The organism is Streptomyces sp. A0592, assembly GCF_004795115.1.
In the GTDB taxonomy this organism is placed as follows: domain Bacteria; phylum Actinomycetota; class Actinomycetes; order Streptomycetales; family Streptomycetaceae; genus Streptomyces; species Streptomyces erythrochromogenes.
Genome location: NZ_SSBM01000032.1, coordinates 1 through 56419, shown reverse-complemented (window position 1 = coordinate 56419; position 56419 = coordinate 1). Strand labels below are relative to the sequence as shown.

The 56419-nt window shown below is 72.0% G+C and carries 56 protein-coding genes and 1 pseudogene (1 of these 57 cut by a window edge); 22 read left to right on the top strand and 35 right to left on the bottom strand.

The annotated features are described in order from the left end of the window. On the bottom strand, positions 1-364 hold the 5' end (the start) of the coding sequence (mgrA, locus tag E6U81_RS31460) for an L-glyceraldehyde 3-phosphate reductase (RefSeq protein WP_136233433.1). The gene continues 674 nt to the left of window position 1, outside the view; only the first 364 of its 1038 coding nucleotides appear in the window; the start codon lies at positions 362-364; its stop codon lies off the left edge, out of view. A gap of 129 nt (positions 365-493) precedes the next feature. On the opposite strand from mgrA, the gene E6U81_RS31455 reads away from it, so the two are divergent. The 6 genes from E6U81_RS31455 to E6U81_RS31430 all read left to right on the top strand — a co-directional run bounded on the left by E6U81_RS31455 (position 494) and on the right by E6U81_RS31430 (position 7074). After that, complete coding sequence (locus tag E6U81_RS31455) at positions 494-1255, top strand: isoprenyl transferase (RefSeq protein WP_030850457.1); 762 nt, start codon at positions 494-496, stop codon at positions 1253-1255. Positions 1256-1600: 345 nt separating this feature from the next. Further along, entirely contained in the window at positions 1601-2917 is a 1317-nt protein-coding gene (locus E6U81_RS31450) for a PhoH family protein (RefSeq protein WP_046775912.1), read from the top strand. 427 nt (positions 2918-3344) lie between these two features. After that, positions 3345-4055, top strand: a complete 711-nt coding sequence (locus E6U81_RS31445) for a transglycosylase SLT domain-containing protein (protein ID WP_240804123.1) — start codon at positions 3345-3347, stop codon at positions 4053-4055. Positions 4056-4182: 127 nt separating this feature from the next. Continuing rightward, positions 4183-5559 (top strand): AI-2E family transporter, encoded by a 1377-nt coding sequence (locus tag E6U81_RS31440; RefSeq protein ID WP_136233432.1) that lies wholly within the window; start codon positions 4183-4185, stop codon positions 5557-5559. A gap of 112 nt (positions 5560-5671) precedes the next feature. Further along, positions 5672-6361, top strand: coding sequence for a hypothetical protein (locus E6U81_RS31435; RefSeq protein ID WP_136233431.1), 690 nt, complete (start codon positions 5672-5674; stop codon positions 6359-6361). Between the two features lie 8 nt (positions 6362-6369). Beyond that, positions 6370-7074 (top strand): hypothetical protein, encoded by a 705-nt coding sequence (locus tag E6U81_RS31430; protein WP_136233430.1) that lies wholly within the window; start codon positions 6370-6372, stop codon positions 7072-7074. 71 nt (positions 7075-7145) lie between these two features. On the opposite strand, the gene E6U81_RS31425 is transcribed toward E6U81_RS31430, so the two are convergent. Then, the gene (locus E6U81_RS31425) at positions 7146-7682 is read right to left on the bottom strand and encodes an alkyl hydroperoxide reductase (RefSeq protein ID WP_136233429.1); all 537 of its coding nucleotides are present in this window, start codon (positions 7680-7682) and stop codon (positions 7146-7148) included. Between the two features lie 3 nt (positions 7683-7685). Beyond that, positions 7686-8240, bottom strand: coding sequence for a peroxiredoxin (locus E6U81_RS31420; protein ID WP_136233428.1), 555 nt, complete (start codon positions 8238-8240; stop codon positions 7686-7688). Between the two features lie 137 nt (positions 8241-8377). Here E6U81_RS31420 and E6U81_RS31415 point away from each other — a divergent pair, with 137 nt between their 5' ends. Next, a complete protein-coding gene (locus tag E6U81_RS31415; RefSeq protein ID WP_136233427.1) occupies positions 8378-9325 on the top strand; it encodes a hydrogen peroxide-inducible genes activator in 948 nt (315 codons plus the stop codon). A gap of 56 nt (positions 9326-9381) precedes the next feature. On the opposite strand, the gene E6U81_RS31410 is transcribed toward E6U81_RS31415, so the two are convergent. From E6U81_RS31410 to E6U81_RS31390, 5 genes are all read right to left on the bottom strand, one after another. Further along, a complete protein-coding gene (locus E6U81_RS31410; protein WP_136233426.1) occupies positions 9382-11733 on the bottom strand; it encodes an FtsX-like permease family protein in 2352 nt (783 codons plus the stop codon). Next, a complete protein-coding gene (locus tag E6U81_RS31405) occupies positions 11730-12419 on the bottom strand; it encodes an ABC transporter ATP-binding protein (protein ID WP_136233425.1) in 690 nt (229 codons plus the stop codon). The genes E6U81_RS31410 and E6U81_RS31405 overlap by 4 nt, the downstream gene beginning before the upstream one ends. Then, a complete protein-coding gene (locus E6U81_RS31400; protein WP_030658692.1) occupies positions 12416-12940 on the bottom strand; it encodes a PadR family transcriptional regulator in 525 nt (174 codons plus the stop codon). The genes E6U81_RS31405 and E6U81_RS31400 overlap by 4 nt, the downstream gene beginning before the upstream one ends. A 107-nt stretch (positions 12941-13047) precedes the next feature. Continuing rightward, positions 13048-13281: a hypothetical protein gene (locus tag E6U81_RS31395; protein ID WP_136233424.1), complete on the bottom strand. Its 234-nt coding sequence runs from the start codon at positions 13279-13281 to the stop codon at positions 13048-13050. Continuing rightward, positions 13278-14186, bottom strand: a complete 909-nt coding sequence (locus tag E6U81_RS31390; protein WP_136233423.1) for an SPFH domain-containing protein — start codon at positions 14184-14186, stop codon at positions 13278-13280. The genes E6U81_RS31395 and E6U81_RS31390 overlap by 4 nt, the downstream gene beginning before the upstream one ends. Before the next feature lie 232 nt (positions 14187-14418). Between E6U81_RS31390 and E6U81_RS31385 the strand changes: the two genes are divergently transcribed. Then, positions 14419-16698, top strand: a complete 2280-nt coding sequence (locus E6U81_RS31385; RefSeq protein ID WP_136233422.1) for a transglycosylase domain-containing protein — start codon at positions 14419-14421, stop codon at positions 16696-16698. A gap of 71 nt (positions 16699-16769) precedes the next feature. Here E6U81_RS31385 and E6U81_RS31380 read toward each other — a convergent pair whose 3' ends face one another. From E6U81_RS31380 to E6U81_RS31370, 3 genes are all read right to left on the bottom strand, one after another. Beyond that, entirely contained in the window at positions 16770-19001 is a 2232-nt protein-coding gene (locus tag E6U81_RS31380; RefSeq protein WP_136233421.1) for a SpoIIE family protein phosphatase, read from the bottom strand. Positions 19002-19307: 306 nt separating this feature from the next. Continuing rightward, positions 19308-20027, bottom strand: a complete 720-nt coding sequence (locus E6U81_RS31375; protein ID WP_136233420.1) for a DUF402 domain-containing protein — start codon at positions 20025-20027, stop codon at positions 19308-19310. Positions 20028-20139: 112 nt separating this feature from the next. Then, positions 20140-21543: a class II fumarate hydratase gene (locus tag E6U81_RS31370; protein ID WP_136233419.1), complete on the bottom strand. Its 1404-nt coding sequence runs from the start codon at positions 21541-21543 to the stop codon at positions 20140-20142. 108 nt (positions 21544-21651) lie between these two features. Between E6U81_RS31370 and E6U81_RS31365 the strand changes: the two genes are divergently transcribed. Continuing rightward, positions 21652-23178 (top strand): ricin-type beta-trefoil lectin domain protein, encoded by a 1527-nt coding sequence (locus tag E6U81_RS31365; RefSeq protein WP_136233418.1) that lies wholly within the window; start codon positions 21652-21654, stop codon positions 23176-23178. A gap of 89 nt (positions 23179-23267) precedes the next feature. Here E6U81_RS31365 and E6U81_RS31360 read toward each other — a convergent pair whose 3' ends face one another. Further along, a complete protein-coding gene (locus tag E6U81_RS31360) occupies positions 23268-24035 on the bottom strand; it encodes a glycerophosphodiester phosphodiesterase family protein (RefSeq protein WP_136233417.1) in 768 nt (255 codons plus the stop codon). Positions 24036-24088: 53 nt separating this feature from the next. Here E6U81_RS31360 and E6U81_RS31355 point away from each other — a divergent pair, with 53 nt between their 5' ends. Further along, positions 24089-24445 (top strand): hypothetical protein, encoded by a 357-nt coding sequence (locus E6U81_RS31355; RefSeq protein ID WP_136233416.1) that lies wholly within the window; start codon positions 24089-24091, stop codon positions 24443-24445. Here the strand turns inward: E6U81_RS31355 and E6U81_RS31350 are convergent, their stop codons facing one another. Together E6U81_RS31350 and E6U81_RS31345 are read right to left on the bottom strand one after the other, a co-directional pair. Further along, positions 24446-25060: a hypothetical protein gene (locus E6U81_RS31350; RefSeq protein ID WP_136233415.1), complete on the bottom strand. Its 615-nt coding sequence runs from the start codon at positions 25058-25060 to the stop codon at positions 24446-24448. Between the two features lie 142 nt (positions 25061-25202). Continuing rightward, positions 25203-26867 (bottom strand): fumarate hydratase, encoded by a 1665-nt coding sequence (locus E6U81_RS31345; protein ID WP_168714785.1) that lies wholly within the window; start codon positions 26865-26867, stop codon positions 25203-25205. Positions 26868-27024: 157 nt separating this feature from the next. Between E6U81_RS31345 and E6U81_RS31340 the strand changes: the two genes are divergently transcribed. After that, positions 27025-27687, top strand: coding sequence for a DUF1707 domain-containing protein (locus E6U81_RS31340; protein ID WP_136233413.1), 663 nt, complete (start codon positions 27025-27027; stop codon positions 27685-27687). A 199-nt stretch (positions 27688-27886) separates the two neighbouring features. Then, entirely contained in the window at positions 27887-28255 is a 369-nt protein-coding gene (locus E6U81_RS31335) for a WhiB family transcriptional regulator (RefSeq protein WP_136233412.1), read from the top strand. Between the two features lie 234 nt (positions 28256-28489). Here E6U81_RS31335 and glpX read toward each other — a convergent pair whose 3' ends face one another. Further along, positions 28490-29521, bottom strand: a complete 1032-nt coding sequence (gene glpX, locus E6U81_RS31330; RefSeq protein ID WP_136233411.1) for a class II fructose-bisphosphatase — start codon at positions 29519-29521, stop codon at positions 28490-28492. Between the two features lie 269 nt (positions 29522-29790). On the opposite strand from glpX, the gene E6U81_RS31325 reads away from it, so the two are divergent. Then, entirely contained in the window at positions 29791-30309 is a 519-nt protein-coding gene (locus tag E6U81_RS31325) for a DUF4245 domain-containing protein (RefSeq protein ID WP_240804122.1), read from the top strand. A gap of 73 nt (positions 30310-30382) precedes the next feature. Here the strand turns inward: E6U81_RS31325 and E6U81_RS31320 are convergent. The 5 genes and pseudogenes from E6U81_RS31320 to E6U81_RS31300 all read right to left on the bottom strand — a co-directional run. Beyond that, positions 30383-30862 (bottom strand): annotated as a pseudogene (locus tag E6U81_RS31320) (hypothetical protein); the annotation flags it as partial. A gap of 200 nt (positions 30863-31062) precedes the next feature. Beyond that, complete coding sequence (locus tag E6U81_RS31315; RefSeq protein WP_136233409.1) at positions 31063-31656, bottom strand: malonic semialdehyde reductase; 594 nt, start codon at positions 31654-31656, stop codon at positions 31063-31065. A gap of 98 nt (positions 31657-31754) precedes the next feature. After that, entirely contained in the window at positions 31755-31973 is a 219-nt protein-coding gene (locus E6U81_RS31310) for an exodeoxyribonuclease VII small subunit (RefSeq protein ID WP_030850355.1), read from the bottom strand. A 54-nt stretch (positions 31974-32027) separates the two neighbouring features. Further along, the gene (gene xseA / locus E6U81_RS31305) at positions 32028-33266 is read right to left on the bottom strand and encodes an exodeoxyribonuclease VII large subunit (RefSeq protein ID WP_136233408.1); all 1239 of its coding nucleotides are present in this window, start codon (positions 33264-33266) and stop codon (positions 32028-32030) included. 33 nt (positions 33267-33299) lie between these two features. Further along, on the bottom strand, positions 33300-34682 hold the full coding sequence (locus E6U81_RS31300) for an APC family permease (protein ID WP_136233407.1): 1383 nt from the start codon (positions 34680-34682) through the stop codon (positions 33300-33302). Positions 34683-34801: 119 nt separating this feature from the next. Between E6U81_RS31300 and E6U81_RS31295 the strand changes: the two genes are divergently transcribed. Beyond that, positions 34802-35806, top strand: coding sequence for a 4-hydroxy-3-methylbut-2-enyl diphosphate reductase (locus E6U81_RS31295; RefSeq protein WP_206310059.1), 1005 nt, complete (start codon positions 34802-34804; stop codon positions 35804-35806). A 21-nt stretch (positions 35807-35827) separates the two neighbouring features. After that, on the top strand, positions 35828-36565 hold the full coding sequence (gene ppgK, locus E6U81_RS31290; protein ID WP_136233405.1) for a polyphosphate--glucose phosphotransferase: 738 nt from the start codon (positions 35828-35830) through the stop codon (positions 36563-36565). Positions 36566-36587: 22 nt separating this feature from the next. On the opposite strand, the gene E6U81_RS31285 is transcribed toward ppgK, so the two are convergent. Next, positions 36588-37025 (bottom strand): DUF6542 domain-containing protein, encoded by a 438-nt coding sequence (locus tag E6U81_RS31285; RefSeq protein WP_346766187.1) that lies wholly within the window; start codon positions 37023-37025, stop codon positions 36588-36590. A gap of 213 nt (positions 37026-37238) precedes the next feature. Between E6U81_RS31285 and ychF the strand changes: the two genes are divergently transcribed. From ychF to E6U81_RS31270, 4 genes are all read left to right on the top strand, one after another. Beyond that, positions 37239-38327, top strand: coding sequence for a redox-regulated ATPase YchF (gene ychF / locus E6U81_RS31280; protein ID WP_136233404.1), 1089 nt, complete (start codon positions 37239-37241; stop codon positions 38325-38327). Between the two features lie 251 nt (positions 38328-38578). Continuing rightward, entirely contained in the window at positions 38579-38722 is a 144-nt protein-coding gene (locus tag E6U81_RS40125) for a hypothetical protein (protein ID WP_168714784.1), read from the top strand. A 175-nt stretch (positions 38723-38897) separates the two neighbouring features. Continuing rightward, complete coding sequence (locus tag E6U81_RS31275; protein WP_136233403.1) at positions 38898-39149, top strand: type II toxin-antitoxin system VapB family antitoxin; 252 nt, start codon at positions 38898-38900, stop codon at positions 39147-39149. Beyond that, complete coding sequence (locus tag E6U81_RS31270) at positions 39146-39562, top strand: PIN domain nuclease (RefSeq protein ID WP_136233402.1); 417 nt, start codon at positions 39146-39148, stop codon at positions 39560-39562. Before E6U81_RS31275 ends, E6U81_RS31270 begins: the two co-directional genes overlap by 4 nt. A 383-nt stretch (positions 39563-39945) precedes the next feature. Here E6U81_RS31270 and purM read toward each other — a convergent pair whose 3' ends face one another. From purM to E6U81_RS31210, 14 genes are all read right to left on the bottom strand, one after another. Beyond that, positions 39946-41019, bottom strand: a complete 1074-nt coding sequence (purM, locus tag E6U81_RS31265; protein ID WP_206310056.1) for a phosphoribosylformylglycinamidine cyclo-ligase — start codon at positions 41017-41019, stop codon at positions 39946-39948. 28 nt (positions 41020-41047) lie between these two features. Then, positions 41048-41935, bottom strand: a complete 888-nt coding sequence (locus E6U81_RS31260; protein ID WP_136233400.1) for an NAD(P)-dependent oxidoreductase — start codon at positions 41933-41935, stop codon at positions 41048-41050. Then, entirely contained in the window at positions 41932-43512 is a 1581-nt protein-coding gene (locus tag E6U81_RS31255; protein WP_206310055.1) for a class I adenylate-forming enzyme family protein, read from the bottom strand. Before E6U81_RS31255 ends, E6U81_RS31260 begins: the two co-directional genes overlap by 4 nt. Further along, positions 43509-44696 carry a cytochrome P450 gene (locus E6U81_RS31250; protein WP_206310054.1) on the bottom strand — a complete coding sequence of 396 codons (1188 nt, stop codon included), beginning with the start codon at positions 44694-44696 and terminating at the stop codon, positions 43509-43511. The genes E6U81_RS31255 and E6U81_RS31250 overlap by 4 nt, the downstream gene beginning before the upstream one ends. Continuing rightward, positions 44693-45436 carry a glycosyltransferase family 2 protein gene (locus E6U81_RS31245; protein ID WP_136233398.1) on the bottom strand — a complete coding sequence of 248 codons (744 nt, stop codon included), beginning with the start codon at positions 45434-45436 and terminating at the stop codon, positions 44693-44695. The genes E6U81_RS31250 and E6U81_RS31245 overlap by 4 nt, the downstream gene beginning before the upstream one ends. Further along, positions 45433-46443 carry a ketoacyl-ACP synthase III gene (locus E6U81_RS31240; RefSeq protein WP_136233397.1) on the bottom strand — a complete coding sequence of 337 codons (1011 nt, stop codon included), beginning with the start codon at positions 46441-46443 and terminating at the stop codon, positions 45433-45435. Before E6U81_RS31240 ends, E6U81_RS31245 begins: the two co-directional genes overlap by 4 nt. 14 nt (positions 46444-46457) lie before the next feature. Then, a complete protein-coding gene (locus E6U81_RS31235) occupies positions 46458-47630 on the bottom strand; it encodes a cytochrome P450 (RefSeq protein ID WP_136233396.1) in 1173 nt (390 codons plus the stop codon). A 345-nt stretch (positions 47631-47975) separates the two neighbouring features. Further along, positions 47976-48287, bottom strand: a complete 312-nt coding sequence (locus E6U81_RS31230) for a DUF6506 family protein (protein ID WP_136233395.1) — start codon at positions 48285-48287, stop codon at positions 47976-47978. 4 nt (positions 48288-48291) lie between these two features. Then, positions 48292-48582, bottom strand: a complete 291-nt coding sequence (locus E6U81_RS31225) for an acyl carrier protein (RefSeq protein WP_136233394.1) — start codon at positions 48580-48582, stop codon at positions 48292-48294. Next, positions 48579-50390: a fatty acyl-AMP ligase gene (locus E6U81_RS31220; RefSeq protein WP_168714783.1), complete on the bottom strand. Its 1812-nt coding sequence runs from the start codon at positions 50388-50390 to the stop codon at positions 48579-48581. The genes E6U81_RS31225 and E6U81_RS31220 overlap by 4 nt, the downstream gene beginning before the upstream one ends. A 14-nt stretch (positions 50391-50404) precedes the next feature. Further along, the gene (purF, locus tag E6U81_RS31215) at positions 50405-51895 is read right to left on the bottom strand and encodes an amidophosphoribosyltransferase (protein ID WP_168714782.1); all 1491 of its coding nucleotides are present in this window, start codon (positions 51893-51895) and stop codon (positions 50405-50407) included. Then, positions 51892-52422, bottom strand: a complete 531-nt coding sequence (locus tag E6U81_RS40120; protein WP_168714781.1) for a hypothetical protein — start codon at positions 52420-52422, stop codon at positions 51892-51894. Before E6U81_RS40120 ends, purF begins: the two co-directional genes overlap by 4 nt. Beyond that, positions 52419-53297, bottom strand: a complete 879-nt coding sequence (locus E6U81_RS40115; protein ID WP_168714780.1) for a hypothetical protein — start codon at positions 53295-53297, stop codon at positions 52419-52421. Before E6U81_RS40115 ends, E6U81_RS40120 begins: the two co-directional genes overlap by 4 nt. Continuing rightward, on the bottom strand, positions 53294-54673 hold the full coding sequence (locus E6U81_RS31210; protein ID WP_168714779.1) for an NAD(P)-binding domain-containing protein: 1380 nt from the start codon (positions 54671-54673) through the stop codon (positions 53294-53296). The genes E6U81_RS40115 and E6U81_RS31210 overlap by 4 nt, the downstream gene beginning before the upstream one ends. 263 nt (positions 54674-54936) lie before the next feature. On the opposite strand from E6U81_RS31210, the gene purS reads away from it, so the two are divergent. The 3 genes from purS to E6U81_RS31195 form a co-directional block, all read left to right on the top strand. Further along, positions 54937-55182, top strand: a complete 246-nt coding sequence (gene purS / locus E6U81_RS31205; RefSeq protein WP_136233390.1) for a phosphoribosylformylglycinamidine synthase subunit PurS — start codon at positions 54937-54939, stop codon at positions 55180-55182. Further along, complete coding sequence (gene purQ / locus E6U81_RS31200) at positions 55179-55859, top strand: phosphoribosylformylglycinamidine synthase subunit PurQ (protein WP_136233389.1); 681 nt, start codon at positions 55179-55181, stop codon at positions 55857-55859. Before purS ends, purQ begins: the two co-directional genes overlap by 4 nt. Beyond that, the coding region (locus E6U81_RS31195; RefSeq protein WP_240804120.1) for an AIR synthase related protein at positions 55859-56419 on the top strand (561 nt) is incomplete at its 3' end. The genes purQ and E6U81_RS31195, both read left to right, overlap by 1 nt.

Below are 56419 nucleotides of genomic sequence, written 5' to 3'. Positions count from 1 at the left end.
TGAGCAGGTACTTGCGGCTGCCCCACTCGCCGTACGGCCCGGGGTGCATCAGGTAGCCGGCCTTGGTCGAGAGGATCAGCTCGTCGCGGTGGGACGCGAAGTCCTGCGCAAAGATCTTGCCGAAATTCAGCTCGGCCGAGCCGGGCGGCGGCCCGTAGTTGTTCGCGAGGTCGAAGTGGGTGACGCCGAGGTCGAAGGCGCGGCGCAGGATCGCCCGCTGGGACTCCAGGGTTCTGTCGTCACCGAAGTTGTGCCAGAGGCCGAGGGAGACGGCGGGGAGCTTGAGGCCGCTGTGGCCGGTGCGCCGGTACTCCATGGAGTCGTAGCGCGAGGGCTCTGCCCGATAGGGATTGGTATCAGTCACGTTGTCCTCCCTATCACGGAGTTGTGACAGACCGAGTTGGGTACCCGATCCCGCCGCGCAGTAATGTGGCGGACTCGGGGGAGGGACCGCATTTCGCACGGGGGCAAGGCACGGAGGGGCTGGAAGATCGTGAAGCTGCGCGACCTGGTGTACAGGCTTTACGCACGCCGGGTGGAAGGCCGCCTCGACCATGATGCGGCGCCCAAGCACATCGGCGTCATCCTGGACGGGAACCGCCGCTGGGCGAAGGCGTCCGGAGGTACGACGGAGCAGGGCCATCAGGCCGGAGCCGACAAGATCTCCGAGATGCTCGGCTGGTGCACGGAGACGGACGTCGAGGTCGTCACCCTGTGGATGCTCTCCACGGACAACCTGGACCGGCCCGAGGTCGAGCTCCGCCCGCTGCTCAACATCATCGAGAACACCGTGCGGGGCCTCGCCGCGGACGGCCGCTGGCGGGTCCACCACGTCGGCAACCTGGACATCCTGCCCGCGGGGACGCAGACGGTCCTCAAGGAGGCCGAGCAGGCCACGCACGATGTCGACGGGATACTCGTCAACGTCGCGGTCGGCTACGGCGGCCGCCAGGAGATCGCCGACGCGGTGCGCTCGCTGCTCCTGGAGCACGCGCGCAAGGGCACCTCCTTCGAGGAGCTCGCCGAGATCCTCGACATCGACCACATCGCCGAGCACCTCTACACGCGCGGCCAGCCCGACCCGGACCTCGTGATCCGCACCAGCGGCGAGCAGCGGCTGTCCGGATTCATGCTGTGGCAGAGCGCGCACTCCGAGTACTACTTCTGCGAGGTCTTCTGGCCGGCCTTCCGCAAGGTCGACTTCCTTCGCGCCCTGCGCGACTACGCGGCCCGCCACCGGCGCTACGGCACCTGACGCCTCCTGAGGGGGCGCCTTGAGAGGTTCCGCCCGTTCCGGTGCCCCCTCGGCCCCGTCCTCCCCTCCCCTCGAAGCCTTCACCAGGGATTCACCGAGCGTCCGTCATATGCCATGGCATGGCCTGGCCTGATCGGGGAATATCCCTTTCAGGTCGATGCCCGATCCACGGGTGTCGAGTCTCAGCGGACGGCATGGGGTCGTCCGCCCGGGAGGCCCTTTGCACCAGGACGCACGTGCGGTTCGCACGGACGAAGTGGAGGGCCGGAAATCGGCCCTGGCATGGGTGCCGATGACCGGTCCGGTCTTCATGGCCCGACCTCTTCCGAGGGGGTACGTCCTTCCGTGGTGACCAGCACAAAGCGCCGCCTGCCCGACAGGCGGACCTACGTCCTCGACACCAGCGTCCTGCTGGCAGACCCCAACGCGATCTCCCGTTTCGACGAGCACGAGGTCGTGCTCCCGATCGTGGTGATCACCGAGCTGGAGGCAAAGAGGCACCATCCCGAACTCGGCTACTTCGCTCGCCAGGCCCTTCGCCTGCTCGACGACTTCCGGGTTCGCAACGGTCGCCTCGACGCACCCATCCCGCTGGGCGATCTGGGCGGCACCCTGCGCGTCGAGCTCAACCACTCAGACCCCGGCGTCCTTCCCGCGGGCTTCAGGCTGGGGGACAACGACTCGCGGATCCTCGCCGTAGCCCGCAACCTCCAGGCCGAGGGCTACGACGTCACGGTCGTCTCGAAGGACCTCCCCCTGCGCATCAAGGCCTCCTCCGTGGGCCTGATCGCGGAGGAGTACCGCGCCGAGCTCGCCATCACCGACGGCGGCTGGACCGGCATGAGCGAGATCGGCCTCTCCGGGGAGCAGGTCGACCTCCTCTACTCGGAGGAGCGGCTCTACGTTCCGGAGGCCGCGGAACTGCCCGTGCACACCGGGCTGGTCCTGCAGTCCGAGCGCGGCAAGGCCCTGGGCCGGGTCACGGCGGACGGCAACGTCAGGCTCGTACGGGGTGACCGCGACGCCTTCGGGCTGCACGGGCGCAGCGCCGAGCAGCGGATCGCGCTGGACCTCCTCCTCGACCCCGAGATCGGGATCATCTCGATGGGCGGCCGGGCCGGAACCGGCAAGTCCGCGCTGGCGCTGTGCGCCGGCCTGGAGGCGGTGCTGGAGCGCAGGCAGCACCAGAAGGTGATGGTCTTCCGGCCGCTGTACGCGGTGGGCGGCCAGGACCTCGGCTACCTGCCCGGTGACGCCTCCGAGAAGATGAGCCCCTGGGCCCAGGCGGTCTTCGACACGCTCTCGTCGGTCGCCGGCCGCGAGGTCATCGAGGAGGTGCTGAACCGCGGGATGCTGGAAGTCCTGCCGCTCACGCACATCCGCGGCCGCTCGCTGCACGACGCCTTCGTGATCGTGGACGAGGCGCAGTCGCTGGAGCGGAACGTCCTGTTGACCGTTCTGTCCCGGATCGGGGCCAATTCGCGGGTCGTTCTGACCCACGACGTCGCCCAGCGGGACAACCTGCGGGTCGGGCGGTACGACGGAGTGGTCGCCGTGGTCGAGAAGCTGAAGGGGCATCCGCTCTTCGCGCACATCACGTTGACGCGATCCGAGCGCTCCCCGATCGCCGCTCTGGTCACCGAGATGCTGGAGACCCTCTGACGCGGGTGAGCCCGGCGAGGCCGTCCGCCCGGCGGTCGAAACGGTCAAAAACCTCATAGCGGGAAGGTGAGTTGGCGCCGCCCGGCAAAGGCCCGAGAGCCTAGCCGGGCGGCGTCGTGCTGCACAGTGCATTGATGAAATCGACGACGACATGCCAGGTGTGATCTTTCACACGCAAGGGGGAATTGCCTTGCGGTGCGGAGGTCCGGCAGAGTCTGGTTTCCGTCAGGCCCCGCATACGGCACACCTGTATCTCCCGTGAGGTACGCGCAGCACCACAACTCCACAGCCGATGGCCGTATGCCGCCCGAGCTTCACGCGGCAGCCCCCGCAGGGGAGTTGCCCACGGGCCCGCGCCTCCAGTGACCGTCGAACCACGGAGGCCAGAGTCGAGGGCACTTTTGCGCCCGCGCGGTCACTGCGGACGCTGCTGGAAGGACACCGTGTGAGCCGGATCTCGGTCCGGGGGTTCGCAGTGGCTTCGGCCACCGCGGTCACCACCGTCGGCGCAGTCGTGGGCGTTGCCACCGGCGACCCCACGAACGATCTCGAGACGACCGCGTCCGGGGCGACCCTCCTCGCAGACATCCCGGTCGGCGACCAGGCGCAGGTGCAGAGCGCGTCCCTGACGCAGCAGGCCGACACCATCGCGCACGCCGCCGACGCCGACGCCAAGCGCTCGGCCGAGGAGGCCGCCCGCGTCCAGGCCGCCGAGGACGCCAAGAGCAAGAAGGCCGAGGCGCAGAAGGCCGCCGACGAGAAGGCGAAGAAGGAACGCGAGGAGAAGGAGGTCGCGAGCCGCTCCGCCGCCCGCGACGCCGGTGACTTCGCAGTCCAGAGCTCCTACACGGTCGCCCAGGTCAAGGCCATCGCCCAGCAGATGGTCCCGGCCGGGCAGTTCCAGTGCTTCTCGAAGATCATCAACCAGGAATCCACCTGGAACTACCTGGCCGTGAACAAGTCCTCCGGGGCCTACGGTCTGGTCCAGGCGCTGCCCGGTTCGAAGATGGCCTCGGCCGGCGCGGACTGGCGCACCAACCCCGCCACGCAGATCAAGTGGGGCCTGAACTACATGGAAGACCGCTACGGCAGCCCCTGCGCCGCGTGGACCTTCCACCAGGCCAACGGCTGGTACTGACGGCCGCCGCCGCACCGCGGCGCCACCGCTCAACCCCGGGGAGCCCCGCACCGTCGTACGGTGCGGGGCTCCTCGCGTGTACGGTCATCGGGGTGCCCGTAGACGGGGGGCGGGGGAAGGAAGCGACATGGCGAAGAGGGAAGGCTGGCTCGGCCGGCTGGGCAACAGGCTGACCGAGATGGAGGCGCGCCTCAACGCACGGCGCGCCGAGGTCGAGGCCGAGACCGGAGGCGAACTGCCCGAGCCGGCGCGGCAGGCCGCGGCGGCCCCGGCGGTGCCCGCGCGGTCCGACGCTCCGGCGCAGGAGCACGCGCTCAGGGCGGCCGCCGCCGAGCGCCACCAGCGGCCCGAGCGGCCCGATCCGGCGAGCGTGGTCCCGTGGGGGATGCGCGTCGCCGCCGAGGCCAGCTGGCGGCTGCTGCTGCTCGCCGGGATGCTCTGGGTGCTGATGAAGGTGATCAGCGAAGTCCGCCTGGTCGTCCTCGCCTTCGCGGCCGCCATGCTCGTCACCGCGATGCTCCAGCCCTTCGTCGTCCGGCTGCGCAGACTGGGTCTGCCGCGCGGCCTGGCCACGGCCGTCACGGCGGTCCTCGGCTTCGTCGTCATCGGGCTCGTCGGCTGGTTCGTGGTCTGGCAGGTCATGGAGAACCTCGACGACCTCTCCGACCGGGTCCGCGACGGCATCAACGAGCTCAAACTCTGGGCACTGGACAGTCCGTTCCACGTGACCGAGAAGCAGATCAACGACATCGCGAAGAACCTCAGCGAGACCATCGGCACCAACACCGAGCAGATCACCACCGCCGGCCTCCAGGGCGTGACGGTCCTCGTCGAGATCCTCACAGGCATGCTGCTCGCGATGTTCTCGACGCTCTTCCTGCTCTACGACGGCAAGCGCATCTGGAACTGGGCGCTCGGCCTGGTCCCGGCGGCCGCCCGCGCCGGTGTCGCCGGCGCCGGTCCGCGCGCCTGGCGCACGCTGACCGCGTACGTGCGCGGCACGGTCATCGTCGCGCTCATCGACGCCATCTTCATCGGTCTCGGGCTCTACTTCCTCGACGTTCCGATGGCGGTGCCGCTGGCCGTCTTCATCTTCCTGTTCGCCTTCATCCCGCTGGTCGGCGCGGTGATCTCGGGCGCGCTCGCGGTGGTCGTGGCGCTCGTGACCCAGGGGGTGTTCACCGCCCTGATGGCGCTGCTGGTGGTCCTCGCGGTGCAGCAGATCGAGGGCCATGTGCTCCAGCCCTTCATCCTCGGCCGGGCGGTACGGGTCCACCCGCTCGCGGTGGTGCTCGCGGTGGCCGCCGGCGGCATGATCGCGGGCATCGGCGGAGCGGTGGTGGCCGTTCCGCTGGTGGCCGTCACGAACACGGTGGTGGGCTACCTGAAGGCGTACTCGCGGGAACAGCACCACCTCGGGACCGGGATGATCGGCCCGGCCCCGCACGGCTCGACGGCGCTGGGCGTGGGGCCCGACGACGACGAGGTACACGCCAGGCCGTAGACCCGGCCGGGCCGTGCATGGCCGAATCGCGCGCGATCGGAGTCGAACGTTTCGGCGATCCCGGCTGCCATGATCGAGGTGTTCGGGGACGGCAACGACCGGGGGGACACGCATGATCAGCGATCCGGAGCTCGACGGGGCGGGGGAGACCCGCCCCGCGCAGCCGGCGGCGCGGACGGAGGAGTCGCCACCGCGCGGACGGGAGGCCGCCGGGGCGGGGGCGCGACGACCGTGGCTGTGGGCCCTGGTCGGGGCCGCGCTCGCCTCGGCGGTGTGGGCGGGCGGGCTGTACGCCCTGGGGGACCGGCTCGCCGCGCCGCAGCTCTCGTACCGGGCCACGGAGAACCTGTGCCAGGACTTCGAGGCGCGGGCGCTGAGCAGGATCGCGGGGGACCTCCACCGCTACCGTCCGGCGAACCGGCAGAGCGACCACCCGGCCGTGCGGCGGGCGTTCTGCACGCTGCAGAACGGTGAGAGCGTGTCCACGCTCACCGTGCGGGCGCAGGTCGACCTGCACCGGAAGACGGATCCCGGACCCGAGTTCGACGTGCCGTCGGCCTGGTCCCCCGCGGAGGCGGGCGCGGGGCGCACGGAGGAGGTCCGGGGGCTCGGCGAGCGCGCCCTGCTCCTCGTGGGCCCCAGGGACACCTCGGTGGAGCTCAAAGTGCTGCACGGCGGTGCGGTGTTCACGGTCCAGGCCGACGGCATCGGTGGCGAGCCCAACACCCCGGCCGACACCGCCGCGCTCCGGGCGGCGATGATCGAGGACGGTCGCGCGCTGTTGGCGGCGCTGAAGAAGTAGGGGGCGCGGTGATCAGCGAGCCGGAGCTGGACGGGGCGTGGGAGTCGGCGCGCCCGGCCGAGGTCGCGCAGGACGACGCCGTGCCCGCGCGGGGGCCGCTACGGCCGTGGCGCTGGGTGGCGGCGGCGGTCGCGGCCACCTCCGCGCTGTGGGCGGGCGGGCTGTATGCCTTCGGGGAGCTGCCGGCCGCGGAGCCGGAGGTCCGGTACGCGGTCACGGACGACCTGTGCGGGCAGTTCAAGGCGCCGGCCCTCGCGGGGGCCCTGGGCGGCTTCACGATCTCCGCACCGCAGAAGGGCGGCCGGGATCCGGCGTTGGACTGGGCGGCGTGCAGCCACGAGGGCCAACAGGCGGCCGGGTGGGGCGGGTACTCCGTCTCGGCCATGGTCGAGCTGCACAGGAAGAGCGATCCGGCGCCCGAGTTCGCGCTGGGCTCTCAGTACGACCGCATCTTCGGCGGCGAGGTCCAGTGGGAGGAGATGCCCGGCCTGGGGGAACAGGCCCTGGTCCGCTCGCCCGCGGAGGGTGACGGTCTCCAGCTGCGCGTGCGCGACGGCGGCGCGGTGTTCCTCTTCGAGGTGATGTTCTTCGACCGGCTGGACGCGGAGGCCGGTCCGAGGGCCGCGCCCGCGGCCCGGCCCGACCACGGGGCGCTGACGGCGGCGGCGGTCGAGGACGCGCGGGCGCTGATGGCCGCGCTGCGGAAGGGCTGACGAACGGCAGGGGCCCCGCGACCGGAAACGGTCGCAGGGCCCCTGCCGTCGTACGGGCGTACGGGGTGCCGTTACTCGCCGGCGATGGCGGCCTCGGCGTCGAGGGTGACCGCGACGGCCTGGATCACCGAGGCGATCTTGAAGGCCTCCTGGATCGTCTCGCGGTCGACGCCGGCCTTGCGCAGGACCTGCTCGTGCGAGTCCAGGCACTGGCCGCAGCCGTTGATCGCGGAGACGGCGAGCGACCACAGCTCGAAGTCGACCTTCTCCACGCCCGGGTTGCCGATGACGTTCATCCGCAGGCCCGCGCGCAGGGTGCCGTACTCCGGGTCGGTGAGCAGGTGCCGCGTGCGGTAGAAGACGTTGTTCATCGCCATGACCGCGGCGGCGGACTTGGCGGCGGTGTACGCCTCCGGCGAGAGGTTCGCCTTCGCCTCGGGCTCCAGCTCACGCAGGACGCGCGGGGAGCGGGCGGCGATCGCGCAGGACAGGACCGTGCCCCACAGCTGCTGCTGCGGCAGGTCGCTGTTGCCTATGACCGAGCCGAGGTTCAGCTTCAGGTCCTTGGCGAAGTCCGGGACGGACGCCTTCAGGGAGTCGAGGGACATCCGTCACTCACCGGCCAGCAGCGCGCCGGCGTCGATCGTGGCCTCGCCCTTGTTCCAGTTGCAGGGGCACAGCTCGTCGGTCTGCAGGGCGTCGAGGACCCGCAGGACCTCCTTGGGGTTACGGCCCACGGAACCGGCGGTCACCATCGAGAACTGGATCTCGTTGTTCGGGTCGACGACGAACACGGCGCGCATCGGCAGGCCGTCCTCGCCCAGGATGCCCAGCTCGGCGGAGAGCTCGCGCTTGATGTCCGACATCATCGGGAAGGGCAGGTCACGCAGGTCGGCGTGGTCCTTGCGCCAGGCGTGGTGCACGTACTCGGAGTCGAGCGAGAAGCCGAGGATCTGCGCGTCGCGGTCGGCGAACTCGTCGTTCAGCTTGCCGAAGGCGGCGATCTCCGTCGGGCACACGAAGGTGAAGTCCAGCGGCCACGCGAAGATGACCTTCCACTTGCCCTCGTAGGTCTTGTGGTCGATCTGCGCGAACTCGGAACCGGCCTCCAGCGAAACGCAGGCGGTCAGGTCGAAGGCGGGGAACTTGTCACCAACAGTGAGCACGCGCTCTCCTTGTTCAAGGGGAAGAGACCCCTTTTGGGGGCTTTCCGATGGGGTTGGACGTGTCTCACATGCTGGCACAACCTGCATTGATTATGGAAATAGCTAGTCTTGCTGTGGGTGATCGGAGGTACCTATCAGTGGCTGTCGGTAATAGGGGAACGAAGCAACCGACCCTCGCTCAGCTGCGCGCCTTCGCGGCCGTCGCCGAGCACCTGCACTTCCGCGACGCGGCCGCCGCCATCGGCATGAGCCAGCCGGCGCTCTCCGGCGCCGTCTCCGCACTGGAGGAGGCCCTCGGCGTGCAGCTGCTGGAGCGCACCACCCGCAAGGTGCTGCTCTCCCCGGCGGGCGAGCGGATCGCCGCCCGGGCGCGGGTCGTGCTCGACGCCGTCGGCGGACTGCTGGAGGAGGCCGAGGCGGTGCGGGCCCCCTTCACCGGGATGCTGCGGCTCGGGGTGATCCCCACCGTGGCGCCCTACCTGCTGCCGACCGTCCTCGGGCTGTTCCACCGGCGCTACCCGCGGATGGACCTCCAGGTGCACGAGGAGCAGACCGGCTCGCTGCTGGAGGGGCTGGCCGGCGGGCGCCTGGACCTGCTCCTGCTGGCGGTGCCGCTCGGCGTGCCCGGCGTGACCGAACTTCCCCTCTTCGACGAGGACTTCGTCCTGCTCGCGCCCCGCGAGCACGCACTGGCCGGACGCCGCGACATCCCCCTCGACGAACTACGGGACCTGCAGCTGCTGTTGCTCGACGAGGGCCACTGCCTGCGGGATCAGGCCCTCGACATCTGCCGGGAGGCCGGACGGACCACCGGGGCGGACGTCACCACGACCGCCGCCGGGCTGTCCACGCTCGTACAACTGGTCGCCGGGGGACTGGGGGTGACGCTGTTGCCGCGTACCGCGCTGCGGCTGGAGACCGCCCGCAACGAGTACCTCTCCACCGGCTACTTCGCCGAACCCGCGCCCTCGCGGCGGATCGCCCTGGCCATGCGCACGGGGACCGCCCGCCAGGAGGAGTTCGCGGCGATCGCCGCCGCCCTCCGCGAAGCCGTACGCCCGCTCCCCGTCTGGCCCACCGACTAGCGGGAGTCGGGGGGCCGGCCGGGAACCGGGCGTACGGGGTCGGGGGCGTACGGGCGTCACTCCGTACGCAGGCCGTCCGGGCGCATCAGCCGCAGCAGCGGCGGCAGGCTGAGCAGGGTGACGGCGGCGACGACGCCCGCGCCGACACCGGTCATCCCGAGGACCGACGGCCAGTCGATCCGGACCGGCTGGGCGGCCATCGACATCAGCACGGCGCCCAGCCCGGTACCCACCGCGGCCGCCAGGACCAGGCCCAGCGCGATCGGCACGGCCGTCTGCCACAGCACCGACAGGCTCAGCGTCGAGCGCCTGGTGCCGAAGGCGACCAGCGAGGACAGCAGCCGGCGGCGCTCGCGCAGCTGCTCCAGCTGCGAGACGAACAGGCTGCCGCCGATCAGGACCAGCACGGCGGCGGCACCGAAGAACAGCCCCGTGCGGATCGAGGAGAAGCCGGCCGCCTGCTCGGTGTCGCGCAGCGTCATCGCCGTGACGAACGGGTCCGTCCTGAAGACGGCGTTGCGCGCCCGGTCCAGAGCGTCCGGACCGGACTCGTCGACCTGCACGAAGATCCGCGCGTCCGGGAAGTCGCCCAGTTCCTTCGGCGCGACCGACGGGGTCACCAGCAGGCCGGTGCGCAGCTGCCCGGCGGGGTCCTCCCGGGCGGGGACCGTACGGGCGCCCGCGGGGACCTGCCACTTCGCCGGACCGGGCCGGTCGTCCGGCTCGGAGGCGTAGCGCCGGATGTTGCCGACGAACAGCTCGTCGCCGGGCTTCGCCGTGCCCCCGTAGATCCCTGTGGAGGACGGGCCGGTCAGGACGAAGGCGTCGCCCTCCGCGCAGGAGTCGATCACGGCGACCTCCCCGAGCGCGTCGCAGGTGCCGACGGTGACCTGGACGGCTTCCTCCTCCGCGGGCATCTTGTGGGCGGCCTGCGTGGAGGTCAGCGGGACCGCTCGGGTGACGCCCCGGACGGCGGCGATCCGCTGCGCGAGGTCGTCGAGCGGGGCGTCCGACTCGCGGTTGACCAGGACGGCGACGGCCGCCCTGGAGGGGTCCTGGCCGGTCGACCTGGTGTAGTCGCCCTCGACGCCCGCGAAGAGCATCTGCAGGGCGATGGCGCCGGCGACGGCCACGGCGATGCCGTTGACCAGGCGGGCGGCGCTGCCGCTGCTGACCTGGAGCCGGCGTACGGCCAGCTGCCAGGAGACCGGGCCGCCGGACATCCTCCCGACGAAGCGCTCCAGCAGCCAGGGCAGCAGGACGGTGATCCCGACGAGCAGCAGCACCACGCCGGCGCTGACCTGCCACTGGTTGAACCGGCCGTGGTCGTTGCCGCGGCCGCCCATGGGCAGGAGCAGGCCGATGCCGACGAGCGGCAGGAGCAGCCGCCACCAGATGCGCCGCCGGGAGGGCTTGGCCGTACGGACGACGCCGAGCGGCTCGATGACCACGCCGCGCAGCGCGAACAGGGTCACGGCCACGGCCGCCGCGGGCACCGCGAGGGCGACCAGGACGGCCAGCCAGGGGGCCGGGTCGAGGTCGGCGGGGAAGACGCTGCGCTGCCGGAGGCTGACGCTGCCGACCAGGGAGCGGCCGACGGCGAAGAAGCCGGCGCCCAGGACCAGCCCGACGAGGGAGCCGGCCAGTGCTTCGCCGGCCGCGATGCGGCGCACCATCCTGCTGTCCGCGCCGACCAGCCGCAGCGCGGCGAGCCGCCGGTCGCGCCGCTCCCCGCCGAAGCGGACGGCGGTGGCGATGAACACGGCGACGGGCATCAGCAGGGCGACGAACGTCAGGACGACCATCAGCATGAGCACGGGGTCGAGGCCGTCGCGGTCCGCCTCGTAGCCGAAGCCGGTGATGCGCTCGACGCGGTGGTCCTCGGGGCCGTTCTTGCGGAGGGTGTCGCTGCCCAGGTAGAAGAGCAGTTCGCCGGGGCCGACCAGGCCCTGGTCGCCGACGATCTCGCTGACCGGGGCGTCGAGCCGTTCGCGGAGCAGGGCGCCCTCGGAGGACTTCAGCAGCTCGGCCAGGGCGGGGGAGAGGGCCATCTCGCCGGGGCCCGGGATCTTCTTCAGGCCGGGCGGCAGCGGGGCGTCCGGGCCCTCGGCCCGCAGCACGTGCCCCTCGATGTCCTTGTGGTGGTACGTCTGCCCGATCCGGGCGTACAGCAGGGTGTCGGGCCCGGGGGCGTCGGCACGCTCGGAGCTCATCGTCGACCGTGCGTCGCCGCGCTCGTACCGGGCGGTCAGGGCGCCGGGGATGGCGGTGCTGATCAGCAGCAGCGCGACGCCGAGGCCGACGCCGACACCGGTGAGCAGGGTGCGGATCCAGCCCTCGCGGCCGCCGCCGAAGGCGAAGCGGGCGCCCATGCCGAGGTCCCGGGCCCATGCCTGGAGCCGGCTCATACGATCCGCTCCATGTCGCGGGACCTGCCGTCGCGTACGACGATCTCGCGGTCGGAGTAGGCGGCCACGCGCGTCTCGTGCGTGACGAGCACGACGGCGGCGTTCGCGGACCGGGCGGCCTCCGTGAGGAGCTGCATGACGAGTTCGCCGTTGAGGGAGTCGAGCGCTCCGGTGGGTTCGTCGGCGAAGATCACCCGAGGGCCGGTGACGAGGGCGCGGGCGACGGCCACGCGCTGTCCCTGGCCGCCGGATATCTCGCCGGGCCGCTTGGCGCCGAGGTCGTCCACCTGGAGCTGCTCCATCCAGTGCAGGGCGGTGCGTTCGGCCTCCTTGCGCTTGACGCCGGTCAGGCGCAGCGGGAGGGCGACGTTCTCCACACAGGTCAGCTCCGGTACGAGCTGCCCGAACTGGAAGACGAAGCCGAACTCGGTGCGGCGCAGTTCGCTGCGCTCGGCGTCGCTCATGGCGGTGAGCTCGCGGCCGGCGTAGACGATGGAGCCGGAGTCGGGTGGGACGATCCCGGCGAGGCAGTGCAGCAGGGTGGACTTGCCGGAGCCGGAGGGGCCCATGACGGCGACCACCTCGCCGGCATGGATGGAGAACTCGGCGCCGTCGAGGGCGTTCGTGGTCCCGTACGCCTTGCGCAGGTCCGTGGCGGCGAGCAGGGAACCGGCCGGGGCGGTCATCGGCGGACCTCCCGCGCGAGCTGGTCGAGGCGGGCGGCGGTGAGCTCCAGCCACCGCAGGTCCGCTTCGAGGTGGAACAGGGCGTGGTCGCAGATGAGCTGGTCGGCGATGTCGCCCTTGCGCTTGCGCTGGGTGAGGATGCGCATGAGGCGCAGGTGCTCGGCCCGCTGGGTGTCCAGCAGCTCGTCGGCGCGGCGCCCGGTGAGCAGGGCGAGGACGACCTTGGTGTAGAGGGTCGAGTGGAGGTAAGGCTCCGGCTTCTCGGGCTGGGAGAGCCAGGCCTCGACGTCGGTGATGCCGGCGTCCGTGATGGAGTACCGCTTGCGGTCGGGGCCGCCGCCCGCCTCTATGCCCTCGACCTCGACGAGGCCGTTCTTCAGGAGGCGGGACATGGTCGAGTAGACCTGCCCGTAGGCGAGGGGGCGGTCGTGGCCGAACTTCTCGTCGAAGGCCCGCTTCAGGTCGTAGCCATGGCGCGGGCCGGCCTCAAGGAGGCCCAGGAGGGTGTGACCGATGGACATGGCAGCGACTATACATCGCGTGTATACGCACTGTGTATAGGTGCCCGGCCTGCGGAAACGCGAAAGCCGCTCCCGTGCGCAGCACGGGAGCGGCTTCTCGGCCGCCGTCAGTTCGTGGGCTTGGGCGGACGGCCCCGACGGGGAATGGGGCCCGGGGCCGCGGGGAGCCGGCCGGCCTCGGCGAGGGCCCGGCGGAGCAGGAACTCGATCTGCGCGTTGGTGCTGCGCAGTTCCTCGCCCGCCCAGCGGGCCAGCGCGTCGTACACCTGCGGGTCGAGTCGCAGGAGCACCTGCTTGCGCGCCTGGCGGCCCGTCGGCTTCTCCTCGCCGGAGGGGGTCACTGGTAGAGGGTGCCCGTGTTGAGCACCGGCTGGGCGGCGCGGTCCCCGCACAGGACGACCATCAGGTTCGAGACCATGGCCGCCTTGCGCTCCGAGTCGAGGTCCACGATGTCCTCCTCCGCCAGACGGGTCAGGGCGAGCTCGACCATGCCCACCGCGCCCTCCACGATCTGCTTGCGGGCCGCCACGACGGCGCCCGCCTGCTGGCGCTGGAGCATCGCGGAGGCGATCTCAGGAGCGTACGCGAGATGCGTGAACCGGGACTCGATGATCTGCACGCCGGCGGCCTCCACCCGGGCGTGCAGTTCGACCGCGAGCTTCTCGGTGATCTCCTCGGCGTTCCCGCGCAGTGACAGGCCGCCCTCCTCGTGCGCGTCGTACGGGTACTCGATGGCGATGTGCCGGACCGCGGCCTCGGTCTGCGTCTCGACGAACTCGGTGAAGTCCTCGACCTCGAAGACGGCCCGCGCCGTGTCCTCGACCCGCCACACCACGACCGCCGCCAGCTCGATCGGGTTGCCGTAGGCGTCGTTGACCTTCAGGACGGCCGTCTCGTGGTTGCGCACCCGGGTGGAGATCTTCTCGCGCGAGGTCAGCGGGTTGACCCAGCGCAGTCCGTCGGCGCGGATGGTGCCGCGGTAGCGGCCGAAGAGCTGGACGACCCGGGCCTCGCCCGGCGCCACCGTGTTGAGGCCGCTCATCGCGATCACGGAGGCGAGGCCGAGGAGCACGCCGGTCGCGATCAGGGCCACCTTGGCCGCGGTCGCCGCCGCCACCGCGCCGGCCACCACCAGACCCGCGCCGGCGAGCAGACCGGCGAGTCCGAGCAGCAGTGCCAGTCCGCCGCCGACGCTGCGCGCCGCGAACTCCCGTACGCCGTCCGGGTTGGCTATGTGATTCGTCATGGTTCGCCCCGTTTCTCTGCGCGCGGCCGGTCGGACCGCTTAGCAAAGTGATATCACTTTTTTGCGTATAGGCAACCCATCGGCTTATGTGAGCGTCGGTTCCTGTGACGCGGGTGCTGATTCTCACGTCCGAAATGACCGGTAATAGTCCTAATTGGCCAATCTTTGTCACAGCCTGCGGTGTTAGCTTTCTGAGTTGACGTCGGGGGGGTAATCGAGCGGAGCGGGAGCGATGGGCCGAGCAGAAGTGCGTAAGGCGCAGCAGCGCGGTGCGCGGCGGGCGCCGAGCGGACGCGCGAAGGGCGCCAAGGGGAGCGGGGGTACCGGCAAGCGCACCGGCATACGCCGCTTCTTCACCTGGAAGAAGATCCTGGGCACGTTCTTCACGCTGGCCCTGCTCGGCATGGGCGCGCTGGTCGCCCTGTACTTCTACGTGGAAGAGCCGGACCCGAACAAGCAGGCGCTGCAGCAGAGCAACGTCTACAAGTACTCCGACGGCACGATCATGGCCACCAAGGGCAAGGTCAACCGCGAGATCCTGCCGATCGACAAGATCCCGATGGACGTCCAGGAGGCGTTCATCGCGATCGAGAACAAGTCCTTCCGCAGCGACGGCGGCGTCGACTTCAAGGGTCTGGCCCGCGGTCTGTGGAACACCGCGTCCGGGCGCGGCAAGGCCGGTGGCTCCACGATCACCCAGCAGTACGTCAAGAACTACTACTTGACGCAGGATCAGACACCGACCCGCAAGCTCAAGGAACTGGTGATCTCCCTCAAGGTCGACCAGCGCATGAAGAAGCCCGAGATCCTCGCGGGTTACCTCAACACGAGCTACTTCGGGCGCGGCGCCTACGGCATCCAGGCCGCGGCCCAGGCCTACTACGGCGTCGACGCCGAGAAGCTGACGCTGGAACAGGGCGCCTACCTGGCCACCCTCGTCCAGGCGCCCAGCCAGTACGACTGGTCGACCGCCAGCGACGAGACCAAGAAGCGCATCAAGATCCGCTACGACGCGACCCTCGTCAACATGGTCGACATGAAGAAGCTGGACGAGGCCAAGCGCCAGCAGATGGCGTTCGCGGAGCCGATGCAGCCCCAGCCGCCGGCCGGCATGGACGGCCAGAAGGGCTACCTGGTCCAGGCCGCCGAGGCCGAGCTGAACGCCCAGGGCGTCGAGAAGAAGCTGATCGACGCGGGCGGCTGGACGTTCACGCTCAACATCGACCCGAAGAAGCAGGAAGCGCTCGAGGCGGCCGTCCAGGAGGAGCTGGAGTCCAAGCTCGACCGCAAGGACACCAAGGGACGGCCCCAGGACCAGAGCGTGCAGGCCGGCGCGACCTCCGTGGACCCGAAGACCGGCCACATCGTCGCCATGTACGGCGGCACCGGCCTGAAGGACCACTGGTCCAGCAACGCCCTGCGCAAGGACTACCAACCGGGCTCGACCTTCAAGCCGATCGTGCTGGCCTCCGCCCTGGAGAACGGGTCGAAGACCCAGGACGGCAAGCCGATCACCCCGCACGCGCTCTACGACGGCACCAGCAAGCGCCCCGTCGTCGGCAGCGACATCCCGTTCGCCCCGCAGAACCAGGAGAACAAGAACTTCGGCGAGCCGATGATGACGGTCCAGGACGCCACCAACTCCTCGGTGAACTCCGTCTACGCGCAGATGATCGTCGACGTCGAGCCGCCCAACGTGAAGAAGACGGCGCTCCAGATCGGTATGAAGGACCGCGAGGGCTGGCCCGCGGACAAGCCGGCCATGGCGCTGGGCACCATGAGCGCCAACACCGTGGAGATGGCGGCCGTCTACGCCACCCTCGACAACCACGGCAAGAAGGTCACGCCGACCATCGTCAAGAAGGCCGAGCACAAGGACCGCGAGGTCGAGCCCGTCCAGCCCATCGGCACGCAGGCCATCAGCCGCCGCACCGCCGACACCGTCACCAAGGTGCTCACGGGCGTCGTCAACGACGAGAACGGCTCCGGCAGCAAGGTCCGCAGCAGCGCCTATGAGGCAGCGGGCAAGACCGGTACCACCGAGAACAACTTCTCCGGCTGGTTCGCCGGCTACACCCCCGAGCTGGTCACCGTCGTCGCGATCTTCGGCGAGGAGCCCGGCACCGCCAAGCAGGTCACCCTGACCGGCACCGCCGGCCTCGGCCGTCTGGGCGGTTCCAGCTTCCCCTCCTTGATCTGGAAGGCGTACACCACCGCGGCCCTCAAGGGCGGCAGCGCCGGCAAGTTCCAGCTGACCGAGGCCGACATGGGCGCCGTGCAGACGCCGTCCCGCAGCGCCTCGCCGTCCGCCTCGCCGAGCCAGTCCTCCAGCCCGCCGGCCGTCACCAACAGCCCGACGCAGTCGCCGACGCAGACGTCGCCGACCCCCACCACGACCAAGACGGGCGGCACGCCCACCGGGACGACGTCCCCGACGGCCACGGCCACCAAGACCAACGGCCCCAAGCCGCCGGACCCGCCGATCCTGGGCCAGGACCCGGGCAACAACTGAAAAACGCCGCCGCCCCGCAGCCTTCTTCGGCTGCGGGGCGGCGGCGTTTCACAGGTTCGGACCGCGGGCGGTCAGCGCCGCTCGCCCGACCCCGGCAGCGGGAGTTCGAACCAGACGACCTTTCCGCTGCTGAGCCGCGTCGCGCCCCAGCGCCGGGCCAGCCGGTTGACCAGGAACAGGCCGCGGCCGCCCTCGTCGGTGTCCCGCGCGCGGCGCTGGCGGGGCAGCTGCGGGGAGTCGTCGCCGACCTCGCAGCGCAGCACGTCCGTACGCAGCAGGCGCAGCGTCACGGGCCGCTCCGCGTACCGGACGGCATTGGTGACGACCTCGCTCACCAGAAGCTCCAAGGAGTCGCTCAGCTCCTCCAGGCCCCACCGGGTCAGCGCCCGGCGGGCGAACCGCCGGGCCCGGCCAGGTGCGGTCTCCTCCGGGTCCAGGAACCAGTACGCGACGTCACTGGGCGCGATGCCGTCGAACCGGGCCGCGAGCAGCGCGATGTCGTCGTCCCGGTCGCCCGGGCCCAGCATGTCCAGCACGTCGTCGCAGAGGGCCTCCAGCGGCGGCGGGTGGTCCAGGCCGGTCAGCTGCGCGGTGGTGGCCAGGCGCTCGCGGAGCTGCTCGATGCCGGTCCACACGTCCCGCAGGCGCGACTCCACCAGGCCGTCGGTGTAGAGCAGCAGGGTGGCCCCAGCGGGCGCGTCCAGCTCCACGGCCTCGAAGTCCACACCGCCGACGCCGATGGGGGCGCCGGGCGGTACGCGCAGCACCTCGGCCCGGCCGCCCAGGTGCAGCAGCACCGGCGGCGGATGGCCGGCGTTGGCGATGGTGATCCGGTGCGCGACGGGGTCGTACACGGCGTACATGCAGGTGGCCATGCGGTCCGTACCGAGCCGCTGCGCCTGTTCGTCCAGGTGGTGCAGCACCTCGGCGGGCGGCAGGTCGAGCTGCGCCAGCGTCTGGGCGGTGGTGCGGAGCTGGCCCATGATCGCGGCGGAGGTCATCGAGTGGCCCATGACGTCGCCGACGACGAGCGCGACCCGGCTGCCGGGCAGCGGTATGGCGTCGTACCAGTCGCCGCCGACCCGGGCGGTCTCGGCCGCGGGCAGGTAGCGGGAGGCCAGCCGCACCCCGGTGGGCTGCGGCAGGCTGTCGGGCAGCATGGTGCGCTGGAGCTCGTCGGCGATGTACGCCTCGCGGCCGTAGAGGACCGCCTTGTCGATGCCGAGCGCGGTGTGGGTGGCCAGCTGGGCGGCGACCAGCAGGTCGTTCTGCTCGAAGGCCGGACGCTCGGGGCTGCGCAGGAAGACGGCGGCGCCGATCACCCGGCGGCGGCCGCGCAGCGGCGCGAGGACCGCCCGGTTGCCGCGCGGCAGCGGATGGTCCAGGCCGAGCAGCTCGGGCAGCGCGGCCCGGGCGGCGGCGGAGGACCCGAAGACGGGCCGTACGCCGCGCAGCACCTCGGCGAGCGCACCGCCGGGCCGGATCTCGCACAGCTCGGCCGCGGGCAGGTCGCCCTGCGGTCCGACCAGCGGCAGCTGGCTGAAGTCGAGCTCGCCGGTGGCCCCCGCGGCCCCGGCGAGGTCCATCCCCGCGCCGATGGTGCTGCTGATGTCGGTGAGGTCGTCGATCGGCCGGAGCCGGTCGGTGCGGCGCAGCCTTAAAACGACCGGGCCGACGGGCCGTTCGTCGCCCACCGGGAGCGGATCGCGCAGGTAGACGAGGATGGCGTCGGAGAAGGTCGGGACGGTGGCCCGGCACAGGCCGAGCACGATCTCGTCGAGGTCGATGCCGCGGGCGATCCGCCGGGTGGCGGCGCCGACGAAGCGCAGCCGGTCCCCCTCGCGGCGCGCGGCGGTCACGTCCGGACCGCCCCCGCCCGCCGGCGCGGACCCGCCGGCCCCCTGGAGGCCCGCCGGGCCGCTCCCGCCGCCCGCCGGGCCCGGCCCGGGCCCCGCGGGCGCGGCGGTGGCGCCGTGGGCGTCCTCGGCCTCCCGGGGACGGGCGTTGTCGTGGTCCTGGCCCGGGCCCGAGCCCGCGGCGGCCGGAACCTCCGCCGACGCCGCTCCGCGCGGCCGGGGAAGTCCCGAGGCGGAGCCCGCCGCCGAGCGCGCGGCCCGTACGTCGGAAGCCGCCGCCGCGGCCGCGGCGCCCGGCTCGGCCGCCGGGCCGGCGCCGCCGCCCGCGGCATGCGTGCGTACGGCCTCGGTGGCGGCGATGGGCGCCTTGCCGTGGCCGGCCTCGTCCGTACCTCCGCCGGAGGCGACGGGCTGCGGGCCCTCCTGGGAGGTGGGGTACTCCGTCACGCGTGGAATTCCGTCCGTTTGCGCTCGATGTGCGCTGCACTCAACTCGGTCAGTCGCGGTATACCCGCTCAGCGGCCCGGGCACCATCACCCAGAGGTTCCTCGCTCGAACTTCTCCCCGACCTGAGGCCGGGAGCTCCCCGGGCGGACCCCCGCCCCCTCGTCGCTACTCCTCGTGTGCCGACCTCCGGTCAGATCCCGTGTACAGAAAGACACTTGTCGATGCGCGTCCCGACCGCACCGTCCCGCGTGCGCGACCTCGCGGAGGACGATCCTACGTTTGAACCCCGGGGGCGCATCAAGGGTCTCATGAGGTCATATGCGCCGGGGTGCGGTCCCAGTCCTCGGGCAGGACCGGAATTCTCCAGGCCGGATCCGGCCGCCAGTCCTGCCATCCGGCCGAGAACGGAACACCCCATTCCTCGATCACCGCGACCGCCGCACGGCCTGCTTCCCGCACCCGCCCGGCCTGCTCACGGTCCATCAGGCCGGACCGCTGGGCCTCGGCGAACTCGTCCTCGTCCAGCCACTTCCAGCTGCGGTCGGGGTAGACGGCGATGTCCAGGAAGTGGTCCTCGGAATCCACTCCACCGGCCCATCTCGACCGCGGCTCCTCCAGGTTCACGTACCAGTTCTTGAACGTCCAGCCCGGTCCCCAGAACAGCCAGACCGACCAGGGGTCCCCGGGACGGGCCAGTTTCAGGACGCCGCCGCCGAACCAGCGCGAACGCACGGTCGTGCGCGGCGCGGTGTACCGCGTGGCGAGCGGTTCCTCGTGGACGGGGGTGCCGTCGGCCAGGACCGGCTTGACGCATTCGGTGCCGGGGGCCATCCAGACGGCGAGCATCTCGTCCGTGTCCTGCACCACGGTCACCGGGCGGCAGATGTGCACCGCGCCCTTCGGCCCCGGGGCGTGGTCGCGGTAGCGCCACAGGATCTGGTCCCCGGGCGCCCAGCGCGTGCCGCGCGCGGGACTCGGCTGCGCGCCCGGCGCCCGGCCGCTCCCGGGCTTGAAGGTACCTGTCATGCGCAGATCTTAGGGCGGGGGCCCGTACGCCCGCTGCGGTGCAGGTCACGGAGCGGTTCGTGGACGACGAACGACCGGATCCGGCCCCCGCCCCGGGGGCGGCGACGGCCGGTCAGGGACGCGTCATGCGCAGGACGTCCAGGGCCTCGTCGAGCTGCTCCAGGGTGAGGTCGCCACGCTCCACGTAGCCGGACTCCAGGACGACCTCCCTGATCGTCCTGCGCTCGGCGAGAGACCTCTTGGCGACCTTCGCGGCCTCCTCGTAGCCGATGTAGCGGTTGAGCGGGGTCACCACGGAGGGCGAGGACTCGGCGTACTCCCTGGCCCGGGCCTCGTCGGCGGTGATCCCGTCGATCGTGCGGTCGGCCAGCAGGCGGCCGGCGCCGGCCAGCAGCCGGATCGATTCGAGGAGGTTCCTGGCCATCACGGGGAGCATCACGTTGAGCTCGAAGTTGCCGGCCGCGCCCGCCACCGCGACGGTGGCGTCGTTGCCCATGACCTGAGCGGCGACCATCAGGACGGCCTCCGGGACCACCGGATTGACCTTCCCGGGCATGATCGAGGAGCCGGGCTGGAGGTCCGGGAGGCTGATTTCGGCCAATCCGGTCCGCGGGCCGGAGGCCATCCAGCGCAGGTCGTTGCAGATCTTCGTGAGCGAGACGGCGACCGTGCGGAGCATCCCCGAGGTCTCCACCAGGGCGTCCCGCGCACCCTGGGCCTCGAAGTGGTTGCGCGCCTCCGTCAGAGGCAGCCCGGTGGCGACCGCCACCTCGGCGATCACCGCCGCCGAGAAGCCGGGCGGGGTGTTGATGCCGGTGCCCACCGCGGTCCCGCCCAGGGGGAGTTCGGCGAGGCGGGGCAGGGACGAGCGCAGCCGTTCGACGCCGTAGCGGATCTGGGCCGCGTAGCCGCCGAACTCCTGGCCGAGGGTGACCGGCGTGGCGTCCATCAGGTGGGTCCGGCCGGCCTTGACCACCCGGTCGAACTCGACCGCCTTGCGCTCCAGCGCGGCGGCGAGGTGTTCCAGCGCCGGGACCAGGTCGTTCGCGACGGCGGCGGTGGCGGCGATGTGGATGGACGACGGGAAGACGTCGTTGGAGCTCTGCGAGGCGTTGACGTGGTCGTTGGGGTGCACGTCCCGGCCCAGGCGCTCGGTGGCCAGGGTGGCGATGACCTCGTTGGTGTTCATGTTGGAAGAGGTCCCCGACCCGGTCTGGAAGACGTCCACGGGGAAGTGGTCGTCCCAGCGCCCGTCCGCGACCTCGGCGGCGGCGGACCGGATGGCGTCGGCGACGTCCTGGTCCACCACGCCGAGGCGTGCGTTCACGAGGGCCGCCGCGGCCTTGATCCGGGCCAGGGCCCCGATGTGGGCGCGCTCCAGCCGCTGGCCCGAGAGGGGGAAGTTCTCCACCGCGCGCTGGGTCTGTGCGCGCCACTTGGCGTGCACCGGCACCCGTACGTCGCCCATGGAGTCGTGTTCCGTCCGGAAACCGTCGGTCTGTTGATCGTCTGTCATGTCTGTTGCCTCCTAAAAAAGTTGAGCAATTCTCTTGTTGTAAGTGTTCCCAACTCCCCTACTGACCAGTAAATACCGTGGGTAACACCGATATCCGGGGAGGCGTCCATGGCACGTGCCCGCACGAAACCCATGCTCAGATCTACCTTCGCCGCCGTCGCGGCGTTCGCGGCCGCCCTGGGGGGCGTCACCGCCGGCACCCCCATGGCCCAGGCGGCCACCACCTCCGGGGTCGTCACGCCCCTCTCGCCCGAACTGGAGGCGATCCGCGCCGCCGAAGCCGTCAAGATCTACGGCGACCCCGCCGTGCGCCCCCAGGCCGACCGCAGGACCGGCCTGATCTCGCTGGGCGACAGCGAGATCTCCGGCGAGGGCGTCGGCAACTACGACCCGGCGACCAACACGCCGAACAACCAGTGCCACCGCTCGCCCGACGCCGCGATCCACCGCACCGGCATCCCGGCCGACCTCACCTTCAACGTCGCCTGCTCCGGCGGCTACACCGGCAACATCAGGATCGGCGGCAGCAAGCAGTACGCCGACGAACTGGTGCAGAGCGACAGCCTCGCCATCAAGGCCCGCAACACCAGGATCAAGATGGTCCTGCTGGTCGCAGGGGCCAACGACGACCTGCAGTTCGGCCCGGTCATGACCGACTGCGTCACCCGCTGGATCCTCAGCCAGGGCACCTGCGAGCCCAAGTACGCCCCCGGCTGGCAGGCCCGCGTCGACGGCCTGAGGCCCAAGGTGGAAGCGACGGTCGCGGACCTCAGGACGGTCATGCGCGACGCCGGCTACGCCGACGCCGACTACAAGCTCGTCGTGATGGGCTACCCCAGCCCCATCGGCCCCGACTTCCACGACAACCCGAACTTCCCCGGGAAGCTGCCCGGAGGCTGCGCCGGCTACGACTCGGACGCCACCTGGGGCCGCAACTACGCCGTCCCCACCTTCGAGAAGGGCATGCGCGCCGCGGCCCTGGCCTCCGGCGCGATCTACCTCGACAACTCGCGGCTCTTCCACGGCCACGAGGTCTGCATGGAGGACACCTGGGCCCGCGGGCTCTACCTGGACCTCGGGGACCACTTCCCTTGGGACGAGAACACCGCCCGCCAGTCCTTCCACCCCAACTACCGCGGCCACGGGGCCTTCGCGTCCTGCCTGACCCAGCTCTACGACTCGGGCCTGCGCGAGGCCTCCTGCGCCGACCCCGCGAGCACCGGCAGGCCCGTCCTCCAGGCCGGCGCCTGGGACGACAGGTTCACACCGCTCAGGAACCAGGCCACCGGCAACTGCCTCGACTCCTTCGGCGGCTCCAGCGCCAACGAGACGAAGATCGTCGGCTGGGACTGCCACGGCGGCCGCAACCAGGGCTGGTGGTACGACACCGCCCGCAAGTCCGTCCACATCGAACTGACCCAGGACCGCTGCCTCGACGCCCCCGGCGCCAACTACGGCTCCGGCACCGGCCTGATCATCTGGAACTGCCACGGCGGAGCCAACCAGCAGTTCGTCCGCGACGGCGCCACCCTGCGCCCCGCCGCCGCCCCCGGCATGTGCCTGACCGTGGCCGCCGCCCACGAACCGCTGCGCCTGCAGAGCTGCAACGGATCCGCGCACCAGCGCTTCACATAACCGCCCCGCACCACCAGACCCCCCACGCCCGGCCGGCGCACCCCGGCCGGGTGTTCCCGTGGCCGTGGCCGTAGCCCTCGCGGCAGCGGTCACAGGGAGTCCAGGTACACCCGCACCTCGCGCGGCCGGTTGGTGATCAGGGTGTCCACGCCGAGCCGCACGCACAGCTCCACGTCCTCCGGCTCGTCGACCGTCCACACCCGCACCCGCAGCCCCTTGGCCTTCAGCCGCCCCACCAGCCCCGGATCCTTGCGCACCAGGTCGATACCCGGCCCGGCATGCCCCGCGAACGGCGGCCGGAACGGCCGCAGCCGCCGCTCGATCAGGTAGACGGCGGGCAGACCGGGCGCCAGCCGGTTCAGCCTGATCAGGGCGTTGCGCGAGAAGCTCATCACCTCGACCAGGCCCGCCGAGCCGTCCGCCAGCCCGTGGTCCCCCAGGACCCGTACGAGCTCGGCCTCCAGGCGGCCACCGGCACGGGTGGGGTGCTTGGTCTCCACGGCCAGCCCGACGGGCCGGCCGGCTGCCAGCGCCTCCTTCAGCAGGTCCTCGAAGAGCAGCACCTGCGCCCCGTGGTGCTCCTCGCCCTTCCACCTGCCGAAGTCCAGGGCGGACAGTTCCTCGTACGTCATCTCCGACACCACCCCGCGCCCGTCGGAGGTCCGCTCCACCCGCCGGTCGTGGACGCAGACCAGCTTGCGGTCGGCGGTCAGCCGTACGTCGCATTCGAGGGCGTCGGCACCGTCCGCGATGGCCTGCCGGTAGGCGGCCAGCGTGTGCTCGGGGTGCTCGTGGGAGGCCCCGCGATGGGCGACGACCCGGACGGCGCGGTCGGTGCGGAGGTGCGTGTGCGTCATGCCCCCGACGTTATCCGCATGCGCCCGACGCCCCGGTACCGCATGCTGCCCGGATGGCGGAACAGCAGATGTACGCGGTCCTGCACTGCGAGCCCTGTGAGGAATGCGTCCGGGAGGAATGGCAGTCCATCGTGGACGGCGAGCTGCGCCGGGAGGCCTACGAAGCCTGCACGCGCCACCCCTTCCAGGCCTGCGAGCGCGGCCGGGGCGTCCCCCCGCCCTGGATCCGGGAGCGCGTCCTCGCCCGGGAGGGCACCGTCCGCCTGCCCGTCGGCGGGCCCGACGGGGTGCCGATCGCGCTGCTGCGCCGGGTGTACGGGCTCAGCATCGCCGAGGTCGTCGCCGCGCGGGCGGAGGGGTACCGGGCCACCCCCGTAGAGGCCCGGTACCTCACGGCCGCGGCGCCGTGACTACGGCTGAGGCTTCGGCCGGGGGGCCAGCGGGGCCGGGGTGACCTTGTAGCCGCCCTTGGTGACCTCGGTGAAGGGCGCCGGGGCCATGCAGGTGCCCACCGTCGGCTGGGCGACCGAGCCGTCGGGCTTCGCGTCGACGTTCACGATGCCCCACGAGAAGCCGACGCGGTCGGGCCCGCCGCGCTCGCCGTCCTGGACGCTGAGGCCGATCCGCCTGCCCACCCAGCCGTCGACGTTCGCGCTCTTGACCACCGCGGTGACCGTCGCCGTCCTGCCGCCCGTCACCAAGCAGTCCACCTCGGCCTCGGCGACGGCGGTGAAGTTCTCTTCCGGCATCGCGTGGTAGACGGTCACCCGGCCGCGTGCGTCCGTCGGCAGGCCCTGCTCCAGGTTCTCGCCCTTCAGGGGCCTGCTCCACGGCACCGACTCGGCGTCGACCGTGAAGCGGATGTCGTGCGAGGCGGGCACGTAGGGGTAGTGCACCGTGCCGCCGCCGTGCACCGAGGCGACCTTCGGCGCGGCCGGGGCCGCCGGCGCGGGGGCGGCCGCCATCAGGGTGCCCAGCAGGGCGGCGGATCCGGCGACAGCCAGGGCGCGCGTGCGGTTCTTCATCGTGAACTCCCTTGCTCCAAAGCGATTTTGGTTACGGGAAGAGCCTCGTCGTCCGACGCCCCCGGCTCCATCTGCCGATCGGCACAAACGCCCGAGGGGTCCTCTGCCGATCGGCAGAGGACCCCTCGTCGCAAGAGCGGTGCTACAGGCCCGGACCGCGCACCGGAATGTGGGTGAACGTCGGCTCGGGGGCCGGATTCTGGAAGAAGTCGTTGCCCTTGTCGTCCACCACGATGAAGGCCGGGAAGTCCTCGACCTCGATCTTCCAGACGGCCTCCATGCCGAGCTCCTCGTACTCCAGGACCTCGACCTTCTTGATGCAGTCCTGGGCCAGGCGGGCCGCGGGGCCGCCGATCGAGCCCAGGTAGAAGCCGCCGTGCGCGCCGCACGCGTCCGTCACCTGCTGCGAGCGGTTGCCCTTGGCCAGCATGACCTTCGAGCCGCCCGCCGCCTGGAACTGCTCCACGTAGGAGTCCATGCGGCCGGCCGTGGTCGGGCCGAAGGAGCCCGACGCGTAGCCCTCGGGGGTCTTCGCGGGGCCGGCGTAGTAGACCGGGTGGTCCTTCAGGTACTGCGGCATCTCCGCGCCCGAGTCCAGCAGTTCCTTGATCTTGGCGTGCGCGATGTCGCGCGCCACGACCAGCGGGCCGGTCAGCGACAGGCGGGTCTTGACCGGGTGCTTGGTCAGGGTCGCCAGGATGTCGTCCATCGGCTGGTTCAGGTCGATGGAGACGACGTCCGAGGCCTCCGACAGGTGCTCGTCCGTGGTCTCCGGCAGGAAGCGCGCCGGGTCCGTCTCCAGCTGCTCCAGGAAGACGCCCTCGGCGGTGATCTTCGCGGTGGCCTGGCGGTCCGCCGAGCAGGACACGGCGATCGCGACGGGCAGGGAGGCGCCGTGGCGGGGCAGGCGCACGACGCGGACGTCGTGGCAGAAGTACTTGCCGCCGAACTGCGCGCCGATGCCGATCTTCTGGGTCAGCTCGAAGACCTGCTGCTCCAGGGCCTCGTCGCGGAAGCCGTGGCCCAGCGGCGAGCCCTCACGGGGCAGCTCGTCCAGGTAGTGCGCGGAGGCGTACTTGGCGGTCTTGAGCGCGTGCTCGGCGGAGGTGCCGCCGACCACGATCGCCAGGTGGTAGGGCGGGCAGGCCGCCGTACCGAGCGAGCGGATCTTCTCCTCCAGGAACTTCATCATGGAGGCCTCGTTGAGGACCGCCTTCGTCTCCTGGTAGAGGAAGGACTTGTTGGCCGAGCCGCCGCCCTTGGCCATGAAGAGGAACTTGTACGCGCCGCCGTCGGTCGCGTACAGCTCGATCTGCGCGGGCAGGTTCGAGCCGGTGTTCTTCTCCTCCCACATGGTGATCGGGGCCATCTGCGAGTAGCGCAGGTTCAGCCGCGTGTAGGCGTCGTAGATGCCGCGCGAGAGCGCCGCCTCGTCCCCGCCCTCGGTCAGCACGTTCTGGCCGCGCTTGCCCATGACGATCGCCGTGCCCGTGTCCTGGCACATCGGCAGGACGCCGGCCGCCGCGATGTTCGCGTTCTTGAGGAGGTCGAGCGCCACGAACTTGTCGTTCGAGGAGGCCTCGGGGTCGTCGATGATCCGGCGCAGCTGCGCGAGGTGCGCGGGGCGCAGGAAGTGCTGGATGTCGTGGATGGCCTCCTCGGCGAGCTTGCGCAGCGCCTCCGGCTCGACCTTGAGGAACGTACGGCCGTCAGCCTCGAAGGTGGACACACCCTCGGCGGTCACCAGCCGGTAGGGGGTGGTGTCCTCACCCAGGGGCAGCAGGTCGGTGTACGCGAACTCCGGCATTGGGGCCATTCCTCACTCGGCAGACAGCACTGACGACCAAATTGGCAGCGCAGTCCACCAGCGTAGAACCTCCCGCCCGGCGTGTGTTTGTGAGGTAAGGCTCAGTCGGCCGGACTCGGTAGTATCGCGATCTATCGTGTCTCGCTATGCTGGCGTCGTGGACCTGGAAAAGCACCCCGCCGCCCCCGCCCCCGCGCCCGGCCCCGCCGCGCTGCGCGCCTCCGACGCCGACCGGGACCGGATCGCGCAGATCCTCGGCGATGCCCTCGCCGAAGGCAGGCTGACCGCCGAGGAGCACTCCGAGCGCCTGGACACGCTGTATGCGGTCAAGACCGTCGGCGAGCTGGAACAGCTCGTACGGGATCTGCCCGCGCCCGGCGGCGTCCACACCCCGGTCGCGTCCGCGTACGCGGGGGCCGCCGGCCCGGCCGCCGAGACCATCGTCGCCGTGTGCAGCAGCTCCAGCCGCAAGGGCCGCTGGCGGCCGGGCGCGCACACCCGCGCGGTCTCGGTGATGGGCGACATCACCATCGACCTCACCCAGGCGGTCTTCGAGCAGCAGGTCACCGAGATCAACGTGACGTGCGTCCTCGGCAACGTCGAGGTCCTGGTCCCGGAGAACGTCACCCTGCGCGGCTACGGCAGCGGGGTCCTCGGCAACTTCGAGGTGCGCGGCGAGGGCCGCGGCGAGACCGACCCGCAGGCGCCGGTGGTGATCGTCCGGGGCTTCTCCCTGCTCGGCAACATCGAGGCGCGGCCCAAGCTGGGCGCCCGCCTGGTCGACCTGGCGCGCAAGCTGCGCAAGCACCTCGACGGCTGAGACGGCGGCCGGGGGCGGGGCGGCGGCGCATCCGGATGCGGAGGGTCTCGTTTCGGACGAACCCCGGGCGCCCGGTGGCACCCAGTGCATAGGGGCGCGTACAGCGGGTAGGGACAGGTGCGTCGTCTCTCGCTCACGTATACGTCGTCAGGAGTAGACCGTGCCGCATCCGCCGCATCAGTCCCTGCAGGTAGCCGCCGTGAAGAGCCTTCAGGGTCCTGGGGCACGCCCATCGGCCGTGCCGCAGCCGCGGGTGCCGGCCAGGGCGGAGGACGGCCCCTGGCACGCGGAGGCGGTGTGTCGCCGCGACGAGGCGGGCCTGTTCTTCGCGCCGTCCAAGGAGCCCACCGCCGCCCGCCTCTCCCGCGAGGACGCCGCCAAGCGGGTCTGCGCCCGCTGCCCGGTGATGGTCGCCTGCCGTGAGCACGCGCTGCTCCAGCCCGAGCCGTACGGGGTCTGGGGCGGGCTCACCGCGGCCGAGCGCCGGGTGGTACTGGCCCGGATGCGGCGCCGTTCCGCCGAGCTGCGGCAGGCCCCCGGCGCGGGTTCCATAGCCGCGGCGGGCTGAGCCGGTCGTCCCTGCCGGCCGAGCCGGTCGCCGACCGGGCGGGCCGCGGTCCGCGTCGCACGTCATGGACGGCCATGGATGGCCATGGATGGCCATGGACCGCCACGGACGGTCGGTGGGCAGCCACGGGCGCCCTCGGCGTCCCCCGCCCTCCATGCCTCGTACGCGGACACGCGAGAGGGGCGGTCACCCCCGCACAGGGTGACCGCCCCTCTCGCGTTGTGCCCCCGCCTGCTACTGGGCGCGGTCGAAGTCGATCGCGCTGTACGCGCGCAGCTTCGACAGGCGGTGCGTGGAGTCGATCTTCCGGATGGTGCCGGACTTGGAGCGCATGACCAGCGAGGACGTCGTCGCGGTCTCCGAGCGGTAGTGCACGCCGCGCAGCAGCTCGCCGTCGGTGATGCCGGTGGCGACGAAGAAGACGTTGTCGCCCGAGACCAGGTCGGTCGTGGTGAGCACGCGGTCCAGGTCGTGTCCGGCGTCGAGGGCCTTCTGGCGCTCGGCGTCGTCCTTCGGCCACAGCTTGCCCTGGATCACGCCGCCCAGGCACTTGATCGCGCAGGCCGAGATGATGCCCTCGGGGGTACCGCCGATGCCGAGGAGCAGGTCCACGCCGGTGCCCTCGCGGGCGGCCATGATGGAGCCGGCGACATCACCGTCGGAGATGAACTTGATGCGCGCGCCGGTCTCGCGGATCTCCCGGACGATGCCCTCGTGGCGGGGGCGGTCCAGGATGACGACCGTGACGTCCTCGGCGTGCATGCCCTTGGCCTTGGCGACCCGGCGGATGTTCACCGAGACCGGGGCGTTGATGTCGACGAAGTCGGCGGCCTCGGGGCCGGTGACCAGCTTGTCCATGTAGAACACGGCGGACGGGTCGAACATCGTGCCGCGGTCGGCGGCCGCCAGGACGGCGATGGCGTTCGGCATGCCCTTGGCGTTCAGGGTGGTGCCGTCGATCGGGTCGACGGCGATGTCGACCTCGGCACCCGTGCCGTCGCCGACCTGCTCCCCGTTGAAGAGCATCGGGGCTTCGTCCTTCTCGCCCTCGCCGATGACGACGACGCCGTTCATCGAGACGGTGGAGATCAGGGTCCTCATCGCGTTGACCGCGGCGCCGTCCGCGCCGATCTTGTCGCCGCGGCCGACCCACCGGCCGGCGGCCATGGCGGCCGCCTCGGTGACCCGTACGAGTTCGAGCGCGAGGTTGCGGTCGGGGGCCTCCGGAGAGACTTCGAGCTGGGGCGGCAGGTTGTGCTCGGTCATCGGAGCGCACCTTTCTGTACGGCGACGGCCGGGAAGTGAGGGTGCTGGAACTCTATCGGTACGTCGACATATTGAGCAGGGCGGGTCACGTATGAGCGGAATATCGGTCATTCGATTGTCCTGAGCGGACGCCTTGCGCCCGGGCGGGGCACCGGGCGGCGCCGGGCCGGAGCGGGTGGGGCGAGTCAAGGGTGCGCCGCGCGCCGCGCCCGCGCGACCCCGGCGGTGATCGCCCCCCGGTGATGCGGGACGATGGTGCCGTGGCAGGTATGAAAGGCAAGCAGACGATCTGGGACATGGTCCGGTCGCTGGCGGTGATCGGCGTCGTCGTCGCCGGGATCTACCTCTTCGTCCCGCATGACGACAAGGCCGATCCCACGCGCACGGTCGACTACCGGGTGGAGACCATCACGGCCCGGCGCGCGGCCCCGTACCCGGTGGCCGCCCCCGTGGGCCTCCCGGAGCAGTGGCGCGCGACCTCGGTGACGTACGAGCGCAAGAAGGCCGACGCCTGGCACCTGGGCTTCCTCGACCCGGAGCAGCAGTACGTCGCGGTCGAGCAGTCCACCGACACCTCCGTGAAGTACCTGGAGCGGGTCACCCACAAGGCCACGGCCTCCGGGCAGACGCAGCAGGTCGGCGACACGGCCTGGGAACGCTGGGACGGCGAGAAGTACGACGCCCTCGTGCGGCGGGAGCAGGGCTACGTCACGGTGGTGACCGGCACCGCCTCGTTCGAGCAGCTCGGCACGTTGGCGGCGTCGCTGGAGTTCAAGCAGGGCCGCTAGGGGGTCCGACGGCCCGGTCCCCGGTGGCCGTGGCCCCGTCCTCGTCGGCCCGGTCCCCGGTGGCCGTGGCCCCGTCCTCGTCGGCCCGGCCCTCGCCGGCCATGAACCGCCAGACGAGGGCGTGCCCCAGCGCGATCAGGCCGATCAGCATCAGCGCTTCGGCCTGGATCGGCCGCAGCCCGAACGGCTCGGCGAGCTCGGGGAAGGCCCCGACCACCGCGATCAGGGCGTAGAGCACTGCGGCGGCGGCCTGCTGCCAGATGAGGAACCGGTCGCCGCGCGCCCGGGCCAGCAGCCGCAGGGTGCAGACGCAGCCGACCACCGCGAGGACGACGAAGGCCGCCCGCCAGACCTGCGGCTGCTCGGTGCCGCCGATCTGGGCGAACAGGCCCATCAGGGCGGGCAGCAGGAACGACAGGTAGATCCCGCCGACGACGCGCCGCAGGGCGGGGTCGCGCATCCAGTCGTGGTGGCTCTGGACGACGTTCCACCACAGGCCGACCAGGGTGAAGCAGGTGGCGGAGAACAGGGCGTAGAAGGTGCTGACGTCCATGGACGACGAGGGTGGCAGCAATCGCGTCCGCCGCGCCCGTCCCACGCCGTCGCCGCCCCGGATCCGCCGGTACGGACCAGACGGGCGGGCGGGGCCGACGGGGCCGACGGGCGTACGGCCGGCCGGCCGGACGTACGCGAAGGGCCGTGGCCCCCGGTGATCCGGGGGCCACGGCCCGTTCCGCGTGCCTGCGGCGGCGCTCAGACGGTGGTGATGACCTCGTCGAAGGCCAGGCGCGGGGAGCGGTCGAACCAGGCACCCTCGGCGGCCGGCCTGCCGATGTTGATGACCATGATCGGGGTGTGGTCGGCGTCCAGGAACTCCTTCTGGATGCCGCCGAAGTCGGCGCCGGTCATCGGGCCCGCGGCCAGACCGGCGGCGCGGATGCCGATGATGAAGTAGGCGGCCTGCAGGGCGGAGTTCAGCAGGGCGGACTGCTCGCGGACCGGGCGCTCGGAGAAGAACGCGTCCTTGGCCGCCGGGAAGTGCGGGAACAGCTGCGGGAGCTCCTCGTGGAACTCGTTGTCCGCCGAGAGGATCGCGACCAGCGGGGCGGTCGCGGTCTTGGCGTCGTTGCCCGTGGCCATGTGCTTCACGAGGCGCTCGCGGGCCTCGGGGGAGCGGACCAGGGTGATGCGCAGCGGGGTCTGGTTGAAGGCGGTCGGGCCGAACTTCACCAGGTCGTAAATCGCCTGGACCTGCTCCTCGGTGACCGGCTCCTCGGAGAACGCGTTGGCGGTGCGGGCCTCGCGGAACAGCAGGTCCTGAGCGGCGGGGTCGAGAACGAGAGACATCGGGAAAGCCTTCTTCCATGCGGAGGTGAAGCGATGTCCATGACTTTACGGCCGAGATAGATGAATCTTCAACTAAATCGGCGTGCTCGTGATCGGGATCACTCCTCCTCGGCGGCCTCGCGCGCGGCCAGCGCCGAGTCCAGCCGGGCCCGGGCCCCCTCCAGCCAGTGCCGGCACACCTTCGCCAGCTCCTCACCGCGCTCCCAGAGCGCGAGGGAGTCCTCCAGCGAGGTCCCGCCGGCCTCCAGCTTGCGGACGACCTCGATGAGCTCGTCGCGGGCCTGCTCGTACCCCAGCGCCGTTCCGGCCTCTGTCATTCCCGTATCCATCCTCTGTGTGTCGTGCGACCGCGTGATTGCGGCCGTATGGCGCTACTGCGAAGCCTCGGCCGCCTCCGCGTCCTGCGGGGGGACCTCCACGGAGAACGTGCCCTCCGCGACCCTGGCGCGCAGCACCTCACCCGCCGACACCTCCTGCGGCGAGCGCACCACGTGACCGTCCGCCCGCTGCAGTACGGCGTACCCGCGCTCCAGCGTCGCGGCCGGCGACAGCGCCACCACCCGGGCCAGCGTGTGGGCGAGCTCCGAGTCCGCCCGGTCCAGCAGGTGCCCCAGCGTGCGCCTGCTGCGCGCCAGCAGCGCGTCCAGCTCGTCCTCCCGCATCTCCACCATGCGCTGCGGATGGACGAAGACCGGCCGGGCCAGGGCGTGCGCGAGCCCCCGCTCCTCCCGGTCGAGCAGGGAGTTCACCGCGCGCAGCCCCCGGCCCTGCAGCTGCCTCACCCGCTCCAGCTCCTCGCCGACGTCCGGGACCACCTTCTTCGCCGCGTCCGTGGGCGTGGACGCCCTCAGGTCGGCGACCAGGTCCAGCAGCGGGGAGTCCGGCTCGTGGCCGATCGCCGACACCACCGGGGTGCGGGCCGCGGCGACCGCCCGTACGACCTCCTCGTCGGAGAAGGGCAGCAGGTCCTCCACACTGCCGCCGCCGCGCGCCACGATGATCACGTCGACCTCGTCCAGGGCGTCGAGCTCCTTGACCGCCCGGACCACCTGCGGCACGGCGTGCACGCCCTGCACGGCGACGTTGCGCACCTCGAAGCGGACCGCCGGCCAGCGGCGCCGCGCGTTCTCCAGTACGTCGCGCTCGGCCGCCGAGGCCCGCCCGACCACCAGCCCGATCAGCTGCGGCAGGAACGGCAGCGGCTTCTTGCGTTCCAGGGCGAAGAGGCCCTCGGCAGCCAGGGACCGCTTGAGCCGCTCCAGCCGCGCCAGCAGCTCGCCGATGCCGACCGGCCTTATCTCCGTCGCCCGCAGGGACAGCTGCCCGCGCGGGGCGTACCACTCGGGCTTGGCCAGCAGGACGACCCGCGCGCCCTCCGACACGACGTCCGCGACCTCGTCGTAGACCTGGCGGAAGCAGGTCACGCTGACCGAGATGTCGTGCGAGGGGTCGCGCAGCGTCAGGAAGACCACCCCCGCTCCCGGCCGCCGCGAGAGCTGCGTGATCTGCCCCTCCACCCACACCTGGCCCAGGCGCTCGATCCAGCCCCCGATGAGCCGGGACACCTGACCCACCGGCAGCGGCGCCTCGGCCGACGTATTCAGACCCATGTGCGCAGGCTATCCGCCGCCGCCGACAGTGCGTCAGGCCCCGCCGCCGGTGTCGCCGGGCAGGTCCCGCCGGCCCCGCTGCGCGAAAAGCACCGCCAGGCCCACCGCCAGCCAGACCGCGCCCACCAGCTGGGCCGTCGGGGACGCCTCGACGATCACCGTGACGGTCACTGCCGCCCCGAGCACCGGGACGACGAGGTGCTTGCCCCAATTCGGCGGCCCCTCCCGGCGCCGGACCACGAACCAGCCCACCACCGAGGCGTGCAGCAGGGTGAAGGCCACCAGCGCCCCGACGTCCACCACCGACACCAGGTGGTCGAGCCCGTCGTCGCGCCGGGCCGCCCACACCGCGGCGACCAGCGTCACGGTCGCCGCCACCAGCAGGGCGGCCCGCGGGGTGCCGTCCGAGGTCCGCGCCAGCGCCCGCGGCAGCCGCCGCTCCCGGGCCATCGCGAACACCAGCCGGCCGGCCGCCGCCTGCCCCGCCAGGGCGGCGAAGGCCGCCCCGACCGCCTTGCTGATCGCCACCAGGTCGTGCAGCCAGAAGCCCACCGAGGCCTCCGCCGCGGTGTAGAAGGCCGGGCCCTGCCGCACCGGATCCGCCGCCAGCTCCGCCGCGGACACCGGCATCAGCAGCGCCGCCAGGTAGCTCTGGACGACGAACAGCGTCCCGGCCAGCGCCAGGCAGAACAGCAGCGCCCGCGCGACGCGCTCCGATCCGCCCGTCACCTCCTCGGCGAAGGAGGCGATGGCGTCGAAGCCGAGGTAGGACAGCACCGCCACCGACACCGCGCCCAGCACCGCGGCCGTGCTGAAGCCGAGCGAGCCGTCCCCGGTCAGCGGCGAGAGCCAGCCGCGCCGGGGGCCGTCCTGGACCAGCACGACCGCCGCGGCCACCACGAACACCAGCAGGACCAGCACCTCCATGACCAGCACGGCGAAACCCACCCGCGCGGCCGCCCGTACGCCCCACAGGTTGAGCGCGGTGGTCACCACGACGGCCAGGGCCGTCCACACCCACGGGGAGACCTCGGGAACCAGCGCGTTCATCGCGATCCCGGAGAAGAGGTACGCGACCGCCGGGATCAGCAGGTAGTCCAGCATCGCCATCCACCCGGCGATCAGCCCCGGCCCCTCGCCCAGACCCTTGCGGGCGTAGGTGAAGACCGAACCGGCCTGCGGGGCCACCCGCACCATCTGCGCGTAGGAGAAGGCCGTGAAGGCCATCGCGACGGTCGCCACGAGGTACACCAGCGCGACGGCGCCGTGCGACTTGGCGTCGAGCGTGCCGAAGACCCCGACCGGGGCCATCGGGGCGATGAACAGCAGCCCGTAGACGACCAAGTCCCGGAAGCCGAGACTGCGCCGCAGTGCCGCGGGCGCCGGGGCCCTGCCGGAATCCGTCGCGGACACCATCAGTCCTCCGGGTGACGGGTGGGACGTTCTCGGGACCCCGCTGCGGGACGTCGTCGCGGGACCTCCCGGCCAGTCTGTGCGCAGCGGGCGACGTTCGGCCTGCTGGAGACCCCCGTACGATGGAGGCTATGACTGCTCCTGCCCCTGCTCCCGCTTCCCGCCGTGTCCTGCTCGCCGCGCCCCGCGGCTACTGCGCGGGCGTGGACCGAGCCGTGATCGCCGTCGAGAAAGCCCTCGAGCAGTACGGGGCGCCGGTGTACGTCCGCCACGAGATCGTGCACAACAAGTACGTCGTCCAGACGCTGGAGCGGAAGGGCGCCATCTTCGTCGAGCGGACGGAGGAGGTGCCCGAGGGCAGCATCGTGATGTTCTCCGCGCACGGTGTGGCCCCCGTCGTGCACGAGGAGGCGGCGCGCGGCAAGCTCGCGACGATCGACGCCACCTGCCCGCTGGTCACCAAGGTGCACAAGGAAGCCATCCGGTACGCGAACGAGGACTTCGACATCCTCCTCATCGGCCACGAAGGTCACGAGGAGGTCATCGGCACCTCCGGCGAGGCCCCGGACCACATCACCATCGTCGACGGCCCGCACGACGTGGACAAGGTCACCGTCCGCGACGAGTCGAAGGTCGTCTGGCTCTCGCAGACCACGCTGTCGGTCGACGAGACCATGGAGACCGTCGACGCGCTGAAGACGAAGTTCCCGCTGCTCGTCTCGCCGCCGAGCGACGACATCTGCTACGCCACCTCGAACCGGCAGGCCGCCGTCAAGGTGATGGGCGCCGACTCCGACCTGGTCATCGTCGTCGGCTCGAAGAACTCCTCGAACTCGATCCGGCTGGTCGAGGTCGCCAAGGACGCCGGCGCGAAGGCCGCGCACCTCGTCGACTTCGCGAGCGAGATCGACGAGGCCTGGCTGGAGGGCGTCACCACCGTCGGCCTCACCTCGGGCGCCTCGGTGCCGGAGGTCCTGGTCGAGGAGGTCCTGGAGTGGCTCGCCGCGCGCGGCTACGCGGACGTGGAGATCGTCAAGACGGCGGAGGAGCACATCACCTTCTCCCTGCCCAAGGAGCTCCGCCGCGACCTGCGGGCCGAAGCCGCGGAACTGGTCGCCGACAAGTAACTCGTTTCGTACGGTATGTCCATGCAGATCTTCGGCGTGGACATCGGCGGATCAGGGATCAAGGGCGCTCCCGTGGACCTGGAGCGCGGCGACCTGGCTCAGGAGCGCCACAAGGTGCTGACACCGCAGCCGGCCACCCCCGACGGGGTGGCCGGCTGTGTCGTCGAGGTGGTGCGCCACTTCGACTGGGACGGCCCGGTCGGGGTGACCTTCCCCGGCGTGGTCACGGGCGGCGTCACCCGCACGGCGGCCAATATGGACAAGTCCTGGATCGGTGTCGACACGGCGGCGCTGCTCTCGCGCGAGCTCGGCGGCCGGCCCGTCACGGTGCTGAACGACGCGGACGCGGCGGGCGTCGCGGAGATGACGTACGGGGCCGGGCGCGGGCGGGGCGGCACGGTCCTCCTGCTCACCCTGGGCACGGGCATCGGGAGCGCCCTCTTCACGGACGGGCGGCTGGTCCCGAACACGGAGCTGGGCCACTTGGAGCTGAAGGGCCACGACGCGGAGACGCGGGCGTCGGTCAAGGCCAAGGAGGACGGGGACCTCACCTGGGAGCGCTGGGCGCACCGGCTGAGCAGGTACATGCAGCACGTGGAGATGCTCTTCTCCCCGGACCTCTTCGTCATCGGCGGCGGCGTCAGCCGCAAACCGGAGAAGTTCCTGCCCCTGATCGAGGGTGTGCGGGCCGAGATCGTCCCGGCCCGGCTGCAGAACAACGCGGGCATCGTCGGGGCGGCGATGGCGGCGAAGGGGTAGAGGAGCCGTACCGGCCGAGTGGTCAGGCGACGCGGCGGGGGAGGCGGCGCCGTCCGATGAGCACGGCCTTGCGGACCAGTGCGATGAGGGCGGCCACGAGCGTGCCCGCGTACAGCCAGCCGGCGTGCAGGGACAGCGCGGACACCAGCCCCATCAGCTGTCCGCCGAAGCCGCCGGAGCCGCCCGAGATGGGCCACACTCCCGCCGCGAAGGCGATGGGGACGCCGATCGGCGCGGTGATCAGGTCGGCCGGCCGGACCCAGAGCGCGGTGGCGGCTGCTACGGGCGGGAAGAGCAGCCCGTAGACGAACAGCGAGGAGCCGAAGAGCAGCCAGCAGATCCCGGCGACGAGCACCATGGCGGTGCACGCGAAGAGCCCGCCGCCCAGGCCGGTCAGCCGGGGGCGGGGCATCCGCCGCGCGGGCGCGGGCCGCGGGGTGCCGCCCCCCTGGGCGGGCACGCCCGTGGGCCGCGGGCCCCGGCGCTGGGCCGGGGGTCGCTGCGGGTGAGGGGCCGGTCGCGTCCTGTATTGCTCCACCCCACCAAATTAGGCGGGAGGGCGGCCGGATCCGGGCCCGGACACGCGTACATCGACCGCCACTCATCGGAAAGTAAACTGTCCGGTGGCCCACTCCCGGGCCGCCGCCCCCTCCAGCTACGGGAAGTCGCCAACGTGTCGCTCACGATCGGAATCGTCGGCCTGCCGAATGTCGGCAAGTCGACCCTGTTCAACGCCCTGACCAAGAACGACGTGCTGGCGGCCAACTACCCGTTCGCCACCATCGAGCCGAACGTCGGCGTCGTCGGCGTCCCGGACCCGCGCCTGGCCGTCCTCGCGGGCATCTTCGGCTCGGCGAAGGTCCTCCCGGCGACGGTCGACTTCGTCGACATCGCGGGCATCGTGCGCGGCGCCTCCGAGGGCGAGGGCCTGGGCAACAAGTTTCTCGCGAACATCCGCGAGTCGGACGCCATCTGCCAGGTCATCCGCGCCTTCAAGGACGAGAACGTCGTCCACGTCGACGGCAAGGTCTCGCCGAAGGACGACATCGAGACGATCAACACCGAGCTGATCCTCGCCGACCTCCAGTCGATCGAGAAGGCGGAGCCGCGCCTGACGAAGGAGTCCCGCCTCCAGAAGGAGAAGGTCGCGGTCCTCGCGGCCGTCGTCGAGGCCAAGAAGATCCTCGAAGCCGGCGACACCCTCTTCTCCAAGGGCATCACCAAGGGCACCGAGCTGGGCGACCTCCTCCACGAGCTCCACCTGCTCACCACCAAGCCCTTCCTCTACGTCTTCAACGTGGACGAGGACGAGCTGACGGACGACGCCTTCAAGGCGGAGCAGTCGGCGCTGGTCGCCCCGGCCGAGGCGATCTTCCTCAACGCCAAGCTGGAGCAGGACCTCTCCGAGCTGGACGACGAGGAGGCCCTCGAACTCCTCCAGTCGGTCGGCCAGGACGAGCCCGGCCTCGCCACCCTCGGCCGCGTCGGCTTCGCCACGCTGGGCCTGCAGACCTACCTGACGGCCGGCCCGAAGGAAACCCGCGCCTGGACCATCAAGCAGGGCGCGACGGCCCCGGAGGCGGCCGGCGTGATCCACACCGACTTCCAGCGCGGCTTCATCAAGGCCGAGGTCATCTCCTTCGCGGACCTGGTCGACTGCGGCTCGGTGGCCGAAGCCCGCGCCAAGGGCAAGGCCCGCATGGAGGGCAAGGAATACGTCATGCAGGACGGCGACGTGGTGGAGTTCCGCTTCAACGTGTAGTGGGTGAAGCACCACCACGTCGCTGATCTGGCAAACATGCAGCTCAGGAGGGGTTCGGCTTTCTGGGGCCGGACCCCTTGGTGTTTCCCGTGCTGGGATGGTGCTGGGATGTGGATGGGTTGCTGGTACTGGATTCCACTGCGGCGAGCACCCCTCCGTGATCACGATTCGATCGTCGTGGAGGGCAGTCTGCCGCGACCGGCAGTCAGGTGGGCTGATCGGAAGAGCAGCTGAGGGGCCATGGCTGAACCATGGGACGGCGGCTGCTGTCTCTGGACGCCCACAACACGATGGCCGACTACTTCTTCACCGACGGGCCGGCCATCAACGCGATCATCATCGCCCTCGCGGACGCCTTCTACGAAGCAGCAGTCGATCAGCAGGTGGACCTTTAGCTCGGAGTCCTGGTAAGGCGTCGAGCCGCAGTCGAACGGTCCGGCTGGTGGTCCACCCGCCGGGCCGCGTCACTGCCCGCAGCAGGACGCCCTCGGCTCGCCTCCGCATTTCGATGTCATTTTCGCGAATCGATTGATATCGTTGTTGTGTCGTCGGGCTGCGGAGGGATAACTGATGGCCAGGACTGTGATCGATCTGGACGAGGAGATCGTCGAGCAGGCGATGCGGGTGTACGGCGTGAAGACCAAGGCCGCCGCAGTGCGGGCGGCCATGGAGGAGGGGGTGAAGCTGCGGCTGCGCCGGGAACTGTTCGAAGCCATGCACGACGGCGAGTTCGAGGACGTGTTCGCGGAGATCCGCTCACAGACGGGGCCGCGGAATCCGGACGGCTCCCTGAAGCGCGAAGGCGGGGCCTCGGCGGCGTGAAGGGGCCCTACCTCATCGACAAGTCCGCGCTGGCCCGCCTGGGTAAACCGGCGGTGCGAGCGCGGCTGGGCGCGCTGGACCGCGATGGACTCCTGGCGGTGTGCGCTCCGACCGAGTACGAGGTGCTGTACTCGGCACGCGGAAAGCCCGAGGCGCTGCGGCTCCGCACTCTGCTCCGTGGGTTCGACTACCGGCCCTGCAGCGACGAAGAGTTCGAGCGGGCGCTCGAGATCCAGGCCCTGGCCCTGAATGCCGGCTTTCACCGGGCGTTGTCGCTGGCCGACGTTCTCATCGCGGCAACCGCCGAGCGGCATCGAGCCACGGTCCTGCACTACGACGGCGACTTCGACATGATTGCTTCGGTGAGCGGGCTGCAGGCCGAGTGGGTCGTAGAGCCAGGCACCGCCGACTGAGTCGGAAACGCGCGCCAGGTCCCGCAGGCGTCGGGCAGTGTCTTGGCTTTGAGTCTTCTTGTACTTTGTCGAGACTCCGGTTCTGGGATGGTGCTGGGACGCGCCCGCATAACCGCAGGTCAGGCCTGTTGTGCTGGAGTTCCGCTTCCACGTGTAGTGGGTCACATGGCGTCATATCGCTGATCTGCCGGGTGAAGGGCGCGTGCCGCCGCGCCGCCCTCGGGGGAAGGCCGCGCTGCCGTGGCCGGCGATGTGCACCTGGACGGCGTTCAGCCGCGCCTCGACGGGCCGTACGCGCTCGGCCGCGGACAATTGCCCGCCAACATCGCCTGCCGTCGGGTAACTGACGAAGTGTGCGGGGCATCTCCCCGCGGCGATTCGCGTCAGGCCGGGTGGGCGCCGGTGAGGGTCGCTCCGACGGTGTGGTCGCCGCGCTCGGTGATCTCGCCCGCGACCCAGGCCTCGACGCCCCGGTCCGCCAGCGTGGTCAGCGCGACGCCGACCGATCCGGCCGGCACCACCGCGATCATGCCGACCCCCATGTTCAGGGTCTTCTCCAGCTCCGGTCGCTCCACCTGCCCGGCCCTGCCGACCAGGTCGAACACCGCACCGGGCGCCCACGTCGAACGGTCCACCCGCGCGTGCAGCCCGTCCGGGACCACCCGGGCCAGGTTCGCCGCCAGACCACCACCGGTGATGTGGCTGAACGCGTGCACCTCGGCCGTCCGCGTCAGCGCCAGGCAGTCCAGCGAGTAGATCTTCGTCGGTTCCAGCAGCTCCTCGCCCAGCGTCCGCCCGAACTCCTCCACCCGCTGCTCCAGACGCATCCCCGCCCGCTCCAGCAGCACGTGCCGCACCAGCGAGTACCCGTTGGAGTGAAGACCGGAGGCCGCCATCGCGATCACCGCGTCCCCCGTACGGATGCGATCGGCGCCCAGCAGCCGGTCCGCCTCCACCACACCCGTGCCCGCACCGGCGACGTCGAAGTCGTCCGGCCCCAGCAGCCCCGGGTGCTCGGCCGTCTCCCCGCCCACCAACGCGCAGCCGGCCAGCACACAGCCCTCCGCGATGCCCTTGACGATCGCCGCGACCCGCTCCGGGTGGACCTTGCCGACACAGATGTAGTCGGTCATGAACAGCGGCTCCGCGCCGCACACCACGATGTCGTCCATCACCATCGCCACCAGGTCACGGCCGATGGTGTCGTACACCCCCATCCGGCGGGCGATGTCGACCTTCGTCCCCACCCCGTCGGTCGCCGACGCCAGCAGCGGACGCTCGTAACGCTTCAGGGCGGAGGCGTCGAAGAGCCCGGCGAACCCACCCAGACCGCCCTGGACTTCGGGGCGGTCGGCCTTCCTCACCCACTCCTTCATCAGTTCGACGGCGCGGTCGCCCGCTTCGATGTCGACGCCCGCGGCCGCGTAGCTCGCACCGGTGTCAGAGGTCACGGTCATGCCTTTCGGAGGAGTGCGGGACGGCCGGTCACCACGCGCCGGCGCCGTCGAAGGAGGTGGGCGCCGGGTCGAAGCCGAGGTCCCGGCGCGCGGCGCCCAGGGCGAGGGTGCGTTCCACCGCGAGGTGGCTGATCGCGTAGCGGGTGAGCCGCGGCGGGCGGGGCCGCCGGGCGAGCCGCCACGCGGTCTCGGCTGCCACGGCGGCGACGTCGGCGGCCCGGGCGGGCAGGCATCGCAGGCGTACCCGGATGCCGCGCGCGGCCAGCAGCTCGCGCAGCGCCTCCCCCACGGGTACCGGCTCGGCGTCCGCGATGTTGTAGGTGCCGGGCGGGGCGGCGGGGTCGCAGGCACGCAGCGCGGCGGCGGTGAGGTTGCCGATGTGCGTGAGGGACTGCGGGGCCGTGCCGTCGCCGGGCAGGAACAGGGAGCCGCCGCGCACGGCGCCGAGCACCCGGGGGAGCAGGGTCCGGTCGCCCGGGCCGTACACGGCGTGCGGGCGCAGCACCACGGTGTCGGGGCGCCCGTCGAGGGCGCGTTCGGCGGCGGCTTTGGACGCGGCGTACGGGGTGAGGTAGCGGCGGACGGGGGCCTCGGACTCGTCGGCGTGAACAGTCGGACGGAAAGGGTCGTACACGCTTGCGGTGGAGATGTGGACCAGCCGGGTGCCGGGGAAGGACGCGGCGACGTGCCGGGTGCCGGCGAGGTTGGCCCGCCACACCGGGCCGGGGGCACCCCAGTCGCTCACGGCAGCCGCCGCGTGCACCACCGCGTCGACCCGGGGGGCGCCGGCCCACCGGCCGGCGGTGAGGTCCCAGTCGGCGCGGGTGAGGGCGTGGACGGCCCAGCCGCGCTCGGCCGCCGCGCGGCAGACCGCGCCGCCGACGAAGCCGCGTGCGCCGGTGACGGCGATCCTCATCGCACCGGCTCCGTCCCCCGGGCGGCGTCGCGGCGCAGCCGGTCGCGGAGCGCGTCGCGGTCCGGTTTGCGGGAGCGCCCGGCGACGGGGACGCGGTCCAGGACCACCACGTCGTCGGGGAGCACGGCGGCGTCGAGCAGCGCGGGGAGCCGGCTGCGGACCCGCTCGGCGAGCGACTCCGGTGCGGTGCCCGGCCGTTCGGGGACGAGGACGAGGACGACGCGTTCGTCGCCGTAGTCGTCGGGAACACCGACGATGACCGCCTCGGCCACCCCGGGAAGGGCGGTGATGGCGGGTTCGTACAGGCCGGGGTAGATGTTGGTGCGGCCCCGGATGAGCATGTCCTTCTTGCGGCCGTGCAGGACCAGTCGGCCGTCCTCCAGCCGGGCGAGGTCGCCGGTGGCGTGCTGCTCCATCGGGGGACGGCCAAGATAGCCGCGGCACAGGTTCGGTCCGGACACCAGCAGTTCGCCGTCCGGGGCGGTGCGGACGGTCACCGAGGACAGCGGGGTGCCGAGCAGGTCACCGGGGCCGTCGTGGGCGAGCTTCTCCGCACCGGTGGCGACGGCGACGGGCAGGATCTCGGTCATGCCGTACACGGCGAGGACGGTGACGCCCGGCAGGGTGCGGGCGGCGCGGCGGAGCAGCCCGGGAAGGACCGGGGCGCCGCCGAGGACCAGGTACCGGAGGGTCGTGGGCACGGTCGCCTCGCCCCGCTCGACGGCGTCGAGGACGGTGGGCAGGTCGGCCGGTACGCAGAAGGTGTGGGTGGCGCCGTGCAGCCCGGCGGCGTACCGCACGGGGTCGGCGGCGGGCGCGAAGCCGTACGGGGGCATGGTCCAGTGGGCGCCGGTGATGAGGGCGGGGATGCCCAGCATCAGCTGGTCGGTGTGCACGGTGTCGCCGTCACCCATCCGCAGGGCGTGTCCGCAGCCGGCCAGGCCGGCGCCGAGGGAACCGCGGGTGTGCACCACGGCCTTGGGGGCGCCGGTGGTGCCCGAGGTGAAGACGACCAGCGCCTCCTGGCCGGGCGCGGGCCGCGGCCGGAAGGCCCCGGCCGGTCCGGCGGCGAGCCGCCGCGCGGAGAGCGCTCCGGCGGGCACGCCGGGCAGCCTGCGGCCGGCGTGGATGTGGCGCAGGCCGAGCCGGTGATAGTCCGGCAGCAGCAGTCCCCGGCGGCGGGCCAGCGGGCGGCCGTAGCGGGCGGCGGCGTACAGCAGTGACTCGGCGGCGGCCCAGCGGGGGGCGGCCAGCTCCTTGCGGGCGGCGAACAGTTCGGGCCCGGCGCCCGGGTCGATGAAGACGACGGTGGCGCCCGCCGCGATGATGCCCAGGGCGAGGACGACGCCCTCGGGACCGGGGCGTACGGAGAACAGCACCCGATCCCCCGGTGCCATGCCCGCCCCGCGCAGCCCGTGCGCGGTGGCCAGCACGGCGTCGGCGAACCGACGGTGGCTGAGCGTGGGCCCGCCGGGGCCGGTGAGCGCCGGGGCGTCGCCGCGCCGCCGGGCGGTGTCCATCAGCGCGGTGAGCACATCGGTGCTGCCGGGGCCGGTGGCGTGCGGGGTGTCGGTCACGGCGCGCTCCGTCGGGTCAGGGTGAGCCGGGCGTATCCGGGGATCAGCACCCGGCGGGCGGTGCGGCGGCCGGCGACCACGACCGGCCCGGCGGCGAGGACCGCGTCCAGCACCGCGCGGATCTGCGCCATGGCCAGCGGCATGCCGATGCAGAAGTGGGGTCCGGCGCCGAACCACAGCCGGCGCAGCTCCGGCGGGTGGGGCCGGCCGGGGTCGAACCCTCCGTACGCGGCGGCGCACAACAGGGTCGCGACGACGACCCGGTCGCCGGGGGCCACGGGCACTCCGCCGACCTCGGTGGCCCGGGCGACGCTGCGGAGCATCACAGGCGAGGGGACGGTGACCCGGAGGGCCTCCTCGATCACGGCGGCGGTGTCGGCCGTGCCGTCGCGGAGCCGGTCGAGGAGGCCGGTGTCGTGGCAGATCGCGATGAGCCGGGGGATGAAGGACACCAGGGTCTCGGTGCCGGTGAGCAGGAACGCGCCGACCGCGCCGCGCGCCTCCTCCTCGGTGAGGCCGAGGCCGCGCAGCCGGCCGGGCAGGGTCTCGTCGCCCCCGCGCCGGTAGGCGTCCACGGCGGAGGCGGTGAGGCGCCCCAGCACCTCGCGGGCGTGCAGGATCTGCCGCGGGGGCAGGGAGTGCCGCCAGAGCCGTACCGCCTTGGTGACCTCCGAGGCGTCCGCGTGGGCGGCGGCGAACCGCTCCGGGTCGGCCGGCATGCCGGTGATCTCGCAGATGGCGGCGCCCGCGCAGGACTTGGCGACGGCGACGAGGTCGGCCTCCTCGCCCGCCGCGAGCCGCCGGGTGAGGCCGGCGAGCGGCTGGGCCAGCACCCGCTCGCAGAGCCCGGTGACGTACCCGGGGGTGAAGAGGCCCGAGAGGCGGCGGCGCAGCGCGGTGTGGTCGGCCCCCTCCATGTTGAGCAGCACGGCGGGCCCGAGGACCGGGGTCCACAGGTCGGACGGGGAGCCGGGCCCGGTCTTGGTGAAGTGCGTGGTGTCGCAGAGGACGTCGCGTGCGAGGGCCGCGTCGCTGACGACGACGCCGACGCGCGGGACGCGCACCACCGGGCCGCGGGCGGCGATGGAGCGGAGCAGGCGGTAGGCGACCGGGTGGGCTGAGGTCTGCACCCGGTGCTCCCACCGCTGCCAGTCGGCGTCGGGGAGGGTGGCGAGCGTGGTCAACGGATGTCCACCACCTCGGGGCGGTAGCGGTGGTCCGCGTACCAGCCCAGGGTCCGGCGCAGGCCCCATTCGCGCACCCGGCGGGCGGAGCCCCGGACCCGTACGTCCCTGCGCAGGCCGTACGCCGTCGTCAGCAGCCGTACCGCGTTGACCAGGGCCCGGTCCTCGTGGACCTCCTCGATGGCGGTGCGGGGGAAGCCTCCGGCGCGGACGTACAGCCGGGCGGTGATCGCCATGTTGCAGCCGGGGGCCATGATGTACGGGCCGAGGTAGCCGGCGCCCCGGTTCCCGGGCCGGAACCGGCCGAACAGGGCGGCGACCTCGGTGGCGGCGACGAGCGCGGTGCGGTGCAGCGGGGGCAGCGGCGACTCGTCGGTGCGGGGCCTCAACTGCCCTGCGATCAGCTGCAGTCCGGTGCCGAAGGCGACGCGGATGCGGGCGGTCCAGTCGGACGCCGGAAGGCAGTCGGCGTCGGTGCGGGCGAGGTGCGTGGCGCCGTGGGCGATGGCGTACCGCATGCCGGTGTCGGCCGCGGCGCCGGTGCCTTTCCGGGTCTCGTGGACGACGTGCACGTCGCCGGGGAACGGGAAGGAGCGGACGACATCGGCGGTGCCGTCCGTGGAGTTGTTGTCCACGACGACGAGGGAGAAGTCCACGTCGGTCTGGGACGCGAGCGCGCGGAGCGTCGCCGTGATGCCGTGGGCCTCGTTGTACGCGGGGACCACCACCCAGAGATTCACAGCCGGATCACGCTCATTCCCATGCTGATGCCGCCGGCGAGGCCCACCAGGGCGACCAGGTCGCCGGGGGCGGCCCGGCCGCTCTCGCGCGCCCGTAGCAGCTGGAGGGGCAGGCTCGCGGAGGCGGCGTTGCCGTGCTCGGTGATGGTGACGGGGATCTTGTCGAGGGGCAGGCCGAACCGGTCGGCGAGCTGTTCGAGGTACGGCTCGGACACCTGGTGGACGCAGATGGCGGCCATGTCGTGCCAGCCGAGACCGAGCCGCTCCAGGGTGTCGTCGAGGACCTGGGAGCCGAGCCGTTCGAAGGCGCGGCGCAGGCCCACGCCGTCGAGGCGGAAGTAGGTGTGCTCCTCGCCGCGCGGGTGGGCGGAGCCCCCGGAGGGCAGGGTGCCGACGCTCCAGGAGGCGGAGTCGGCGGCGAACCCGCAGCCGATGATGCCCGGTTCGGCGGACGCCTCGACGAGGAGGGCGGCGCCCGCGTCGGACAGGGTGTAGCCCGGTATCGAGGTGAGGTAGGTGCGCAGGTCGGGCACCGACCAGCGCACCGCCCGGGAGGGGGACTCGCCGCAGGCGATGAGGATGCGGCGGTAGCGGCCCTGGGCGATGAGCGCGTGCGCGGTCTCCAGCGCGTTGAGCACACTGTTGCAGGCGTTCTTGACGTCGAAGGCGGGGCAGCGCAGGCCGAGGCGGTCGGCGGTCATGTGCGAGGTGGCGGGCTCGATCATGTCCTGGCTGGCTGCGGCGAACAGGAGCAGGTCGATGTCGCCGGGGTCGGTGCCGGTGTCGGCGAGCAGCTTGCGCGCGGCGGCGGCGGCGACGTCGGACGCCTGCCAGTCGTCGGGCATGACGTGGGTCTGCCGTACGCCGGTCAGCCGGGTGACGAGGCCGGGCGGCGGGCGGAAGCCGGTGGAGGCGGCGGCGACGAGGCTCTCGGTGTCGGCCACGGTGCGCAGGGTCTCCGGCAGGTGTACGGCGACTCCGGCGAGCCGGGCGTGGGGTGCGGGCATGGACTGGTCTCCCGTCAGACGAGTGTCACGGTGAGCCGCTCGTACGTGGGGATGACCACGCGGCGGCTGTAGCGTCGCTCGACGATCCGCCAGGGACGGCCGACGGCGGCGAGGGTCTCGAGCGTCCGGCCGATCTCCGCCTGGGCGATCGCGGAGCCGAGGCAGCGGTGCCGTCCGGCGCCGAACCACAGCTCCCGGTTGGCCGGCTCCGGTGGCCGACCGAGCCGGAAGCCTCCGGTGAGGCTGTTGGCGGTGTAATTGAGCAGGGTGATGCGTTCTCCGGCCCGGAGCGTGCGGCCGGCGAGGCGGACGTCGCCGCGTACGGTTCTGCCGATGACGGGAGCGGGGGCCGTCACGCGCAGTCCTTCGCGGACCGCGTCGGGGACGAGTTCGGGTGAGGCGAGCAGGCGGTGCTGCTCGTCGGTGTCGTGCAGCAGGGCGACGGTGCGGGTGATGGCGCTGGCCGCCGTCTCGGTCGCGGCGACCCCGACGAGGGCGGCCATCCCGGCGGTCTGGTGGGCGTCCAGGCCGGCTTCGCGGCAGCGGCCGACGAGGTGCTCGGTGGAGCCTGTGCGCCACTCGTGCTCGACGTGTCCGGTGAGGCGGGCGACGACGCGGCGGCCCCGGGCGACGGTCTCGTCGGTGAGGTCGCCACCGCCGGCGGCCTCCATGGAGATGGCGGCGAGTTCGCGGGCGGTGGCGAAGACCTTCTCGTACGCGGCGTCGTCGGTGCCGGTCACGGGGACCCGCAGCAGCTCGGTGACGATGCGGCCGACGAGCGTACGGCCCAGGGCGGCGACGTCGACGGGGCGGCCGGAGGCGAGCCGGATACGGGTCTCGGCGAGCCGGGCTCCGATGACGCGGTCCACCAGGGCGCGGGCGGTCGTCTCGCCGAAGAGGTCGCGGGTGGCGGTGCGCAGGGCACGGTGTCCTTCGCCGTCGAAGAGGTCGTCGACCCAGTCGCCGAGGAGCTGGGCCCACAGCCGGCCGACGCCGCCGCGGTCCAGGACGGTGAAGTGCTCGGGGTCGGTGAGGACGGACCGCGCCGTCGCCGCGTCGGCGGTCACCCAGCCGATGCGCGGGATGTGTTTCAGGGGGCGGGCCATTCGGCCGGCGTGCAGCAGCAGAGGCAGTACGGGACGGCTGGCTGCCAGCACGCGCAGCTCGTGGAATTCGGCGCGGTTCATGGTGATCCATCTCGTCGTTGCGCGGGACGGCGGACACGGCGAAGGGCCTGCCGGGCCTCCTCCGGGGCCCGGGGGAAGGTCGCGTGGAGGAGGTCCGGCAGGAGATCGGGCCCCCGGGTCCGGGGCGTCCCCGCGGTACGGGGAGGCCGGGCCGACCGGCAGGAGCGGGCGGTCCGGGTGGAGGCAGGGCGGGCCGGGTGGGCCGGGCGCGGCGGCTCCGGTGCGGCCGGGCGGCGCGGGGGGCGCGTGGGCGGGTCCCCCCGGTGGCGGTGCCGGTGCCGGTGCCGGTGCCCGGCCCCGGGGCGTGCGCGTGGGCGCCGCCCCGGGGCGGGTGTGCGGCCTGGTTCAGCCGGTCTGCGGCGGGAAGAGCGCGGCCATGCCGTCGATGGACTCCGGTCCGTACCCGACCGAACCGACCGGGATCCGGGACTTGGTGGCCTCGATGACCTTGGCCGTCCACACGGGCCCGAAGCCACCGCACAGCTCGATGAGCTGGATGCCCTCGTCCACCAGCGCGGCCGCGACCTCGGGCCCCCGTGCCGGGTCGGCCATACCGACGATCACGGCACGGAACCCGTCCCGCTCGATCACCGTGCGGTCGCGGTCCGGGTCGAGCCCGCGTCCGGTGAAGAGGAACCCGAATGAGTCGAGTGCCATGGTGTCAATTCCTTTCGGGAAGAGGTCGAAGCAGGGCCACGACCTCGTCTGCCACTTCGGTCAGGGTCAGGCTGCCCAGTGCGCCGGCGCTCTCCAACTGTGCGCCGCACCACTTCTCCACGCCGGAGACGAGGACGGAGCTGGTCATGGAGTCGATGCCGAAGGCGCTCAGCGGCACCTCGTCGTCGAGGTCCGAGGGCTCCATCTCCAGCAGCTCGCCCAGCAGCTGCTTCAGCCGCTCCGTCACGGCCTCCCGGGTGAGCGCCTCCCGCGCGGTGCTCTGTACGGCGCTCACGCGGCACCGCCCGTGCGCCGGCTGGACCACTGGGCCAGGGGCTGCAGGAGGCCGGACGTCACCTGCTCGGCGCAGGCCCGCCGGCGGATCTTGCCACTGGTGGTGCGGGGCACCTTGTTGCGCGGTACGGCGTAGACGCTGACTGCGGTGGGCAGGACCTTCGCCACGGCGATGCCGGCCGCCCGTACGGCGACGGCCAGGGCCTCCGGGTCGCGCTCGATGGTCTCCACGACCACCGCCACGCCCTTGTCGTCCTCGCTCAACGGCCAGGCGGCGGCCCGCTGCTGGGCGAAGGCGGGGTGCGCGTCCAGCGCGACGGCCTCGGCGTCCTGCGGGAAGTAGTTCTCGCCGCCGATGATCAGCACGTCCTTGATCCGGCCGGTGATGAACAGCTCGCCGCCGTCGAGGAACCCGAGGTCGCCGGTGCGGACGTAGGTCCGGCCGGACTCTTCACCGTCCGTACCGGCGAGGCGGGCGGCGAAGATTTCTGCCGACTCCTCCTCGCGGCGCCAGTAGCCTCCGCAGTTGCCCGGGGAGTCCACCCAGATCTCGCCGACGACCCGGCCGGCCAGCGGCCGGTGCGTCTCCGGGTCCACGATGGCGACGCGCACGTCGTCCACCACTGTCCCGCAGCCGACGAGCTCGATGCCCTCGTCCGCGACGGTGGTCACCACCGCCTTGCCCTCGGCGAGCGCCTCTCGGTCGTAGAGGCCCACGACGGTCGGGACCAGCGAGGGCGTCAGACTCACCGCGAGAGTGCACTCGGCGAGGCCGAAGCCGGGCGAGAAGACCTCCTCGCGGAAGAAGCTCGGCCGGAACGCCTCGGCGAACCGGCGCTGGGTGGCGGCGCGCACGGGCTCGGAGCCGTTGACGGCGACCCGCCAGGTCGACAGATCGATCGCGGCGCGCTCCTTCGCCGGTATCCGGTTGACGCAGATGTCGTACGCGAAGTCGGGCGCGGCGGTGAAGACGTCGTCCTCGGCGGAGATGGCGCGCAGCCACACCCGGGGGTCGCGCACGAAGGTGGCCGGTTCCATGGTGACGGTGGTGGCACCGGACACCAGCGGCAGGACGACCGCCGTGCACAGGCCCATGTCGTGGAAGAACGGCAGCCAGCTGACGATGGTGGTGGTGGGGTCCACCTCGCAGCGGTCGCGCATGGCGGCCTGGTTCGCCACCAGGTTGCCGTGGCCGACGACGACACCGCGCGGGTCGCCGGTGGATCCGGAGGTGTACTGGAGGAGCGCGGTGGCCGCCGGGTCGAGCGCCAGCGGGTCGGGCAGGGCGGCGGTGTCACCCGCCTCGCCCTCCGGGCGGCGCACGGCGATCCACTCCACGCCGGGCGCCAGATCGTCGCCGGCGTCCTCGGCGTCCTGCTGGGTGGAGACGAGCACCGCGCACGGCGTGCAGTCGCCGCAGATCGCGGAGAGCCGCTCGGCGCGGGAGGTGGTGCCGGTCCGGGCCGCGGCGCGGAAGGCGGGCACCGGTACGGCGATCATGCCGGCGTACAGGCAGCCCAGGAAGCCGATGTGGAAGTCGAGCCCCGGCAGGGCGGGGACGATCACCCGGTCGCCGGGGCGGCCGGTCCGGCGCAGTGCGGCGGCGAGTGCGCGGGCGTGCCGGTCGAGTTCGACGGGGGTCAGGGCCTCGATCACTTGGCCGGCCGCATCGAGGGCGGTGACCAGGGCGCGGTCGGCGTCCGGTCCCTGGGCGCGGGCGATGAGGGCTTCGACGATGGTGCGGGCATCCCGGCCGGTGTGCGCCTCGGCCGGCGCGCGGGTGGCGGTCGCCTCGGTGGGCGTGTTCACTGCTGCGGTTCTCCTCATTCGGCGGTGCCTTGGGATGCAAGGGCGGTGGTGGTGCCGGCGCCCGGCGCGGCGGCTGCCGACCCGGTGGCGCAGGCCGGTGCGGGGAAGGCCCCGGCGGGGGTGGCGGTCGGGTAGCGGCCGGTCAGGCAGGCGGTGCAGTAGCCGGAGCGGTCGCCCCCGGCGGTCTCGAGCAACCGGTCCAGCGACAGGAACGCCACGCTGTCGCAGTCCAGTTGCCCGGCCAGCTCCGTCATCGACAGCCGGGCGGCGAGCAGCTCCTCGGGTCGCCCGGTGTCGATGCCGTAGAAGCAGGGCCAGCGGTACGGCGGTGAGGCGACGCGCAGGTGGACCTCCAGCGCCCCGGCGTCGCGGAGCATCCGCGCCACGGTGCGCATGGTGGTGCCGCGGACCAGCGAGTCGTCCACCAGGACCACCCGGCGGCCGGCGACCGCCGCCGGGACGGGGCTGAGCTTCCGCCGTACGAGGTGGTGGCGGGCCTCCTGGTCGCGGGCGATGAAGCTGCGCCCGCCCGGGCCGGGGCGCAACAGCCCCTGGACGACGGTCAGTCCGGCGCGCTCGGCGTACCCGTCGGCCGCGACGCGCGCGGTCTCCGGGGTGGCCACGACCACCGGCCGCGGCGAGCCGTCCACCGGGGCGTGGTCCGCGAGCGCCTGGCCGGCCCGGAAGCGCGCCTGGTAGACGCTGCGCCCGGACAGGTGGGAGTCGGCGCGGGCGAAGTACACGTACTCGAAGAGGCAGGCGGCGGTCTTGGCGTCGGGCACCTCGAGCCGGCTGCTCGCCGTGCCCTGCGGGCCGATCGACAGCACCTCGCCCGGCTCCAGTTCCCGCACCACGTCGCCGCCGACAGCGGTGATCGCGGCGGTCTCCGAGGCCAGCAGCCAGGTGTCGCCCCGCCGGCCCACCGCGAGCGGCCGGAAGCCGTGCGGGTCGCGGACGCCGTACAACCGGTGCCCGTCGGACACCACAAGGGCGTACGCACCCTTCAGCCCGGGGAGCACGGCGTGGAGCGCGGCCACGGTGTCGAGGCCCTTCTCCGCGCGGGCGGCCAGCAGCAGGCGGGTCAGCAGCTCGCTGTCGGTGAACCACTCACCCAGGTCGACGGCGTCCGCCCCCGGCGCGGTGTGCGGGTCGACAAGCGTGCCGTTGTGGGCGAGGGCCAGCGGCGGCCGGTCGAGCACGACCGGCTGCGCCCCGGCCAGCGCGTCGCGCGTGCCGTGGGTGGCGTACCGGACGTGGCCGACCGCCACCGGGCCGAGGGGCAGCCCATCGAGGTCCGGCAGGGCCTCGGCGACGGTCCCGGCTCCGTGCCGGGCGACCAGGGCGTCCCCGGTGCCGACGGCGATGCCCGCGCTCTCCTGCCCGCGGTGCTGGAGCGCGACGAGCATCTCCCGCACCACGGCGGCATGGTGGCCCGCGGGGCCCCAGACGCCCGCGACTCCGCAGGCTTCCCTGGGCTTGTCCGCGTCCGTATGGTCGCCGTTCACGACGTGTCCCCGCCCGCGTCGAGCCAGTCGGTGAAGGCGTCCAGATCCGGCAGGATGACCGTCGAGCAGGAGAGCACCGCCAGGTTCTGGCGCATGTCGGTGATCGAGACGACCGTGCGCCCGGCGCGGTGGGCCGACAGCATCTCGGCCGCGGTGCCCATGCTGGCCTCGTGGCCCGGCAGCCACGCCACGCACACGTCGCTGGCGGCGGCCAGCTCGGTGAGCCGGTGGAACAGCACGGTCAGCTCGCGCAGTTCGGGGGCGAGCCGGTCGTGGTGCAGCACCGCGCGGTCCGCGAGCGCCGCGTGTGCGGGTCGGGCGCCGGGGTGTGCGGCCAGCCACTCGGCCATCACCACGCCCGGGTCGTTGACGACGGCTCCGGGCCGGCGGGCCAGCAGGGCCGCGGTCAGCCGCTCGCGGTAGGTCTGGTCGACGAGGTCCGATCCGGTGCGGGCGCCCTGCATGGTGCCCGCGAGGAAGTACGAACGGGTCAGTGGGGGCGCGCCCGGCGCCTCGAGGGCGGTCACTCGTCCTCCAGGGAGTACGGGGCCAGGTCGAGCCCCGCGGGGGCGGCGGCGCGGTGGATGGCCGCCGCCTCCAGCAGGAAGGCGACCACGTCGTCGGTGGAGGCCGCGACGGCGTCCGCGACGACCTCCAGGTCGCGCTGGAAGCGGGCGTCGCCGTGGGGGGCGACGGCACCCTGGTTGTCCTTGGTCAGCATCAGGCCGCTGTCCTCGGCGACGCCCGCGGGGCGTCCCGCCAGCGGGAGGACCAACTCGGCCATCCCGCGGGTGACCGGGTGCAGGACCCGGATGGAGACGCTGTGCTGCTCCGGGTGGACCAGCAGCCGCCGTACGAAGTCGGCCGCCGGCGGCACCGTGTCGAGCCGGGACTCGGGGCGCAGCAGGAAGGACCGGGAGGCCGTGTTGTGGCCGCGGCTCGGGCTGTACCGCAGGTAGTCGAGGCGGATGGAGTCGTCGGCCAGGTTCCAGGTGGCCCGCACCCGGCTCGGCGCGGGGGTGCCGTCCGCCTTCACACGGAAGGGGTAGGCGTCGACCGTCGTCCGTACGCTGCCGTCGACGGCCGCGGCCCGGTCGAGCCGCAGCGGTTCACCGTGCAGCAGGTAGGGGTCGAGGATGATCAGGCCGTCCGGCGTGCGGTAGACGGCGGCCACATGGCGGCCGTCGATCAGGTACTCGGCGGTGATGCCGGAGCGCTCCATGACCATGCGTCCGGCCGTGAAGGACTGCCAGGCGCAGGACAGGCCGAAGCGCGGCGGGGCGGCCTTGGTGCCGAAGTACTCGTGGAACTGGGAGGCGCTGTTGTAGGGGACGCCCACGAGGACCTCGTCGAGGACTTCCTTCTGCACGTCGCTCAGCAGCGCCGCACCGACGGTGTTCACTTGCGACCTCCCTGGAGGAGCGCGGCCGCCTGCTGGAGCATCGAGGGCCGTCGTGCGTACGTGGTGTCCTGGCCACCCAGCACCGCCAGGTGGTCGCGCAGGATGCGCAGATACGTGGTGAGTTCGAACTGGGTGAGGTTGCGCCGGGAGTCGAGGAAGTTGATGCCGCCGGTGATGTCCACGCTCCGGCTGCGCTTCAGATCGTCGAACCGGCGGGCTGCCTCGGGATTCCGCCTCCGTGCCGCCAGATATCCGGCTATCACGCGCGACTGGATTTCCACGGTGGGGAAATGACCTCCCGTACCGTCGGTCATACCGGCGATGAACAGGTCGTCGTAGCGCGGCGAGAAGGCCAGGAGGTAGAAGTCCGGACGCTCCTTGACCCAGTCGAGGTGTTCCTCGCCGACGAACGGAATGTGAATCCGGAAACCGGTGGCGAGAATGATGGTGTCGTATTCCTCCGAGGTCCCGTCGGAGAATTCGACGAACTTCCCGTCGAAACGCACGGGCGCCTTGCGGACCTTCACCCGGCCGTGCGCGCAGTAGTACGGCAGCAGCGAGTTGACGATCGGCGGCGATTCCAGCGGCTCGTGGTCGGGCTTCGGCAGCCCGAACTGCTCCGGCCGCCCGATGCTCAGCTTGAGCATGGTGCGGTACACCGCGCGCGCCACCGGGGGCGGCAGGCGCAGGTGCTGGCTCGACTCGGAGACCTGGTCCGCCGGCTTCCCGAAGATGAACTTGGGGAAGAAGTGGTAGCCGCGACGCATGCTGATGGCGACGTGGTCCGCGACCCCGGCGGCCTCGACGGCGATGTCGCAACCGGAGTTGCCGGCGCCGACGACCAGCACGCGCTTGCCGGTGAGCGCCGCCGCGTCGGTGTAGTCGCGACTGTGCAGGAGCTCCCCGTCGAACTTCCCTGAGAAGGCGGGGAGATAGGGGTGCCAGTTGTGGCCGTTGGCGATGATCAGTGCGCTGTGCTCGTGCTCCTCGCCGTCGCCGGTCGTGACCCGCCAGCCGTCGGTGAGCCGCTCGACGCCGGTGACGTCGGAGTTGAACCGGATCAGCTTCAGCAGGTCGAACCGCTCCGCGTACTGGCGGAGGTACCCGAGCACCTGATCGTGGCGGGGATACGCCGGGAGCCCCCGGTCCATCGGGAGGTCCGCGTACCCGGTCACCTCCCGGGACGTGATGGTGTGCGTGTTCCGGTACACCGAGCTTCGCGCGTTGCCGATGTCCCAGATGCCACCGACACCGGAGTGGGACTCGTAGGCCACGCAGGAAATGCCGAGATCGGTGAGGCTCTTCAGTGAAGCCAGACCGGAAGGCCCTGCTCCGATCACTGCGACCGGACGTGAATCGTTCTGTGGTTCTGCCATGTGCGTCAATTCCCCCGTTGCTTTCATGACCTACGCCACGCACACCGTGCGACGTCGGATGCATGAAGCGTGCCGCACGTCTCCGGCCCGACTCCAGTGACTTTCAAGGACTTTGAAGCGAGGGGCGGATGCCCGGCAGAAGCTTGACTTCCCGGTGCCGGCCTCCGCCTAATGGCAACCTCCAGGCTTCGGCGAAGAGTGAATTGCATCACTTTTCCTCTTCCGATTGAACCTGCTGAAGAACTCTCGCGTTAGGAGTGCCAGTGGCACGCGTCGTGGTCGACGTCATGCTCAAGCCGGAGATCCTCGACCCGCAGGGCCAGGCGGTGCAGCGTGCACTGCCGCGCCTGGGCTTCGAGGGGATCGCGGATGTCCGTCAGGGGAAACGTTTCGAGCTGGATGTGGAGGGGCCGGTGGATGACGCCGCCCGTGCCCGTATCCATGAGATGGCCGAGACGTTCCTCGCCAACACCGTCATCGAGGACTTCGTCGTGAGGGTCGAGTCGTGACCGCTCGGATCGGGGTCGTGACCTTTCCGGGGACGCTGGACGACCGGGACGCCCTGCGGGCGGTGCGGCTGGCGGGCGCGGAGCCGGTGCCGCTGTGGCACCGGGACAGGGATCTGAAGCAGGTCGACGCTGTCGTGCTGCCGGGCGGCTTCTCCTACGGCGACTATCTGCGGGCCGGCGCGATCTCCAGGTTCTCGCCGGTGATGGAGGCGGTCGTCGCGCAGGCGCGGGCCGGGATGCCGGTTCTGGGGATCTGCAACGGTTTCCAGGTGCTGACCGAGTCGCATCTGCTGCCGGGGGCGATGCTCCGCAACAACCATCTGCACTTCGTCTGCCGTGATCAGAAGCTGCGGGTGGAGAACGCGCAGACCGCCTGGACCTCGGACTACGCCCGGGGGCAGGAGATCGAGGTCCCGCTCAAGAACATCGACGGCCGGTACGTGGCCGACGAGCGGACGCTGGATGAGCTGGAGGCGGAGGGGCGGGTGGCGTTTCGCTACCTGGACGTCAACCCCAACGGCTCGCTGCGGGACATCGCGGGCATCACCAACGCCGCGGGCAATGTCGTCGGTCTTATGCCGCACCCCGAGCACGCGGTCGAGCCGCTGGTCGGTACGGGGAAGACGGACGGGCTGGGTTTCTTCACGTCGATTCTCAAGAAGCTGGTCAACGCCTGATGACTCTCGATACCGTCAAGCACGCGAGCGGGACGCCGGACAGCGAGCAGCCCTGGCAGGAGCTCGGCCTCAAGGAGGACGAGTACGCCCGGATCCGGGAGATCCTCGGCCGCCGTCCCACCGGCGCCGAGCTCGCCATGTACTCGGTCATGTGGTCCGAGCACTGCTCGTACAAGAGCAGCAAGGTGCATCTGAAGCAGTTCGGTGAGAAGGCCCCGAAGAACAATGCCCTGCTGGTGGGGATCGGTGAGAACGCCGGCGTCGTGGACGTCGGCCAGGGCTATGCGGTCACGTTCAAGGTGGAGTCGCACAACCACCCGAGCTACATCGAGCCGTATCAGGGTGCGGCCACCGGCATCGGCGGGATCGTCCGCGACATCCTCGCCATGGGCGCCCGCCCGGTCGCGGTGGTCGACCCGCTGCGCTTCGGCGAGGCCGACCACCCCGACACCAAGCGCGTCCTGCCGGGCGTCGTCGCGGGCATCGGCGGCTACGGCAACTGCCTGGGCCTGCCCAACATCGGCGGCGAGGTCGTCTTCGACGCCTGCTACCAGGGCAAC

Coding starts and splice junctions, on each gene's coding strand:
- E6U81_RS31440 (WP_136233432.1), top strand. CDS start 4,183: ATGGCGAAGAGGGAAGGCTGGCTCGGCCGGCTGGGCAACAGGCTGACC.
- E6U81_RS31435 (WP_136233431.1), top strand. CDS start 5,672: ATGATCAGCGATCCGGAGCTCGACGGGGCGGGGGAGACCCGCCCCGCG.
- E6U81_RS31425 (WP_136233429.1), bottom strand. CDS start 7,682: ATGTCCCTCGACTCCCTGAAGGCGTCCGTCCCGGACTTCGCCAAGGAC.
- E6U81_RS31410 (WP_136233426.1), bottom strand. CDS start 11,733: ATGAGCCGGCTCCAGGCATGGGCCCGGGACCTCGGCATGGGCGCCCGC.
- E6U81_RS31405 (WP_136233425.1), bottom strand. CDS start 12,419: ATGACCGCCCCGGCCGGTTCCCTGCTCGCCGCCACGGACCTGCGCAAG.
- E6U81_RS31400 (WP_030658692.1), bottom strand. CDS start 12,940: ATGTCCATCGGTCACACCCTCCTGGGCCTCCTTGAGGCCGGCCCGCGC.
- E6U81_RS31390 (WP_136233423.1), bottom strand. CDS start 14,186: ATGACGAATCACATAGCCAACCCGGACGGCGTACGGGAGTTCGCGGCG.
- E6U81_RS31385 (WP_136233422.1), top strand. CDS start 14,419: ATGGGCCGAGCAGAAGTGCGTAAGGCGCAGCAGCGCGGTGCGCGGCGG.
- E6U81_RS31375 (WP_136233420.1), bottom strand. CDS start 20,027: ATGACAGGTACCTTCAAGCCCGGGAGCGGCCGGGCGCCGGGCGCGCAG.
- E6U81_RS31370 (WP_136233419.1), bottom strand. CDS start 21,543: ATGACAGACGATCAACAGACCGACGGTTTCCGGACGGAACACGACTCC.
- E6U81_RS31365 (WP_136233418.1), top strand. CDS start 21,652: ATGGCACGTGCCCGCACGAAACCCATGCTCAGATCTACCTTCGCCGCC.
- E6U81_RS31360 (WP_136233417.1), bottom strand. CDS start 24,035: ATGACGCACACGCACCTCCGCACCGACCGCGCCGTCCGGGTCGTCGCC.
- E6U81_RS31355 (WP_136233416.1), top strand. CDS start 24,089: ATGGCGGAACAGCAGATGTACGCGGTCCTGCACTGCGAGCCCTGTGAG.
- E6U81_RS31350 (WP_136233415.1), bottom strand. CDS start 25,060: ATGAAGAACCGCACGCGCGCCCTGGCTGTCGCCGGATCCGCCGCCCTG.
- E6U81_RS31345 (WP_168714785.1), bottom strand. CDS start 26,867: ATGCCGGAGTTCGCGTACACCGACCTGCTGCCCCTGGGTGAGGACACC.
- glpX (WP_136233411.1), bottom strand. CDS start 29,521: ATGACCGAGCACAACCTGCCGCCCCAGCTCGAAGTCTCTCCGGAGGCC.
- E6U81_RS31325 (WP_240804122.1), top strand. CDS start 29,791: ATGAAAGGCAAGCAGACGATCTGGGACATGGTCCGGTCGCTGGCGGTG.
- E6U81_RS31315 (WP_136233409.1), bottom strand. CDS start 31,656: ATGTCTCTCGTTCTCGACCCCGCCGCTCAGGACCTGCTGTTCCGCGAG.
- E6U81_RS31310 (WP_030850355.1), bottom strand. CDS start 31,973: ATGACAGAGGCCGGAACGGCGCTGGGGTACGAGCAGGCCCGCGACGAG.
- xseA (WP_136233408.1), bottom strand. CDS start 33,266: ATGGGTCTGAATACGTCGGCCGAGGCGCCGCTGCCGGTGGGTCAGGTG.
- E6U81_RS31300 (WP_136233407.1), bottom strand. CDS start 34,682: ATGGTGTCCGCGACGGATTCCGGCAGGGCCCCGGCGCCCGCGGCACTG.
- E6U81_RS31295 (WP_206310059.1), top strand. CDS start 34,802: ATGGAGGCTATGACTGCTCCTGCCCCTGCTCCCGCTTCCCGCCGTGTC.
- ppgK (WP_136233405.1), top strand. CDS start 35,828: ATGCAGATCTTCGGCGTGGACATCGGCGGATCAGGGATCAAGGGCGCT.
- E6U81_RS40125 (WP_168714784.1), top strand. CDS start 38,579: ATGGGACGGCGGCTGCTGTCTCTGGACGCCCACAACACGATGGCCGAC.
- E6U81_RS31275 (WP_136233403.1), top strand. CDS start 38,898: ATGGCCAGGACTGTGATCGATCTGGACGAGGAGATCGTCGAGCAGGCG.
- purM (WP_206310056.1), bottom strand. CDS start 41,019: ATGACCGTGACCTCTGACACCGGTGCGAGCTACGCGGCCGCGGGCGTC.
- E6U81_RS31260 (WP_136233400.1), bottom strand. CDS start 41,935: ATGAGGATCGCCGTCACCGGCGCACGCGGCTTCGTCGGCGGCGCGGTC.
- E6U81_RS31240 (WP_136233397.1), bottom strand. CDS start 46,443: ATGCCCGCACCCCACGCCCGGCTCGCCGGAGTCGCCGTACACCTGCCG.
- E6U81_RS31235 (WP_136233396.1), bottom strand. CDS start 47,630: ATGAACCGCGCCGAATTCCACGAGCTGCGCGTGCTGGCAGCCAGCCGT.
- E6U81_RS31230 (WP_136233395.1), bottom strand. CDS start 48,287: ATGGCACTCGACTCATTCGGGTTCCTCTTCACCGGACGCGGGCTCGAC.
- E6U81_RS31210 (WP_168714779.1), bottom strand. CDS start 54,673: ATGGCAGAACCACAGAACGATTCACGTCCGGTCGCAGTGATCGGAGCA.